This window comes from Halorussus aquaticus, assembly GCF_024218795.1.
GTDB classification, from domain to species: Archaea; Halobacteriota; Halobacteria; order Halobacteriales; family Haladaptataceae; genus Halorussus; species Halorussus aquaticus.
The window spans coordinates 384,549-439,538 of sequence record NZ_CP100400.1 but is presented as its reverse complement, the minus strand read 5'-3'; the positions used below and the strand labels follow the sequence as shown (position 1 = coordinate 439,538).

The window sequence follows — 54,990 nt, the reverse complement described above, 5'->3', positions numbered from 1 at the left end:
TCGCCGCGCCGACCACCGTTCGGCATGTTCAGGCCGGGTCACTACGGCGTGGCGCTCGTGCTGTACGCTCCGGTCGGAGGCTGGCTCCTCGCGCTCGGCCATCTGACCGCCGCCGTCGCGGGCGGCGCGGGCGTCCTCTGGCTGACGATGCTCCCGGACTGGGACAGTCGGCTGCCGTTCGTCTCCCACCGCGGGCCGACGCACACCCTGCCGTTCGCGGCGCTGGTCGGGGGCGTCGCGTGGGCGGTTACGACCGCGGTCACGGCCGCGATTGGCCCGGCAATCGGCGTCGGCGACTACGCGGTGGGTCCGGTGTCGGTGCCGACGTTCGCGGCCGGAGTCGGGACGCTGTCGGTCCTCGCGCACCTCGCGGCCGACCTGCTGACGCCGATGGGCGTAGCGGTGCTGTGGCCGGTTTCGTCCCGCCGCTACACGCTGTCGATGACCACCGCCGACAACACGGTCTGGAACTACGCGCTGTTCGCGCTCGGCATCTTCACGACCGCCGTGACGGCGTATCTCGGCGCGAAACTGCTGGCCGCTGGAACGGTGTAACGACCGACGACAGGGGAGAAACAGACCGGCCACACTGCCGTAGTGAACCGGACCACGCACGGCCGAGGAGAACCTCGGAGCGCGGATTAGAACTCGGAGAGCGACGTGCTCTCGGACGCGCGACGGAGCGGTCGATGCTCGTCCTCGGCGGCAGACGTGAGGTACTTCCGGAATCGGTCGGGAGGGTCGGCGACGCGTACGGTCTCGGTCGCGGCGTCGTACTCGGCCACGCCCGCCGAGACCAGTTTGGGGAGGTGGACGTGGTGGAGCGTGGCGGCGACGCGTTCGGAGTCGGCCGCTTCGAGCGACGCTACTTCGACCGCGAGGTCCGTGAGCGTGGTGGGTTCGGTGCGACGGAACAGCACGTACAGCGCGTGACGGCGGCGCTCCGCGGCGAGAATTTCGAAGATGGCGTCGAGCGACCCCGCGTCACGACCGCGGTCATCCCCGGACGACGTTCCCGTGGCCTGTTCCTCCGCCGAGTTGTAGGGAGCCTGACTCATGCCTTCGATAGATATTCACACACTCACGACATAAATGTATGGAGTTTTGTCTCCGTCGTGATAGGCCGAATTATCGCCGCTCCGGCGACGCTACGAACGCTCCGTTCGGCGAGCGTCGGGGGCAGTCACCACTCCCGATACGAGAGTTCGTCGGCCTTGTTGGTGACCGCCTGCATCATGCACCCCCGACACACCCACATGTCCCCGCCGGTGCGCGAGACCAGTCGCGTCCCGCCGGGTTTCCGCTCTTCGCAGATGTCGCAGACGCGCATGATTCGACTTGGCCGTCCGGAGGTTTCAATCTCTCGGGCGACAGTCGGCGAGCGGCGGATTTTTGGTCGCGTCGTTCGACGCCATTCGTAATGGGTATCCGAAGCGTCCGCGGTCGAACCGAGAGGACCGACCCGTGCTGACCGAGTGGTTCGTCCGAATCGTTGGCCACGACCCGCTGATGCAGGGTCTGGCGGGAGGAATCATCATCGCGCTGATGAACACCCTCGGGGCCGCGCTTATCGTCGTCTGGCCCGACCCCTCCGACCGCGCGCTCGACGGTGCGCTCGGGTTCGCGGCGGGCGTGATGCTGTCGGCGAGTTTCACCAGCCTCATCCTGCCGGGAATCGAGGCGGCCTCCGAACCGGGGTATCCCGCGCTCTCGGTCGGCGGGTTCGAGTTGGTCGGCGTGGTTCCGGTGCTCGTCGGGTTCGCGGTCGGCGTCCTCCTGTTGGACCGCGCCGACCAGTGGGTGCCCCACATCCACGTGGTCATCACCGGGCGAGGGGGCGCCGGGGCGGACGAATCGGGGAGCGAGACGGACGGGGCCGACGCGCAGTCCGGCGGCGGGGCGCGAATCGAGACCGACACCGCGACCGGCCGCGAGCGACTCGACTCCGACGACGCCCGGACCGCCTCTGTGCTGCTGTTCATCGTCGCCATCACGCTCCACAACATGCCCGAGGGACTCGCGGTCGGGGTCAGTTTCGGGTCCGGGAATCTCGGCGACGCGCTGGCGCTGATGCTCGCCATCGGCGTCCAGAACATCCCTGAGGGACTGGCGGTGTCGGTCGCGGCCGCCAACGCCGGGTTCGGGTCGCTGTTCTACGCGATGCTCGCCGGCGTCAGGGCCGGACTCGTCGAGATTCCGCTGGCGGTGTTCGGCGTCGTCGCGGTCGGCGTCGCCACGCCGATTCTCCCCTACGCGATGGGGTTCGCCGCGGGCGGGATGCTGTTCGTCATCAGCGACGAAATCGTCCCCGAGACCCACGCCCGCGGTCACGAGCGCATCGCCACTCTCGGCACGATGCTCGGCGTCGCAGTGATGCTGTACCTCGACATCGTGTTGGCCGGGTAGCTATCGAGTTCAGCCAGTGACGGGGCGGACCTGCGACACGCCGTGAACGACGCGGGACGGACGATACGCCGACCGGCGACCCGCCGGAACGCGGAGAAAACGCTAACTGGCGCTGCCCGTTCGGTTCGGACGTGACCGACCCGCAAGTCCGACGGGCGTCCGCGGAGGACGCCGAACCGCTCGCGCAGGTGTACCGCAGCGCCTACCGAGAGAACCGCCGACTCGGGTTTCCCGCCAAGGCGGAGTCCGCGACGAGCGACGAGGTGGCGACGTGGATTCGGGAGAGCGAGGTCTTCGTCGCCGAGGTCGAGGGCGACCTCGTCGGCGGGGTCAGACTGGAGGCGACCGACCCGGACCGGACGAAACTCAGCCGCCTCGGCGTTCGCGAGAGTCGGAAGGGCGAGGGCGTCGGGCGGGAACTGCTGGACCGCGCCGAGCGGGCGGTCCGGGACCGCGGCTACGCAACCGTGTGGCTCACGACGCCCGAGGACCACCCGTTTCTCCCCGACCTGTACCGTCGTCGCGGCTACGAGAAGACCGGAGAGTACCCGCTGGACTACCGCGACTACGACGAGGTCGTCATGGAGAAGCGAGTCGAGTGAGGCCGACGCTCCGCGCAACTCCTAACCCTCCCGAGTTCCAATTGGGAGCCATGAGCGAACACGACGAGAGAGCGCGCGAGGACCTGCCCGAATCCGACGACGAGTGGCGCGAACGACTCTCCGAGGAGGAGTACCACGTCCTCCGGGAGGCCGGGACCGAGCGACCCTTCTCGGGCGAGCACGTGGACCGCAAGGACGACGGCACCTACGCCTGTGCGGGGTGCGGCGCGGAACTGTTCGACTCCGAGACCAAGTATGAGTCCAACTGCGGGTGGCCCAGTTTCTACGACACCGACGACGACCGCATCGAGACCCGGCGCGACACCAGCAACGGGATGGACCGCGTCGAAGTCGTGTGCGCGAACTGCGGCGGCCACCTCGGCCACGTCTTCGAGGACGGGCCGGAGCCGACGGGCAAGCGATACTGCATCAACTCGGCCGCGCTGGACTTCGACGAAGAGGAGTAGCGCGACGGCGACGCTGGCGGCCTCACTCCGGTACGTACTGCTCGTAGTCGAGTCGTCGGCCGGTGTGGCTCGCCAGAAGACTCGCCACGCCGAGTACCGGCGAGCGACCGTCGGACGGTCCCGAGCGCGGTCCGTCTACATTTCACACTGTTCCATCGACCGGCGGGCGAGGTACTCTACGGGAGCAGGTCGCGGTTCGTCTCGCTGCCGTACTCGGGAACTCGGCCGGAGTAGCTCACCGCCGTGAAGAACACGCCGAACGCCAGAAGCACCGCGCCGACGAGCAGTCGCCCGACACCTCCGGACTGGACGACGGCTGCCAGTCCCGCACTGCGTCCGACGCTCGACTCGGCGAGAACGCTCGGATCGACTCCGAGCCAGAAAGCCGTGAGACCGAGTGCCAGCACGCCGACCCGGAGCAGCACACCGAGTTCCTTCATCTCGACGTCGGCGGGGTCGCGGAATCCCGCGCGGATGGCTAGCCGTTCGCGGTACGGCCGCTCGCGCATCTTTCGGACGTAGGCCCCGGTCCTGTCCTCGTCGTCGGTTTCAGTCGGGTCGTATCCGCACTCACAGGGGGTCTCGGATTCCGGAAGACTCCCACCACATTTCGGACATGTCGTCATACGACGACCGAGTGTCGGCCATCAGTTATTAATTTGGTTTCACGAAACAGCGAGGAACGACCGCCGCTCGTCACGACCGACCGTCTCGTCAGAACTCGACGAGCGTCAAACGCCGAGTCGAACCGTGTTCTCCGTGATGGTCGAGATGTACTGGTCGCGGAGGTGATGCACGTCCTGTTCGACCGGTCCCTCCCAGCCGAGTTCGTCCACCGTCTCGTTCGTGCTGTCGGTGGTGACGCTCACGTACATGTCGCCGTTGCGGATGTCCTCCACCGTGCCGATTTCGACGCCGCCGTGCGTGACGACTCGCTTGCCGATGTGGTCGTCCGAGTAGTCGGCCATGCCGGAGGTTCGCCGTCCGGTCGGGAATGCGTTCGGGCCGACACGTCTGTCGGTTCGTCCCCGTTCGCGCCCGACAGCGAATCACACTTATGCCAGTCGAGCAACTACTCTCGGACGAGAACGATGAGTCGAACCGCCAGCGACGGGACGACCGCGGGAGAATCGACGCTCGACGCGGGCGAGTCCGACGCCACGCCGACCGAGTACGAGCGACTCCGGACGAAGAAGAAAGAGCGCCGGGGCAACGCCGAGCAGGCCGAGGTCCGGGACGTGTTCGTGGGCGAGAACCGGGTCGTCCTCAGAGTGGGGTTCGACTGGACGGCCGACACTCGGCGACTCGTCTACGACCTCGACGACGACCGGGGCGTGCTCAAACTGGAGGCGCTCGCGGAGTCGAACGGGTTCGACTTCGAGCAGGTGTCGTTTCTGGAGGGCGAGACGCTGTCGGTCGTCTACACCGGCGAGGAGTGGGTGCCGGAGGCGCACGTCTCCTACGTGGAAGGCGAGGGGCCGGTCGCCGAGACGTTCCTGACCGAACTCCGCCTGCTCGCGCGGGAACTGGCCCGGTCGCCGAAGGCACTCCGGCGGTTGGTCCGGGTCTCGCGGACGCTGACCACGAAGCAGTTGGTCATCGCAGTTATCATCGTGAAGAAACTGATTATCGTGGCCCTGATAGCGTGGCTGTTGCTGTAGGCGGGACGTGACCCTCATTGGAGGCGGCCGCGCCGACTCCGGGCGACGCGGAGCGACCCCGGACGGGCGGAAACGCTTTCCACCGCGCGGGCCTGATTCTCCCCGTGTCCGATTCAGTCCCCCCGGAGGCCGAGGAACTGCTCACCAGCGAACCGCTGATGGCTCACTTCGCCACCTGCGTGGACGACAGACCCCACGTCGCGCCGGTCTGGTACCACTACGACGACGGCGTGTTCGAGGTCCTGACCACCGGCCGGAAACTGGCGAACGTCCGCGAGAACCCCCGCGTCGCGGTGTCGGTCCAGAAGGACGAGGGCGGCCAGGCCCAGTGGATGGTGACCCTGCGCGGGACGGCTACCGTCGTCGAAGACGACGAAGAGACGCGGAAGGCGGCCGAGCGCATCAACTCGAAGTACGGCGCGGCCGCCGACGAGTACCCCGAGAACGTGCTGGTCCGAGTGGACGTGGGGTCGGCGAGCTATCAGACGTACTGAGGGCCGTTCGATAGGGAGATACCGGCGGTTACTCGACGGGGAATCGAAGGATGGCCGCCACGCCGCCGAACGCCTCACGGAACTGCCTGCCGCGGTCGAAGTCGGTGGGAACGACCAGACAGTCCCCGCCCTCCTCGTTCGCCCGGTCCTCGAACCGCTGGACCGCGTCGAACGACAGGTCCGCCGAGACCAGCACCGTCTCCACCGCGTCGTACTCCAGCGCCTCCTCGACCTGCTCGCGGCCGTAGACCACGTCGTCGCCGTCGTCGCTCCCGGCGTCGTTCAGCGCGTCGAAGAACCGGTCGAGTCGCTCGTGCATCTCCCGGCGCTCCTCGTCCTCGATGCGGTCGCCGGCCTTCTCGACCAACTGGCGAAGTCCCTGCTCGGAAGCGTACTCGACGGAAATCGGGTCGCCGACGAGTCGGTCTTCGAGGCGGTAGTCGAGGTGGTCGCCGTCGAGGAAGTCGTCCACCGTGACGGACGTGCCGCCCAGTAGCAGGCCGTCCACGTCGGTGCTCGCGCTGGTCGACTCCGCGTCGTGGTCGCCCAGAAACGCGCGCTCGGCCTCCTCGCCGACCGACTCGAAGAACTCCTCTTTCTGGCGCTCACGTTCGCGCTCGAACCGCTGGGCCGACTGGCCCCCGGCCTTGGTCTTGCCCATCACGTCGCTGTCGAACGTCTCGACCACTCGAACCTCGTCGTTCTCTGTCAGGCCGAGCGCCGCCCCGCCGCGTTCGACGACGAGCAGACCGAACGTCTTCGAGGAGGGGTCGGCAGCGTCCAGTACCTCGGTCTCGAACTCGTTTCCGCGCTCGTAGACGAACGTCGAGACCGGCGTCGGCAGGTCGTCGAAGACGTACTCGACCACCTCGTCGTCCACGACGCCAGCGTAGACCACCAGTCCGTTCTCGGGCGTGGTCTCGCGGTGCTGGAGGGCGTGCTGGACGGCCTCGATGGCGTCTCTGTACGCCGAATCCTCGCCCTCGCTGTCGAGGTACTCGGCCTCGGCCCGGTCCTCCTCGACGCGCTCCAGCGCCTCGCCGAGCGGTTTGTCCGGCGGAATCGCGACGGTCACGAGGTCGTTGTCGGTCGCTTCGGCGTTCTCGACGCGTTCGATTCGTTCGTGGCGTTCGTAGGCATCCAGATCCATCGTGAAGTGTGGTCGCTGGCAGGGCAGTTTCGGGGTCGCCAGCGACGGAAACCCCCCGTAGTCGAAGTCGAGTACGGGTCGCGCCGGATTGAGGGTTTGGGCCGAAGCAAAGGACGGTGCCCTCACCGGTAGGCCGTTCTCCGAGACTGCGATAGGGACCGCAGCGCGACGGCGCGTTACTCGCGGTCCTCGTAGTGGCCGAACACGTCTGTCACGTCTGGAGTAGCCCCCGAACCCGAAACGACGAGTCGGTCCGGTGGTAGAACGACACCGCGAGCGCACCGCCCGAACGCCGGACGACCGCAATTCTCGACGGGACGACCCGAAACCGTATCCGAATCGGTGCAGTACCGAGACTCGTACCCATGCCCGTCATCCACTTCGAGGAGGCCGACTCCGCCGAGCGCACCCAGATCGGTGAAGGAATCGTCAAGTTCGCGCGGCAGGCCGACCGCCTCGAAACCGGCCGCGTCGAGGGGAAGTACTTCCTCGACCACGAGGACGGATGCGAGGAGGGCGGCGAACGAATCGAAGCGGGCGACGAGTTCTACTTCGACACCGACACCGGCGACGTACTCTGCGGCGACCACGGCCGCGAGCGACGGGAGGGGCGCGAGACCTGACTCACCGAGCTACGAGTCGTCGCCACCGATAACGTCGTCCACCTGCCACTCGGGGAGGAGCATCATCTGCTCGTTCTCGGCCATCTCCTCGGTCGTCACGAATTCGAGGCGGTCGCCGCCCGCCACCGCGGTTCCGCCGTCCGCCACGTCGTCCCAGTGGTCGTACACCGCGTCGGGCACCCGGAGCTGTCGGCTGTCGTCGGGGATGGCGGTGCTGGTCAGGAACCGGATTCCCGGGTCGTCCTGTATGGGGTCGTAGAGCTGCGAAACGATGACTGCGCCGTCGGCCTCGCGCACGCCCCAGTAGGCCTCCCCGCCGGACTTCACCAGTTCGAGGTTGACGGCTTTCTGGGGAACCGGTAGCTCCTGAGAGTCGCCGCTGACTGACGCGCCGCCGAGTCGGTCGTAGTCGGGCATGGATAGAGGGTCGGCGGCCGCGCTGTTAGGTCGTGTGGCCGCCCGGCGCTCAGTTCTCGGTCGGTCCTCCGGAGTCTCGCACGCCGATTCGGTCGCCCGGGTCACGCTTCCAGAGGAGTCGCTGGGCGCGCTCGTCGGGGAGAACGCCGAGACCCGGGAGTCACCGATGCCGAGTCCGACGGTCACCGATGGCCTCGGCCCCGAGCGCCACCGACAGACCGATTTGTCCGGACGACGACCGTTCGCGCATGGCGAGTGCATCGAACGCCGAATCCCGGTCCGCGAGTCGGGCCGGGTCCGAGTTCAGGTCCGACGACGAGTCCGCCTCCGGGTCCGGGGGCGAGTCGAGTTCGCCGACGCTGTTCGACCGACTCGCGACCGTCGGGAGGGTCGTCTGGGCCGCCTTCCTCGCGTTCGTGGTCGTGTTCGCGCTGGTTCCCGTCGTCGCGCTCTGGTTCGGGACGGTCCCGTTCCCCGCGCCGCCGACGCGACCCTACTTCGCGCTCGTCGGCGGCGTGCTTGTCGGGACCGTGGCGCTGATAGCCGCGGGAATCTACGACGTGTAGGGCGGAGTCGGGCGTCGGATTCGGCAGGAACGCGGCCGAACGAGGGGTCTAAGTGCACCGGACAGTATTGCAGAGTATGGACAAAATTCGACCGTCGGAACTCGACGACCGGCTCCCCGACGACGCTTTCGTCCTCGACCTCCGGCCGCTCGGCGACTACGAGCGCGATCACATCGAGAGGAGCCACAACGCGCCGGTCTACGACGACCTCCGGGACGGCGACGTCGAGGTACTCGACCCGTATCTCGACCACGTTCCCGACGACGTCGAGGTCGTCACCGTCTGCAAGGCTGGCGTGGTGGCCGAGGAGGCGACAAGCTACCTGCACGAGCGGGGCTACGAGGCCACGACGCTCGCGGGCGGCTACACCTGCTGGCGACACTACGAGCAGAACACGAAGCTCCACCGACTCTCCTCGTTCCTCCGGGGCCTCGTCGCGTAGCGAGACACTTCGATTCTACTCGCGGCCGTACCCCCGGTAGACGTCGTGTCCACAGGCCTCGCAGTGAGAAGTGTCGGTACTGGTCTCTCGGGGCGGCGAGAGGTCGAGGTACCCTTTTGGAATCGCGGCGCTATCGTTCACGCATGAACGAGACGTCCTTCCGCGACCGGATGTACCCCTGCGCTCGCTGTTCTCGGGACGTGCGGGTCCGGTCGCTGCTCCACCACTACGAGATGCTCCACGACGAGTCGCTGGTGAGCGTTCGGCGCGACGGCACCCACACCTGTGCGCTCTGTCGGATGGAACTCCCGTCGCCCGACGAGAACAACGCGTGGAAACTCCGGGTGCGCCACTTCCGGGAGCATCACGGGAAGCGACTGGTCGAGACGGACGCGCTCCGGTGACGGGACAGTAGCGGTAGTGTGACCGGAGCGAAACGGACGTTTCAGTCCTCGCTGGACGCGGCGACGGTCGGCGAGTCGGCGGGCGTCTCGTCGGGCGCGGCGTCGAAGAGCGGACTCTGCTCGCCCGGCGTGAGCGTGTTGAGGACCAGCGCCGTCAGTGCGGTCATGATGACCGGTTCGCCGAAGAAGGTCCGGGCGGCCGACGGGAGGCCCTGAAGCGCCTCGGGGCGGGTGGCCACGCCGAGTCCCAGTCCGAGCGAGACCCCGACGATGACCATGTTGCGGCGGTCGAGGTCGGTGTGCAGGAAGACCAGACGCACGCCGCTCGCGGCGACCATCCCGGCCATCAGCAGGACCGCACCGCCGAACACCGCGCTCGGGATGGTGGTGACCGCGGCACCGACCTTGGGGCTGAAGCCGAGCAGCGCGAGGATGACGCCCGCGACGCCGACGACGTGGCGACTCATCACGCCGGTGAAGTTGACGATGCCCGCGTTCTGCGAGAACGACGTGACGGGGAACGCGCCGAACGCCGCGCCGACCGAACTCAGCAGGCCGTCGGTGAACAGGCCGCCGCGGAACTCCTCGTCGGTCGGCGTCCGGCCCGCCGCGGCCGTGACCGAGGACATGTCCCCGACGGTCTCCATCGCCGACACCAGAAACAGGAACGCGAACGTGACGATGGGGACCGGTTCGAAGGCGAACCCGAACGCGCCGGGGCGGGGGACCGCGAACCACGAGGCCTCGGCGACCGGCGCGAAGTTCACGAGACCGAACGCGACCGCGGCCGCGTAGCCGACGGTGATGCCGACGAGCGTACTCAGCAGCCGCGTGACGCCGGAGGTGAAGAGGTTGAGGACGACCGAGACGAACAGGACGAGCGCGGCGAGACCGACGTTGTGCATCGCGCCGTAGTCGCTCGCGCCGACGCCGCCCGCCGAGTAGTCGATGGCGACGGGAATCAGGTAGAGACCGATGATGACGACGACGAGTCCGGTGACCAGCGGCGGGAAGAAGGGTTTGATGCGCTCGAACTGCCAGCCGATGAGACCTTCGACGACGAATCCGGCGACGAGTATCGCGCCGAAGACGGCACCGAGTCCGGCGCTCGCGCCGATGCTCGTCGCCGCGCCGACGAAGGTGAAACTCGTCCCCATCACGATGGGGAGTCGCGCGCCGACAGGGCCGACGGTGTACGCCTGCACGACGGTCGCCAGTCCGGAGAACAGCAGGACCATCTGGACGATGTAGGCGGTGTCCGCCGCGCTCAGACCGACCGCACCGGCGACGATGTACGCCACCGCAGTCGCCGGGACTATCATCACCGCGACGTGCTGAATTCCGAGTAGTAGCGACTTCAGCCACGGCGGTTTGTCGTCGAGTTCGTATTCGAGTTCGATCTCGCCGTCCGTTTCGGTCGTCATTCTATACCCGGAGGTGCGAGTCGTGACCAATAATAGTTTCGCGTTCGAGCGCATATTCGCCTCCGCAAGAGCTATAATATGCAAAAATGTGTATAAAATTGGCCGAGCGGCGCGGGTTGCCTTGCGGCGCGCTACGAGGGCACCTTCGCTGTGGGAGAGAAGTCGGGGATGAGAAAGACGTTCGGCGGTGTGAACTACTCGTCGGGCGTGGCTGGCGGGCGTTTTTCGTCCGGTGGTCGCCGTCGATTCTGGTCGTACTACCGAGAGAGAACCAGCCACTGGCGACGCCATCGACGGCGACGAATCAGTCCCACGTCTCGTGAATCGTGACCTCGTAGTCCTCGACCGAGATGTCCACCAGACTCGTCGCCTCGTAGTCGGTCTCGTCGAGGGCCGTCTCGCCCACTTTCCGGATGACGACCGCGATGTCCACGATTTCCGCGCCGATTTCGTCCATCGCGTCGGTGATGGCCGCCAGCGTCCCGCCGGTCGAGAGCAGGTCGTCCACGATGAGGACCCGGTCGCCCTCCTCGACGTCGTTGATGTACATCTCCGACTCGGAGTAGCCGGTGGTCTGGTGGAGCGCCACCTCGCCGTCGAGACCGTACTCGCGCTTGCGGATGACCACGAGGGGAACGTCGGTCTGGAGCGAGAGCGCGGTGGCGATGTGGATGCCCATCGCCTCGGGCGCGACGATCTTGTCCACGTCGAGGTCCGCGGCCTGCGTGACGCCGACCACGACTTCCCGGAGGAGTTCGGGTTCGAGCATCGGCACACCGTTGCTTATCGGGTGGACGAGATACTGGTAGCCGTCTTTGTCCACGATGGGCGCTTCGTGCAGGGATTCGAGGAGTCGGTCCATGAAGTGAGTAGGGGCGAATGGCGGGAAAAACGGTTCGCTCTCCGCACGGGACCGACGGCCCTTCGCGGTTCGGGACTCGCGAGTTCTCGCGCACCGGGATACTCGCGAGTCCTCAGGTTCGGGGCTTACGAGTTGACGTTGGTCACCTTGAAGTGGAACGTCTCCTGCGTCCCGTCGCCGTAGACCAGTGTGGCCGAGAGGTAGCTCCCGCTGGGCCTGTCCTGCACCGGTTCGACCGTCAGCGCGACGTTACCGCCGTCGTAGAGACCGAAGTCCGCCTGCCCCGTCGTGCCCGGGTCGTAGACCGCACTGGTGTCGAGCGCGCGGAGCGTGCCGTCGACCGGGAACCCGTCGGTGCTGTCGGCGGTGCCGACCGCGTCACCGGCGAGTTCGACCTCGGCGCCCGACCGAGAGATGGTCTCGACCTGCACGTCGGTCTCCAGCGCGAACTGGTCGATACTGACCGACTGGTCGCCGACGTTTTCCAGCGTGAACGTCAGGCTCTTCGAACCGGAGGTCTCGGTGGACGCGCGAGCGATTCGGCCCGCGTCGCCGTCCTGTCCGCCGCCGCCGGAACCGGGGTCGGCGCTGGCGTCCGGGTTGGTCTCGTAGATAGTGCCGGACCCACCGACGGCGATGTCGTTGTTCTCCTGTTCGACGACCGCCCGGAGGTTGTACCCGGCCGGGGTAGCGTCCCGCGTCCACTCGCCGTTCGCGCGGTCGAACACGGCACCGGAGTTGCCGACCGCGTAGCCGTCGCCGCTCTCGATTTCCACGTCGCGGAGACCGGGCTTGCCGACCTTCGTCCGGAACCACTTGGGCGTCCCCTCGGCGTCGGGCGTGTAGTGGTAGACGACGCCGCTACCGCCGACGACCCAGACGTCGTCCGTCGCGTCCGAGTCGATGCCGTACAGCGACACGTCGGCGTCGGCGATGCCGATTCGGTTCCACGTCGTGCCGTCGCCCGTGTAGAACACCTTGCCGTTGCCGTTGACGAGGTGACCCTTCCGCGCGCCGAAGAAGTCGATGGCCCGGATGCCCGCGCCCTGACCGACGGTGACGTAGTTCCACGTCCCGCTGGCACCGTTCTCGAAGGAGTAGAAGACGTTTCCGGAGTCGCCCGCGACGTAGACGTTCGCCGCGCCCGCGTTGCCGGTCACCGCCACGTCGTTGAAGTTGTTCGTCGCGTCGTTGGGCGCGGAGTGGCTCTCTAAGTTGCCGGTCTCGACGTCGTACTCGCCTATCGCGCCGGAGGACCCGACGAACCAGAGGCGCTTGCCGTCGTCGGTCACGTCCGCGCCGAACAGCGAGTTTCCGTTCCCCGTCGGGCCGCCGCCGACGACCTTCTTCCAGCCCTCGTCAGTACGTTCGACGACGATACCGGAGCCGCCGACCGCGAAGCTGTTGCGCGCGGTCTTCTCGACGTCGTAGAGCGTCACGTCGACCGGACTCTTCACGGACTCCCACGAAGCGGTCTCCGCGGCGGCCGAACCCGCGCCGAGCGCGGAGGCCGCGACAGTCGCGCCACTCATCTGGAGGAATCGCCGTCTCGTCGTATCGCGTTCGCTCATGCTACAGTCGGCGCTGGTAGGCCGGTGACACTTCAAAGGCCGACTCTTTTTACGAGGTTTACACTGTTTAAATCCGCAATTGGGGGCCCGAATACTCGTAGACCTCGGAGCTGAGGAACTGGTCGACATCGCAAGGCCGCCGACCGCATCCGATGAATAAACAATGATAAACTGGAGAAATTTTAAAGGTAGATAACCGGAAAACACCGTTCGTACGTTAATTTGGGACGAAGAGTCACACCGTGTCGAACGACTCGCGCGCGCTCGACCACAGACGGAGTCCCACGGATGCAGCAGTGAGCACTGGTCGGCAGAACTATCGCCCCTCTCGGTACTGCGGTCGCAGATGAAAGGCCTCGGCACTCATAGGGCTCGTCACGACTGGTTGCCGAGACCAGTTCGGAGCAAGCGCCTCGTCATCGGCCAGTTCGACCTATCCGCTCCGGCGAAAAGACCCTTACTCCTTCCCGGCGAACCCCGGGCCGACCGAGAACCGGTCTCGGCGAGGCGAACGTACCGATGGCGAACCCCACAGTCAGCTTCGTCGTCCCCGCGAAGGACGAACAGGCGTCGCTCCCCGCGACGTTGGAGAGCCTCCGCGACCAGCGGACCGACCGCGAGTACGAGACAGTCGTCGTGGACGGCGACAGCGACGACGCGACCCCCGAAATCGCTCGGCGATACGACGCCGCGGTGGTCCACCAGCCGCGGGCCGCCGCCGACGGAGGGACTGGCTTCGCGCCGGGCATCGGCGACGCGCGCCACCGCGGCGCACAGTGGGCCGACGGCGACTGGCTGGCGTTCGTGGACGCCGACACGGTGGTCCGCCCGGAGTACCTCGATTCGATGCTCGGACTCGCGCGACGCGAGTCCCTCGCCGCGGCGTCCTCGCGCTGTCGGCTGGTCGGCCCGGCGCGAGCCAAGGTGATGGAGGCGACTATCAACCACGCGTTCCCGCGACTCGACCGGCCGGTCCTGCCGGGGTTCAACTGCTTCGTGCGCCGGGACGCCTACTTCGAGACCGGCGGCTTCCCGGACGTGCCCAACGAGGACACCGCGTTCAGTCGTGAGTTGGGCCGCGAGTGGCCGACCGGCTACCACCCGGACGTGCTGGTGGCGACCTCCGGGCGTCGAATCGCGCGGTCCGGGCTGACGGGGACGCTGTACCACTACCTGAAACTCGACTGGCGTCGCCTCCGGGCGGAGTACTGACGCCGAGACCGGTGCCGACAGGACCGCTGTCGCCGGACGGCGAGGGTCCACTCCGAGACCGGTTCACTCCGCGTCCGGTTCACTCCGCGTCCGGTTCACTCCGCGCCCGACTCCGAGCACGCCACCGACGCGCCGCAGCACGACGACCGGTACTGGTCGTGCTGGCGGACCAGTTTACATTCGCGGTAGCGGCGTCCGACCACCGCGCCGCAGTCGGCGCAGGTCAGGACGTACTTCGGGTCGGCGAACGGCGGACACCTGACCGACGCGTCCACCGCCTCGGCCCGGTCCTCGAACGCGGGACCGTGGTCGGTCGTCCCGTAGCGCTGGAACTGCTCGACGTGAATCAGTTCGTGGCGGAGCGTCGTGGTCCACTCGCCCACGTCGAACGACTCGAACGCGGCCCACGTCAGCGAGAGCGTGCAGGTCCGCAGGTCCTCGGGCGAGGACCCCACGCGGTCGGCCGCCGCACGCCAGTCTATCGGGTCGCCCACCTCGGCGTCGGGAATCTTGGGGCGCTTGACCGCGGCGGCCCGGCGCTTCGCGCGGGTCGAGACCTCCCACTCGACCGGCGCGAACTCGACGTCGAAGTCGTACTCGCGGGCCGCCTCCCGGCAGTAGGCCCGCGACCCCAGAATCAACTCCTCGTGGGTCCCGGCGTGGGCGAGCGCCCGGACCGTCGGGGACTGCTCGGGGTCGTCGTCGGGCGAGAGTCGGCGCGACTCGGACACGTCGTGTCTCTCCGTAGCGACCCCGACGAACCCCTCCCTCAAGAGTGTCCCGAACGACTAACTTCGCGTCCGCCGTCTAGTCGGCCATGGCAACAGACGCCGACGCGGACGGCGAGACCGACGAGGAGGTCCGGGTGTGGCTGGTCGAGCGCACGTACTCGGACGACGAGCAGAACCTCGTCATCCTCGTCTACGCGACGCCCGACGGGAAGCGGTACTTCCGCAAGGAGCGGGCGCTCACCAGTTTCAGCGACGAGCGCGACACCACCGCGGCCCTCGACGTGTCGGCGGACAACCTCGGTACCGTGGACGACCCCGAGGAGCGCGAGCAGTACGCGGCCGAGGCCTCGCGGGTCGCCGCGGAACGCGACCCCGACGACCCGATTTGAGCCGTCTCCGCTCGCGCGCTGCGATTCGATTCATCCCCTCGAACCGGCGTGTGCGTCCGGACGCTCCATCTCTCCAGAGGGCCGCCGTCCGGCCTTCTCGACTGCGCCGCCGCCACCGGTCAGACGATTCGCCGAACCACTGCTGAAAAAAGATTATTCGTCTGGGACTCCACTATCGGAACGAAAGATGGGTCGGACTATCGAATTTTCCGGTGGCTGGTTCCGTCTCCTCCTCTACGCGTCTCAGTTCGCTGCGCTTCTGCTGGTCCTGCTCTTCGTGGTACTCCCCCGCGATAGTTCCGCCAGTGTCCTGTTGGCGTCCTTGTTCGCGTTGTTAGCGGCCGCGACGGCGCTCGGCCTATGGCGGACGACGACGGATAGCGACGGGCGGAACAGTCTCGGTACGGCCGAGGACATCACGTACGACCCGTTTGCGGACCCCGGGCAGGCGGCCCGAGACCGCTGGGAGAAGGCGGTCCGTCGACTCCCCAGCGGAGACGACGAGCAGGACTGACTACTGGCCGCCGACAGCGACGGTCCGCTCACTCCGCGTCTTCGATTCGCTCGCGGGCCGCCGCGACCACGAGGGGGAGCGTAATCGTCGCGTCGGCGTAGACGCTCGCGTTCCGGGCGGCCTTCTCCAGTTTCCCCCACGACCGGGCCTCGTCGAGCGTCGCGCCCGAGAGACCGCCGGTCTGTGGCGGGTCCATCGTCAACTGGACCGCGTAGTCGTAGGCCTCCGGCGAGACCAGCATGGTCTGGAGGACGTAGTTCTTGGGCACGCCGCCACCGACCACCATCGCGCCCGCTTTTTCGGCCTCGAAGGCTTGGTCGGTAATCGTCGTCATGTCGGCCAGCGCGTCGAGCGTGAAGTCGGCGGTCTGGGAGTACATCCACGCCTGCAGACCCAGCACCGAGTCCTGAATCGCCGGGCAGTAGATCGGCACGTCGTTCTCGTAGGCCGCGGCCGCGACCCCCGCGCCCTCTGCGACGTCCTCGCGCTCGTTGACCTCGCTGTTGGCCCGGCCCAGTTCCTCGGTCAGGCGCTGGATGCTGACCGCGCCGCCGTCCTCGCCTTCCAGTTCGGGGAAGACCTCCGAGCGCAGGTGATTCTCGAACAGCGCGAAGTGCTCCTGCGGGAGGTAGACGTTGTAGATCCGGTCCACCTCCTCGTCGCGCAGTTGCTCGTCGTGCTCGCGCTCGGTCTTGTCCTCGGCGTGAACTTGCCCGTGGTGGTGCTTGCCGCCGATGGCCTCGATGGCGTCGTGGGTCAGGTTCGCGCCGGTCGTCACCAGCGCGTCGATGTGACCGTCGCGGACGAGTTCGGCGACGATGCGGCGCATCCCGGTCGGCACCATCGCACCGGCGAGACCGAAGAAGTTGGTCACGTCGTCGTCGCCCAGCATCTCGGCGTAGATGTCCACCGCCTCGTGGACGTCGGCCGCCCCGATACCGGCGTCGCCGTACGACTCGGCCAACTCGCCGACGGTCATGCCCGCCCGGACCTCGGCGTGGCCGATGGGGTCGTGGTGGAACGCTTCGCGGTGGCCGTCTTGGTCGTCGGTCATGTGGATTGCTGGTCGGCCCAGACGCTTGAACGCCGCGATTACGGAAGCGGTGAGAAAGAGACCGAAGTCGAACTGCTGACCCGTCAGTCCGCGGTCGGAGCGCGCTCGTCGCCCGCGTCGGCGGGGTCGGACAGCGCCGCCCCCGTCCGGAGTTGGTCGAGGGCGTCCGCCCCGTTGACGGCCATGAACACGAACCCGACCTTACTGATGAGGTCGAGGTACGTGACGACCATCACCTCGGTCCCCGTCTGGAGCAGGCCGACCCCGAGCGGGCCGAGAATCCACACGACGGGGTAGAGCGTCCACAGCACGACGGTCAGGTTCCGTAGCTTCGTGAACACCGCGTCCACGCGGTCACCGTGTAGCGTCGCCTGCCGGGGAAGCACGCTGAGTAACAGGTAGAGCAGGCCAACGTAGGCCACACAGCCGACCAGATACGCGACGTAGTTGTACGGTGCCGCGAGCAGGCCCGCGACCACGCCCGACCCGATGACGAGCACGTCCACGCCGACCAGCGCGGCGTACACCTTGCGCTCGGGGCGACACAGCATCCCGAGGTACAGCACCAACAGCGGCGTCGTCACCAACCAGTCGAGATACCGCGGCAGGTACAGCGCACCGCCGTTGGCCTGTACCTTCCCCATGCCGAGCGCCATCGAGAGGTACGCCACGGCCGCGAACCCCGTCACGGCGGCGAGTACCGCGTAGTGGGACCCGTATCGGCGCTCGGTGACGAGACGCCACAGCGGATAGACGGTTCCGACGGTCATGCCGAGCGTGCCGAGCAGGAACCAGACGACGATGAGTTCTATCATCAGTCGTTCACCTCCGCGGTCTGGAAGTCGGTGTCGTCCATCGGCCCGGCCCCGCGCGTGACGCGGAAGTCGTCGAGCAACTGGGAGAGTTCGGCCGCTCGCTCCGCGAGGTCGTCGGCGTCGTCTCGAACGTCCGCCAGCGTCTGTGTCTGGGCCTCGGCGGCCTCCGAGACGGACTCGGCCTGACTCGTCGTCTCCTCGCTAATCGACGCCACCTCGTCCACCATCTGGACGACCGCGGTCGAGGACTCGGCCTGATTCTCGGTCGCCGACTGAATCTCCTGAATCCGACTGTCGGTCTCCTCGACGTACTCCGCGATCTCCTCCAGCGCGTCGATGGCACCCTCGACCGTCTCGACCCCGGCGCTGATGCGCTCGCTGGTCTCGGTCATCCCCTCCACGGACTGGGCGGTCTTCTCCTGAACGCGCTCGATTCGGCCCTCGATTTCGGCCGCCGACTCCTTGGTCTCCTCCGCGAGGTTCTTCACCTCGTCGGCGACCACGGCGAACCCGTCGCCTTCGGCGTCGGTCCGCGCGGCCTCGATGGAGGCGTTGAGCGCGAGCATGTTGGTCTGCTCGGCGATTTCGGTGATGACCTCCACGATGTCGCCGATGGCTTCCATCTCGGCGTCGAGTTCCTCGATTTCGGCCGCGGTCCGCTCGGTCGCAGCCTCCACCGCGTCCATCTCCGAGAGCGCCTCCTCGGCTGCCCCCTTGCCGAGTTCGCCGGCGGCCGCGGCCTGCTCGGAGGTGGCGGCCACGTCGTCCACGGTCGCGGCGACCTGCTGGGCGCTGGCCGACAGGGTGTTCATCTCGCTGGCGACGTCGCCGAGTTGCTCGGTCTGATGGGCCGCACCCTCGGAGATTTCGCCCACCGAGTCGCTGACCTCCTCGCCGGTCGCCATCACCTCCTCGGCGCTGCTCTCTACGTCCACGACCGCGTTCGAGACGTGCGAGGCGAACCGCTTGACGTTCGCCACGGTCCGCTCGATGTCGTCCAGCATGTCGTTGAGCGAGGTCCCGATGGCGACCATCGCGTCGCTCCGGCTCTCGGTGTCCACGCGAACGCTGAGGTCGCCCTCTGCGGCCGCGTCCATCACGTTCTCGTAGTGGTTGGCCTTGGTTTCGAGGTGACCCGACAGCGCCTCGGCCTCTTCGCGGCGATTCTCCGCCTCTCGGCGGGCCTCCTCGGCGCTCTCTCTGGCCTCTTCGGCCTCGTCACGCGCGGTCTCTGCCTCGCGTATCTGCTCGCGCAGCGAGTCGCGCATCCGAGCGAACGAGTCGTACAGCGACCCGAACTCGTCGCGCCGCTTGGTCTCCAAGTCGACCTGAAGGTCGCCGCCAGCCATCGCGTCGGCCTTTCTGGAGAGTTGCCGGAGCGCGATGACGGTGTTACTGCCGATAGTGACCCCGACCAGCGCGAGGCTCACGACCGCCAGCAGGATGAGACCGACGATGTTCGAAGTGACCGCGTCGCTCAGGGCGTACGCCTCGCTCGCCGGTGCGTGGACGACGACGACCCAGTCGGACGACTCCATCGGAGAGTACCCCATCAGCATGCCGCCGTCCATCTGTGTGAATCCGGATTTCCCGGCACGACCGGCCTTCACCGCGGGGTTGTCCGCACCGCCGTGGTGACTCGACAGGAGTTTGCTCTCGTTGGGGTGAGCGAGGTAGTGGCCCGTCGAGTTGAGGACGACCGTGTAGCCGCCCTCGACGCCGCCGGTCAGCGACCGAGTCCGGTTCGCGATGTTGATCATGTAGACGACTCGCTTGTCCGTCTGGTTGGCAACCGGCGACATCACCGCCACGACCGGGAAATCGACGACCGGCACTCTGAACGGGTCGGTGACGTACACGTCGTTCTGGCCGTCGAACGTCGGCGGGTCGGCGGCGAACGGCGCGCCCTGCTCGGCCGGACTGACCCCGGCCATCGCGTCGCTCGAACTCGTCACGATGGTCCCCTCGGCGGCGTCGTAGTAGTGGACCGCGACGACGCCCTCGGGAACGTTCCCGTCGGCGACCATCCCCTTCAGATGCCCCCGGATGCGGTCGGTGTCGCCGCTCCGTAACGCGGCGTCACGGGAGGTCAGCCGCGTCTGTACCTTCACGCTCGATAGCCACGTGTCGAGGTTATCGGCCCGCGAGTTCGACACCGCCGTCAACTCCTCTTCGACGTCGTCCCGAACTTGGTCGGCAGTCTGGGCCTGCACCAGTGCGCCGACTGCGACGGTAACTGCGACGATTGATACCAGTGCGATAGCGAGTTTGAGCGCGTAGCTCCGGCGAATCTTTCCCAGAAATGGCCATCTGTGTCCCATCTTGGTTGTTCTCGAAAACGGATATGAATCGTAGAAAAATAAGCGTAGGTGTTCGTATCAACGCTGATAATCGCAGTCTGAGACCTGCCGGATAGTATACACGTGTAAGCCTACACGGTTGTACGCTAAAAACTGTAATGCCAACTACCGCGGGGGCCCGCGTGACGGTGGTCGAGCGCCAGCGGCGGTTCAATTAGCCGCACCCGAAGGTCGGCTGTCGGGGCCGGTTGGCCGCGGCCCGTCTCCACCGAGAACCGTCGCGTGACCGTAGCTCCGGCGACCTTCGCGGGTCGTTGAAACCCGGCGGACACGTATTTCAAGTTGAACGGGAGGCTTTTAATATTATCCCTTTGCAGGTGGGTCGGTGACGGGTCCCTCGTCTCGGTTCGGCGTCGCACAGTTCGGGCACTGCTACTCGCCCCGACTCCGGGCCAAATAGCGGTACAGCGCGACCGAGGCGAACAGGCCGAGGACGACCCCGAGCGAGGCGGGCAGCACGCCGCCCTGCGTGAAGGCGACGGCGGCGGCCAGTCCGAACAGCGCCACCGTCAGCGCCGCCCGTAGCCACCGACCGCGGTCGGTCGAACGGAGCGCATCGAAGCTCATTTCGCCGCCTCACAACCCGGTCGGCGCGTCGACGTAGGTCGTTTCGAGACCCCACTCCTCCGCCAGCGTCCGGAGCGACTGCACGCCGAACGTCTCGGTCGCGTAGTGACCTGCGAGGAAGACGGTGAGTCCGGCCTCGCGCGCCTCGTGGTAGGCTTTCTGCTTGCCTTCGCCCGTGATGAGGGCGTCCACGTCGTTCTCGACGGCCTCGTCCAGCCAATCGACGCCGCTCCCGGTCACGATGGCCACGTCCTCGATTCGCTCGGGGCCGAAGTCGAGGACGCGCACGCCCTGTCCGAAGTGGTCGAGTTCGGTTTCCAGCGTCTCGCGCAGGCGGTCGGTCGGAATCGGGTCCGGCGCGCGGCCGCGCTGGCCGACGTGCTCGGGACCCATCTCACCGAAGGCCGCCCGGTCTTCGAGACCGAGCAGGTCGGCCAGTCCCGCGGCGTTGCCCAACTCGGGGTGGGCGTCTAGCGGGAGGTGCGAGACGTACAGGGCCACGTCGTTCTCTATCAGGGGCGCGATGCGGTCGTACTGGCGGCCGGTCACGCGCTCGATGCCGCCCCACGAGAGACCGTGATGGGTGACCAGCGCGTCCGCGCCGCGCTCGGCCGCGGCCTCGACGGTCTGCTCGGCGGCGTCCACCGCGAACGCCACCGTCTCGACCTCGTAGTGGGCGGGACCGACCTGAAGCCCGTTGGCGCTGGCGTCCACGTCGGCGAAGTCGCTCGTGCGTAACTCGTCGTCGTATCGCGCGGTGAGTTCGGCGAGGTCCATTGTCTGGTTCGGTGTGAGTCGCGGAGCGGCTTGTATCTGTATCTCTGCGCGTTCGAACAGTCGTCGGTGGTCGAGTTGGAGTTGGAGAGTCGAACACGCCGACGTCCGGCGTTCAGAACCGAGGGCCTACTCGTCAGACGTCGCGGCGTCGGCGTCCGCGAAGACGAACTCCCGGAGCAACTTCCCGGCGAGCGCCGCGGCCTGCCCGTCGTCGCGGTCGTTGACCTCGACCACGTCGAAGCCAGCGACGGACCCGGTTTCGGCCACGTCGCGTACCACGTCGCGCATCTCGCGGGGCGTCAGGCCGAACGGTTCCATCGTCCCCGTGCCGGGCGCGAACCCGGGGTCGGCGGCGTCGATGTCCACGCTGAGGTAGACCGACTCGTCGCCGCCGAACGACGGTGTCCAGTCGGCCACCTCCTCCGGCGGGACGACCGTCACGTCCGACTCGCTGGCGCGCTCGTACTCCGCTTCGCTTCCGGTTCTCGCGCCGAGAATCACGGCTTCGTCGGCGACGTCGAGGACGTGACGAGTGACGGTGGCGTGGCTGAGTTCGTTGCCGTCGTACTCCTCGCGCAGGTCGAGGTGAGCGTCGAGACAGACGAAGGTGTCGGGGTCGGCCGCCCGGACGCCCGCGAGCGTGACCGTGTGTTCGCCCCCGAGCGTGAGCGGGACGGCGTCGTCCCACCGCACGTCGGTCAACACCCCTTCCAGATACTCCAGATACTCCTCGGCGTCGTCCCACGCTCGGACGTCGCCGTGGTCGTGGACGGAGCGGTCGGAGAAGTACAGGTCGGTTCGGGCGTCGTAGTCGTCGTACGTCCGCGAGAATCGCCGAATTCGGTCGGGACCGAACCGGGTCCCGGGTTGGAACGTCGTCGAAACGTCGAGCGGCGCACCCACCACCACGTAGGCCGCTTCCTCGCGGTCGGCGGACGCACCGGGGAACATCTACTGGAGAATCTTCCGCTGTTCTTCCAACTGGAGGTACTCGATCTCGTCGTCGGGCGAGAGGTCCACGTCGTCGGGCGTCTTGATGGTGATTGTCTCGTAGGTTTCGAGGTCCATGACCTGCGCCACGTTGTCGCTCTCGACGGAGACGACCTGACCCTGTTTGCGGTTGATGATGGGGACCCAAATCTTGGCGTCGACTGGCTGGGAGAGGCTTCGCTTCTTGCCGTCGAAGACGCCTTCTGCCTCGATGCGAGCCTTGGCGCTGCCGTGCTTGCCCGGCTTGGCCGTGCTGTAGGAGTTGATTTCGCACGCCGCGTCGTCGATCATCACGTAGTTACCTTCCTGCAGGTCCCGTACTTCCTTCTGCTCTTTTGCCATACGCCCGGATAGCGCCCGGGATAGTATAAACCGTTTGGAATGGGATTTCCCCGGATACGAGGTGTCGCGGCGACGCGGGGCATCAAAGAGTTGAGAATTAGCAGTTCGAGAGAACTGTCGCCCAGACAGGGGCAGTAGTGTACCGCACGCGGCGGAGGAGCGTGAGAGCGAGAGAACGGCGGGGACAGTCAGCCACTCGGCGGAGTCGGTCGTCAGTCGCCCCGGTAGCCGTGACCCGCGACGAGTGCGAGGGCGTGGAGCGCGAGCAGGACGGCGAACGTCGAGCGCTCCCCGGCGGTGAAACCGCCAGTGAGAATCGGGAGGTACGTCAACGGGAGGACCACGGCGGACCAGAATCCGGCGAACTGGAACGGAGCGCCGAGTCGTCCGAGCGTAGACGTCACGCCGTTTCGAAGTTCGGAGCGAGTGTCGTCTGGGAGCCGAATCGTTCGTTCGTTACCGAGTGGGGAGGGCGCGTTCGACATTGCTTGTTCATCCCTTGGCGTCCCGACACCATATAACGGTGAGAGCGTTAGAGATATTTCGCGAGTTTTACTCCGCGCGCCCCGGTTTCCCGTCGTTTCACGGAGGGGTAGAGACGTTTTACTAAGGCACTAGAACCGCCCAGAAATTTTAAAACCGATTCTGAGACCGTTTCTCGAATCCCGCCGCGCCGCGAACCAGTTCGGTCTACGCGTGACGCTCGATGCAGTCGCCGACGCGGGACAGTCCCTCTTCGAGTTCGTCGGTCGGCAGGCCGAATCCGATGCGGAAGTAGTCGTCGTAACCGAACAGTTCGCCCGGCGCGAGGACGACGCTCTCCTCTTCGACGACCGTCCGACAGAACTCCTTGCTCCCGTCGAACCCGTCCGGAATCGACACGAACCCGTTGACGCCGACGGGGTCGTACCACGACAGGTCGTACTCGGTGACGAACTCCCGGACGCGTTCGCAGTTGTGCGCGGCCAGCGTGCGGTTCTCGTCGAGGATGGCTCGCTCGCGCTCGCCGAGCGCCTGCTCGGCGAGATGCTGACCGAAGATCGACGGCGAGATTGTGGTGTAGTCCTTCCACTGCCACGCCCGTTCGACGACGTCCTCCGGACCGACTATCCAGCCGAATCGCAGGCCAGCGAGGCCGTAGGCCTTCGTGAGACTCGCGGTACTGATGCCGTACTCGCCCATGCTCGCCACCGGCGGAAGCGGGTCGTCGGAGAGCAGTCGGTACACCTCGTCGCAGAGCAGGTACGCGTCGTGGTCGGCCGCGACGTCGTAGAGTTCCCGGACTTTCTCCTCGGGGTGGTAGCGCCCGGTCGGGTTGTTCGGGTTGTTGAGGACGACCACCGACGTTTCGGGCCGAATCGCGTCGGCCACGGCGTCCACGTCGAGTTCCCACTCTGGCGGTTCGAGCCAGACGCGACTCACGTCGCCGAGGGCCTCCGGCACGGCGTGGAGCGCCTGATAGGTCGGCGTGACGACGACGGCGTGGGGAGTCTGGTCGGCGGACCCTGACGCGGCGGCGTCACCGCCGAGCGCCTCGTCACCGTCCATCAGCGCGAGGAAGGCGAGGAAGTTGGCCTCCTGCGCGCCGCAGGTGAACAGCACTTCGTCGGCCTCCCTGTCGTACCGGTCGGCCACTTCGGCGCGCAGTTCGGGGTCGCCGTCGGTCGGGATGACGTAGTCGAGTTTGCCGGGGTCGAGGTCGAATCGGTCGGCCTCCAGACTCCGGATTCCGCTCTCGGCGAGCATGATGTCGGCCTCGTGTTCGTACTCGGCGAACCAGCGTTCGAGTTCGAATGGGGCGATGTTCACGACGCGTCTATCGGTGCCGAGGATAAAAGTCAGGTCGGTTCGCCGGGCGGTCCGACGCTCACTCGATGGTCGTCCCGAGGCGGCCCTCGAGGTCGGAGAGGTCCCGGACCTTGTAGCTCTTGGCGTTCTGCCTGTGGGCCTCGGCCTTGCTCCGATACTCCTCGGCCTTCGACGTGTTACCCTTGAGCCGGTAGTACATCTCCTGCTGGTAGTCGGCGCACTCCTGAGCGGTGATGCTGGCGTACTGCTGGGCGTCTTTGGCGTACTGCTTTACTGTGGCGGCCTCGCTCGCTCCCGCGCGTTCGGCCGCGCGCCCGAAGTCGGTGGTCGCGCTGCCGAAGTACCCGGACGCGACGTTGAAGTCGGCGCGCGAACCGCGAGTGTTGCCGGCGTTGAACCGGTCGATGGCGCTGTTGTAGTATTCGATGCCGGAGTTCAGGTTCGTCATCCCCGCACTGTAGAGGCAGAGAACTTGCTTGTTCCGCGCGGCGTCGAGGTCCTTCTTGGTCTGTTCGACCGTCGACTCGAGTTCGTTGTTCGTCGAGTTCAGCGACTCGACTTTCGATTCGAGGTCGGCCACCGTGCCGTTCAGCTCCTCGATTCGAGCCGACTGATTCTCGATCTTCGCCTCCTTCTGCTCTATCTTGTCGCTCTTCTCCACCGTGTATCCTGCACAGCCAGCGACCGACATCGCCGCTCCTGCGGCCACAGCCGAACGCAAGAAGTTTCGTCGTTGCACACACCACACATATATCTATCTATACAGATAGAGCCGAGACGTATCACCGTTTTCCGGCGTTCGTTCGGCAGCGAGCGTTTGCAGAACGAGGCTACGGTCTTGCAGTGGCGCTCACACGTACATCAGCGGGACCATCGCCGCGACGCCGAGAGCGAGTCCGACCAGCAGTTCCTTGTGGCCCTCGCCCGGCAGTTCCTCGCCGGTCTCCAGCGCCTCGGGGACGAACTCGGTGACGACCAGATATATCATCGCACCCGCGGCGAATCCGAAGCCGAAGGGGAGGAACTCTTTAGCCCACCGGACGAACGCGAAGGCGACGACCGCGCCGATGGGTTGGGGGAGACTCGAGAACACCGCCGCGCCGACCATCCGCCACTTGCTCACGTCCATCGCGCGCATCGGGATGGAGACCGCCAGTCCCTCCGGGACGTTGTGGATGGAGATGGCGATGGTCATGAACACCGCCAGCAGGGGCACCGAGAACCCGAGAACGGGGATGCCGCCTTCGAGGCCCAACTCCGCGAACGAGACGCCCACCGCGACTCCTTCGGGGAAACTGTGGACGGTCAGGATGCCGAGGATGAGGACGAGTTTCCGGAGGTCGCCCTCCGCGAACGCCTCGGCCTCCAGCGCGTGGTCGCCGTGGCCGTGACCACCGCCGTCGGTGTGGACCGCTTCCGTCCCGTGAGCGTGTCCGTCGTCCACGGCGTGACCGTCCGCGGTGTCCGCGGCATGGCCGCGCTCAGACTCCGCGGCATGGCCGCGCTCGTCACCACCTTCTATATCGACGGCGTCGAGCGCCCAGTCGGCGACTTCCACGAGCGCGACGCCAGCGAGCAGGCCGCCGACCATCAGGGTCGGGAACCCGCCGGACGCGTAGGCCAACCCCTCGTTCACGAGTCCGAACAGCGACGCCGACACCATGATGCCCGACGCGAGGCCCCACAGCGCCACGTTCCACCGGTCGCTGAAGTCGTCTACCACGAAGAACGGGAGCGCGCCGAGTCCCGTCGCGAGCGCCGTCACGAGTCCCGCGACGAACACCAACACGAGGTTCTGCAGTAGTCCCATGTACGACCGTTCTCACTACTGGTAAAAAAGAGTTCCCAAAAAGCGAAACTGTTTTTGGCTATCCTAAAACAGCGGTCGGGGAACGACGGGACTGACGGTGAATCTGTCCGGGAGAGGACGGTCGAAAGACCACCGGAGAACGGCCCGAGAGACCACGACGGAAGACTGTTCAGAACGGAGTCGTTTCACGGGACGCCGACGTACTGGCGGCGTCGATAGAGGTACAGCACGGCCAGCGGAACGCCGATACCGACCCACATCGCCACGCCGAGCAGGATGTACTCGGACCGGGGGTTCCAGTCGGACACCGCGGCGACGAACTTCCGGTCGAAGTGGACTGCGATGGCGACGACTGCCGGAGCGGTCAGCGCGACGGTTCCCAGCAGAAACTGCACCCATTCGAGCGACGGGGGAATCGCGAGGGCCGTTTCGTTCCGGACGAACAACGCGGCGAACACCGCGAGGTTCAGGGCCACGAGCGTCCACCACCAGGCGGCGGTGTCGGTAGTGGTCGCGCCGTCGTCGGTATCCGCGTTAGTGCCAGTCTCTGCACCGTCGTCGGTCACCGTGATGGTGTCGGTGTTCGCGGAGGGTTCGGGCCGGGTGTCGGTCATCAGTCTCCGCCACGGCGCTGTCGCATCTCGTGGCGCGTGAACTGCGGGGTCACTCGCGTCCCCTTGCGCTGGCGGAAGGTCCGGTAGAGCAGGGCCGCGACGCCCACCGAGAAGACGCCCGCGACCGCCGCCGCCTCGACGTTCGTCAGCGCGTAGAGGAACGCGGTCGAGAACGCGCCGGAGGCCAACAGCATCCCGTAGACGAGGCGCTTGGCCAGCACCTCGAACACGTCGCTCCCGTCCTCGACGTCGGCCCGGATGTGGAAGTCCTCGCGGTCGATGCGGTCCAGCGCGCTCTCCAGTTTCGGCGGGACGCGGACCGACGACTGAACCGACCGCTGAATCTGGTCGCCGGTCTCGCTGGCGAACTGCTTTATCGACTCCTCGCGGTAGCCCTGCTCGGTCAGGTAGTCGGTCGCCACCGAGATGAAGTCGAAGTCGGGGTCCAGCGTGACGCAGACGCCCTCGACCACGGTGGCGACTCGCAGGACCAGCGCGAGGTTCGAGGGCAGACGCAGGGGGAACTCGTAGATGGTGTCCTCGACCTGTCCGACTATCTGCTGGACGCGGTAGGTCTCGATGTCCTCGCCGCGGGCGTCCTCGATGGCGAGTTCCATCACCTTCCCCATCGTCGCCCGGTCGGCCTCGGGACTGAGCGTCCCCATCTCGACGAGTGCGTCCAGAATCCCGTCGATGTCTTGATTGGCGACGGCGATGTAGAAGTCGATTATCTTGTTCTGGACGAACTCGTCCACCCGGCCCGACATGCCGAAGTCGTAGAAGACGATGGTGCCGTCCTCGCGCACCGAGAGGTTACCGGGGTGCGGGTCGGCGTGGAACACCCCGTCTTCGAGCAGCATCTGGAGGTAGGCACGCTGGAGGTTGACCGCGAGTTCGTGGCGGTCCACCCCCATGGCGTCGAGTTGCTCCACGTCGTTTATCTTGGTCCCGGAGACGTACTCCATCGTCAACACGCGCGGCCCGGAGTGGGAGTCGAACACCGCCGGAATCGCCACGGCGTCGTCGCCCTCGAAGTTCGAACGAATCTCTTCGAGCATGGCGGCCTCCCGTTCGTAGTCCATCTCCTGTCGAATCGTGCGGGCGAACTCGTCGGCGAGGTTCTCCAGCGAGAACGCACGCGCTTGGCCGAGGAACCGGAGCAGGAGGGGCAGCGACCACCGAATCACGCGCAGGTCGGCGTTCACCAGGTCCTCGATGTCCGGCCGTCGAATCTTCACGGCCACCTCCTCGCCGTCTATTTTCGCGGTGTAGACCTGCCCCAGACTCGCGCCGGAGATGGCGTCGGTGTCGAAGTCGTCGAAGTGCTCCTCGACCGGCCCGAGTTCGTCTTCGAGGACGGCCCGCGCTCCGGCCCACGGCGCGGGCGGCACCTCGTCCTGTAGCTTCGACAGCACGTCCACGTACTCGGGCGGCAGAACGTCGGGACGAGTCGAGAGGAGTTGGCCGAGTTTGATGAACGTCGGGCCGAGCGTCAGCAACGACTCCAGTAAGGTGTTCGCGCGCTCGACCCGGGTCTGGCTATCGACGCGGCGCGGACTGCCGAACAGCAGGTACCGGCGTCTGTCGCGGGCGTAACTGAGCAGGAGCGGCAGGAAGTGGTACGCGACGACGAAGAACCGCCGGTACGCACGGAGGTTAACCAGTGTGACCACCTCGCGTGGTCACCGACTCTCGATGTGGATTTCCTGCTCCGGCGTGGCGTCGCGCTTGGGCAGGCGCAGTTCCAGTACGCCTCGGTCGATGGACGCTTCCGCATCCGCGCCGGTGGCGTCCGGCGGCAACGGCAGGTCGGCGTCGAGGAACAGCGACCGCTCCTCCTGCAGGTACGAGAACTCCATCGGTACGTCCTTCTCCCGGCGCGCCTCGATTTCGAGTCGCCCGTCGGTGACGCTCACGTCCACCGTCTCCTCGTTCGAACCCGGGAGATCGACGACCAGCAGGTAGGCGTCGTCGCTCTCCAGCAGGTCGGCGAACACCGCGTCCGGCAACTCCCGCATGGCCTCACGAAGCGCTGACATACCTTCGTGTTAGGACGGAGGGGCGAAAAAGGGTGTGGTCCGGCCTGCGAGTTCTCTCATCACCAGATCGGTGGTGAGAACAGATATTCAAGAAATTCAATCGGTGAGCCGAAGAACCAGAAGAACGAGACGATGACGAGAATTCCACTGGCTATTTTTGATACGCCACTTTTGACGATGACTCGACCACCGGGGCCATCATAGCCGTGGGTAATGATGAACGGCGTCTCGTCTCCGTCACCGACTTCTAGAATCGAGTCGAACTCTGCATCCTCGTCCGTCATCGGCTCCCCGTACACGTATACTTTTTCACCGGGTTCGATTCGCAGTTCGGAGAAGTCTCGGTCGAAAGAATTACTGAGACTCACGTCATCCGCTTCGAGGTCGAGTTCTCGGGACGCCTTCTCTTCCGGCACTCCAGACTCGACGAACGCACGAACTGGTTCGGGAACCTCGTCAAACTTCGACACTCTGTAGTCGGAGGTCTTCCCAAATCGTAAGTCTGCGCCTTCCGGCCGGACGAGGACGGCGTTATCATTACGATCGGAAATCTCGAAAGGGACAGTAACGGTTCCCGAATCCAACGAAACCGTCGCTCCGTTTTGGTTCACTTCTCTGATTTTGTACTCGTAAGCGACGGACTCCGAGCGGGAGAACGGTGCAGTAAGAGTCTCTTCACGGGGAGAAACTCTCCCCGACATTTCCTGTAACTGGTCGTGGTGACGAATCTCGTCTAATGGATTTTCGTCGAGACCCCTAATATATCGAAAATAAGTACTTAAGTCTCTGAGGCCTAAAAATACACCGTAGACGCCCAACAAGGGAATAACTGCAGGAGCTATTCTACCGAATAGTATCTCAAACGCGACAAAGAATAGCCTAATGAGAAACTCGAACATACTTCTCCTAATACACTATCCTAAGATAAAATTTTGTGAAAATACTGCCTCCGGGAGCGAAAAGGTCTCGTTCCCACACGTTTTTGCCCGCGGACGGCCGTTCTACTTATGGCCGACGAGCAACCGGACTGCAAGGAGTCCGGATTCAAGGACAAGACACGCGTCGGCGAGGCACGCGAACGCCTCAAACGAGATACCCACCCGTGTAAAGGCCGAAGATAACGATACCGAGAACAACGAGGGCGAGGACGGCCTTCCTGCGGGCAACTCCGACAAAGTGTGCCGCCAGTTTAGCGTTATCGACGTCAGAGAGTAACAGGGTGTATCCTCCGGACTGTACAAAGCGGCCCACCGAGTCGATGTCGTCGTCCACGTCCTTTCGGTACCCGCGAGCGAACACGTTCGTACCCGGTTCGAGGCAACTTTCGACGATTCGAAGTCCATCGTCGGGTGCTTGCCCCGGAATCTCGGTCCCGTCCGACATCGAAGCGTTCCGAGTGCGGATAGTACCGGGAACGTATTCGTCAGGTTCAAAGTCGCGTTTGGCCGTCTGCTGCAGGTACAGTTTCGGGTTCTCGTCGTCTACGAGCAGACGACCGCTTTCGTCTTTCACCGCAAACGCGACGGCGTGCGTATCGGAGAACTTTCGCGGACTCGGTTCCTCGTCTGCTGGATTCTCGGCAGCCTCCAGACCGTACGCGACGCATTCAGTTCCGGAGATGGGTGCGGTCAAAACCTCCTCGTGTCGCTCGACAACGCCACGGACCTCGTCCGGAGAGTCGGACTCCGCGACGGAAGCGACGTTCTGAACAGAACCGGCCTGAATCCGACGACCACGAGCATACTGTCCGTAGGCAGTAAATAGAATTCCGACGGTAATTCCGACGCCGAGGAACGTTCCGCCGACAGCGACCCACGGAACGGTCCCCGAGGGGCCGAGAACCTTGGCGATTGTCGGTGCTAAATACTGTTCGTGTACCGCCGGCCAGAGGACTGGCGGTCGCCAAAAGAAATTTTGGATAGCGTAGTGGTTTCGGAACTTCCACGCGAACAAACCGAGACCAGAGGCTCCGACGACGAATCCTATCCACGAACCACCGAGAACCCTCTGGATTAAGTGGACAAACAAATAGGCTAACAGTATGCGTGCCACCAAATCGACAGCGCCGAGTCCGAGTGAGAAAACGGCCAGAAGGACGGAGCGAAGAGTAAAAACGAGCGGAAAGTGCAGGAAACTCGGGAGAGAGAAGTCGACCATCGCCCAGATGCCAACAAGGAAGAAGAGTCCACCGAGTAGGTAGGCCGAACCGACGCCAAGAGTGCGCATCGCTGTGGTACTCTCCGACTCGTCGCCGACGAGGAACATGGGGGCACCGTCGCTACCGAGTCGAGCGGTCAGGCCCTCCCTGGCCGCCGGGGTTCCGCTACCGTATACGTACGTTTCGTCTCCGGTTTCGAGACGACGCTCAATTAGCTTCCCGGGCTTGGTACTCGGAACCGCTGAGAGGTCCGGCCGGTTTTGCTCGGGCGTCTTCATCACCTGCTCACGAACGTCGTCCGGAGTCTCACTAAATCGACCGACAACTTCCGCGTAGTCCGTGTCCAGTTTGAAATCCGCATCCGGCGCTTCGACGAGCACCCGACCTTCTTCGTCCTCGACGACGAACGGAACTGCCTCGCCACCTTCGTCCACGACGTGAAACGTGCTATTTTCGCTCCTCCTGATTTCGTACGTGTACGCCAAGCATTCAGTTCCAGTAAACGGCGTTGTTACAGTCTCGTCGTGTTCTCGGGCCACGCCTTCGATTTCGTGAGGCGGGTCGGTCGTCGGGAGGGTTTGGGAACTCGTGACCTCGTTGGTCCGAATGTGGTTGTGGATTCGGAACTCTCGAAAGGCCCGGCTGAGTCCCATCGTGCTGAGCCAGACGCAGCCGAGTACGAGTGCGCCAAATGCTGCAAAGTCCAGCAGATTCACGTCCGTCAATTTACAGAACACCAAGATAAAAACTCGGTCTCTACTCGCTCACGTTTTCCCCGGTGAAAACGTGCTTGAATCAAGACTCATCAACCCCATCAACACAAGCATGTAACAGGTGTGAATGATGCTTGCGATGGCTTCGCCACCGAGTTCCTCTCCGACGACCTCGGGCAAGAGGTCACTGACGAGTGGAGGACCGTCCGTTCACCGGAAGAAACTCCCCTGACGTAAATATTCCCACACGTCTGTCCCCCACACTTTTTGACCGCAGGAGGCGGATTTCCGGACATGAACGGAGAGCAACCGGACCGCAAGGAGTCCGGATTCAAGAACAAGACACGCGTCGGCGAGGCACGCGAACGCCTGCTCGACGCGGTCGCACCCCACGACCGGACCGAAACGGTCGCGCTCGGGTCGGCGGACGGCCGGGTGCTGGCCGAGGAAGTCGTCGCCGCGCGGAACGTGCCCCACTACCCGAAAGCCGCGATGGACGGCTACGCGGTCCGCGCCGAGGACACCTTCGGCGCGAGCGACCGGTCGCCCGAGGTGCTGCGGAACCCCGGCGGACCGGAGAAGGCTGACGTGCCGGACGAGGTCCCCCCGAACGCCGCGGTCCGGGTCCACACCGGGAGCGAACTCCCAGAGGGCGCGGACGCCGTGGTGATGATAGAGCAGACGGACGAGTTCGGTTCCGAGGTCGAAATCTTCGACGCCGTGGCGGCGGGCGAGAACGTCGCGCCGGTCGGCGAGGACGTAGAGTCGGGCCAGCGCCTCTACGACTCCGGCCACCGCCTGCGGCCATCCGATTTGGGACTGCTCAAGTCGGTCGGTGTCGATACGGTCGAAGTCCGCGAGCGACCGACGGTCGGGGTGATTCCCACGGGCGAGGAACTGGTCCAGTCGGACCCCGGTCCCGGCGAAGTCGTCGAGACGAACGGTCTGACGGTCTCGCGCTACGTCGAGCGGTGGGGCGGCGAGGCGACCTACCGCGACGTGGTGACCGACGACCCCGACGCGCTCCGGGCGGCTATCCAGCGCGACTTGACGAAGGACGTGGTGGTGACCACGGGCGGGTCGTCCGTCGGCGAGCGCGACCTGCTCCCCGACGTCGTCTCGGACCTCGGCGAGATTCTGTTCCACGGCGTCGCGCTCAAGCCCGGCCACCCGGTCGCGGTGGGCGTGGTCGAGGAGACGCCCGTCGTCATGCTTCCGGGCTATCCCGTTGCCTGCATCGTCAACGCGGTCCAGTTCCTCCGGCCCGCGCTCAAGAGAGTCGGCGGGCTTCCCGAACAGGGGTTTCCGACGACCGAGGCGCGACTGGACCGGAAGATTCGGAGCGAACCCGGAATCCGGACGTTCGCTCGGGTGCAACTGGAGGACGGAGAGAACGGTGAGCGGACCGCAACCCCGACGAGAGCATCCGGGTCGGGCGTGCTGTCGAGCGTCGCGCTGGCCGACGGGTGGGTCGAGGTGCCGGAAGGCCGAGAAGGGATTCCGGAGGGGGAACCCGTCTCGGTGCAGGACTGGGAGTGGTCGGCGTGACGCGACGGACGACCTGTTGGGGCCGCCAGCAGACCTTCGACTGCGAAGACCGCTTAGAAAGCCCTCGCGCGTTCGACCGTCCGGGCCTCGCTGTGCTCCTTGGTCGGTCGCTTCGCTCCCTCCCTGCGGTGCTTGCGTCGTCCGGGACGGGTCGAGCGCGCTCGCCCTTTCAGTCCGCCGAGGACGGGGGACGGAGAACCAGGCGAAACGTGGAGATCAGCCAGGTGGCCCCCGGCGCGCGCTGGCGCGCCCCCGTGGCGCGCCCACATGTGCGAGGGACGAGCATCGCAGGCCGAAGGCCGAGAAGCGCAGGAGGATGGGGAGGTGTGAGGCGAGGTGCGATGCGGTCACGGTGCGGTCCTCATAGGCTCAAGCCTGAAGCTAGCCTGCTCCCCGAACCGACCTCTAGTACCGCACGGAATGCAGCGACACCACTTCGTACCCGAAATTCAGGAGCTGATACCCGATGACAGACAGAAAGGAGTTCAGAGATCTCTCGGACCCCGACGAAGCCAGAGACGCGATCGCCAGCCTCGACCTCGCGCCCGACCCCGAGGAGGTACCGCTCGCGGAGGCCCGCGGCCGAGTCCTCGCCGAGCGAATCGACGCCGACCTCGACGTGCCGGGGTTCGACCGCGCGAGCATGGACGGGTACGCGGTGCGGGCGCGCGACACCTTCGGCGCGGACGAGACCGACCCCGCGGTCCTCGAACTCGCCGGGACGGTCCACGCAGGCGAGGAACCCGCCGTGGAAGTCGGCGAGGGGCAGGCCGCCGAAATCTCGACCGGGGCGGTCATGCCCGCGGGCGCGGACAGCGTGGTGATGGTCGAACGAACCGACGAGCGAGACGACGGCGAGGCCGTGGCGGTCCGCACCGCCGTCGCGCCGGGCGACCACGTCATGCTCGCGGGCGCGGACGTGGCCGCGGGCGAGCGCGCGCTCGGTCCCGGAACTCGGCTCACGGCCCGCGAAATCGGCCTGCTGTCGGCGCTCGGCGTCGAGTCGGTCCCGGTCCGGGGCGAGCCGACGGTCGGCATCGTCTCGACCGGCGACGAGTTGGTCCGGCCCGGCGACGAGTTGGACAGCGCGGCGGGCCAGATCTACGACGTGAACAGCTACACCGTCGCCGCCGCCGTCGCGGAGGCGGGCGGGGACCCCGAACTCTACCCCCACGCCGGAGACGACTACGAGGAGATGGAGCGCGTCCTCCGGACGGCCGCCGAGGAGTGCGACCTCGTGCTGTCGTCGGGGTCCACCAGCGCGAGCGCGGTGGACGTCATCTACGAGGTCATCGAAGAGCGCGGCGAACTGCTCGTCCACGGCGTGGCAGTCAAACCCGGCAAGCCGATGCTCGTCGGCCGACTCGACGTCTCCGAGCCACGCTCGGACGGCTCGGAAGACGAGCGGAGCGAGTCTTCCGGCGACTCCGCCTACGTCGGTCTGCCGGGCTACCCCGTCTCGGCGCTCACCATCTTCCGGACGTTCGTCGCGCCCGCGATTCGGCAAGCCGCGGGAGTTCCGGAACCCGCGACCGCGACCGTCGAGGCCCGCATGGCGACCGAAGAGCGATACGGTGAGGGCCGGATGCGGATGATGCCGGTGGGCCTTACCGAGACCGGCGATGAAGAAGACGACTTGCTGGCCTACGTCGTGGACAAGGGGAGCGGCGCGACCACCAGCCTCGTGGAGGCCGACGGCGTGGTCGAGGTCCCGGCCGACACCGCCTACGTCGCCGAGGGCGAGACGGTCGAGGTCCAGTTGTTCTCGCCAGACGTGCGCCCGCCGACGGTCCTCGGCGTCGGCGAGGACGACCCCGCCTTGGCGCGCCTGCTGGACGCGCTCGACCGGCCACGGTACCTCTCGGTCGGGTCGCGCGAGGGCCTCCGGCGACTCCGCGACGGCGTGCCCGACTTCGCGGTGACGAGCGGCGAGTCGGGCGACGACCGCGGCGTCGAGGCGACGGAACTCGGCTCCTACGAGCGCGACTGGGGACTGGTCGTCTCCGCGGGCAACCCCGAGGGCATCTCGGGTCTCGCGGACCTCGCGGACCGCGACCTGCGGTTCGTCAACCGGGGGTCGGACTCGGGCCTGCGGACCAGTCTCGGCGACGCGCTCGCCGACCTCGCCGACGAGCGCGGCGTGACCCGCCACGACCTCGTGGACGCCATCGACGGGTTCGAGTTGGCCGCGAAGGCCCACGAGAGTCCCGCCAGAAAGGTCGCGGGCGGGCAGGCCGACGCCGGACTCGGCCTGCGGGCGACCGCCGAGAAACTGGACCTCGGGTTCGTCCCCGTCGGAACCGAGACGGTCCGCGTGCTGGCGAACCCCGACCGCGAGTCCAAGCCCGGCGTCCGGGAACTCGCGGCGGCGCTCGACGACGAGTTGGACGCCGTTCTGTCGGACTTAGCAGGGTTCGGTCGAGAACCGTAGATAGTAGCACAGGTTCTTCATTCAGGAACCTATCCGACACCGAATCCGGCGATTCGGTGGCTACGCGTGCGAACTTACTCAGGCAAGGAAGATTCCAACTGCATAGACGATGCACCCTAGTAGAACGACGGCGACGGTTACCATAGTAATCCGTTTCAGTGAAATCGAGACGATTCGGTCTGGAACGATTCCGAGAACTCTGTCGATCAGTCGCAAAATGACGACGATGACCGTCACGTAAATCGAGAATATGCTGACTGTCGCAATTAGGACACCGGCGGATTTGACAGTACCGCTAAGCGTTGACTGGGCCGGGTGAGAATCTAAATCGTCGTTGGCTCCATCGCCATCGGTGTCCGATGCCGTCGGGTCGAGATCTCCGGTCACTTCGGCCTCATCGGATAGCCCATCGTCGTCGGTGTCCTTGCTGAACGAGTCCGTTCCGTTACTGATCTCCTCACTGCTCGAGAGTCCGTCCTGATCGAAATCAGCCCCGGGACGTGATCGAATCAGCGTAGACTGCACCTTCGATCGTTCCGGAATCGCTGGCACCACTCCATCCTCGACAACGTGTTGAAGCCATCGTGCGTCCGATGGCCCCGCGATTTTCTTTACTGCGGTGTACACGTCCCCGGGTGCGAGTCGCTTTTCGTGCTGGTTTAGATAGCGAATCACGTCGATCACCGAGGCGTTCCCGCTGGTTGATTCACGTATTCGCAGGTCCAGCGCTGCAACTACCTGTTCTCCGACAGTGTAGTGTTCGCCATCGGTCGCTGTGAGAGTATGCGTTGCGTTCGCCGATGCAAGGCTGATCCGATCGTAGTAGGCGTCGAAATCGGCTCGTGTCTGCTGCATCGCCGCGAGATGAGCTAAATACTCTGCACTTCCCTCGATGAACCACGTAGTGCTATTCGTTCCCTCGACGATCTGAGCGATATGTACGTACTCGTGGCGAACGGTCTCGTTCGTCGCGTTGGCCTGGAGTCGGATGGTATCGTATCCACCCGTCCCCACTGCCCGTCCCTCGATTTGATCGTCGTACCAGACTGTGAGCGTGTCTGGCGTCTCTGGTAGGCCTCTAAGACGTGCAGTCTGGTTGATCGCACTCGCAACGTGGGCCGGTGGTGTGCTCGGATCGACTCCTTCGGGTCTGATCACGGGAACTCGCTGGCCGTCGGCGGTGACCCAACGAACCTCCGCCTTCCCTAAATAGACCCATTTCCCGACCTTACCCCCTGGCCCATGGGTTCTGACCGTTTCGGCCGTTATTTCGTGGCCGTTGACACGCTTCACCTCGGCGACATCTATCAGCGAACGATCGAACCGATGTAGGTCCTCGACTGTATCCATAGAATTGAGTGTCACAAAGACGGTCAACGATGGGTTCGTGCTGTTCCCCGTGAATCGCCAGCGTCGATACTCTGTTTCGGCCGTCATTCGGGAAACATTAGCGGTGTTCTCCATCTCCACTGCACGGTGTGTAGTGGCTGGAACGACTGCAGTATACTCCCCCGACTCGTCCAACCCTCGGAACGTAACGGTGATTCGCAACGTTGTCGTGGTTTCTGTACGGTTTTCGATGCCAACCGTATAGACCTCCGTCGGTTGTTCAGACACGTTCGACGACGGTGCTTTAGCTGTCTCTGTACCGTTGGCTCCCCCTACAACTGCCGGGGCGACAGCACTCGTCAAAAATACCAAACAGAGGAGTAGTGAACGTTGCTTCGTCATATCCGACATATTAGGACTCAGAAACAACGTGGTTAAAATCTGTGGGTCACCACGGGACTACAAATCGGTAATTTAAACAGATGCCCATCGACGAAGGAATCTCGTCTCTCCCCCTTCGCGTTCAGGGCGAACCATCCGAGAGAATGAGTCGATACGAAACTGTGCTGCTACCCCACTTCCCTATTCTGGACGCTATTTCGCTGCTATATCTAACAAACAGACCGTACTACCAACGCTGGTACCGCGACAGAACGAGGGGACGAAACGAGACCGAACCTCACCGCGGGTTTAGCCCGTAGAGAATCGAGCGGGCGAACACCAGCACGGGGATGATTTCGAGGCGGCCGACCCACATGTTGAGGACGAACATGCCCTCGGCCAGCGACGGCATGCCGGGACCGGTGATACCCGACGACAGGCCCACGTTGCCCTGCGCGCTCGCCACCTCGAACAGCACGTCCGACAGGCCGTAACTGGGGTCGGCGACGTTCACCAGCACGATGGAACTCGCGACCAGTAGTCCGATCCAGAGCAGACTGACGATGGCCGCCTCGCTGAACTCCCGTTCCATCTCGTTCCGACCGAGGTTCCGACCGTTTATCTTCGCGGTGACGACAGCGCTCTCGGGCAGGAACACCCGGGAGAACTGCCAGACGATACCGCGACCGATGGTGTACGCGCGGATGATCTTGATACCGCCCACCGTCGAACCCGCGGCCCCGCCGACGACCATCGCGATAGAGAGGAGGAGCTTTCCGCCGGGTTTCCAGTCGCCGATGCCCGACGACTGGAAGCCGGTACACGAGAGGGCGCTTATCCACTGGAACACCGAGTCACGGACTGCAGTGGCCTGCGCCGCCGAGAGACCGACCGTCTGGAGTCCGGCGTAGTTCGTCGCGTCGAACGCCGCCGTGACGGCCGCCGCGTTCTGGAGCGAGAGGACGACGATGCCGACGCCGAACAGGACGAACAGCCACCGCGTCTGGAGGTCCTCCCAGAGCGCGTCGGCATCACCGTTCGAGAGGACCGCGTAGTGAATCGGGAAGGCGATGGCTCCGAGCGTCATTATCGGGAGCAGCACCGTCTCTATGAGCGGCGAGTCGTATGTGGCGATGGAGTTGTCCGTGACCGAGAACCCGCCGGTCGATAGCCCGGTCATGGCGTGGTTGAGCGCCTGCCAGAACGCCTGCCACGTCGGCAACTGCGACCCGTAGTCCGACAGCGAGATGGCGACGAACATGGCGAGGACCGCGAGCGCAGTGTACAGGACGAATATCTTCCAGACCGTCTGGACCGTCGAGATGATGCTCGGGTGAATCTTCTCCTCGCGGGCCTCGCTCCGGTAGAGGGCGTAGCTCCCGCTTCCCGGACGCGCGAGGATGGCGGTGGTGAGGACGATGACGCCCACGCCGCCGACCCACTGCATGAACGACCGCCACCACTGAATCGTCCGCGGGAGCGTCGGTTCGTGGACGGCCATCGTCAGCCCCGACCCGGTCCACCCGCTCATGCTCTCGAAGAAGGCGTGGAGCGGATTCCTGAAGTAAATCAGGCTGGAGCGGGACGTGGCACCGAAGACGGTCACGGCCTCGTAGGTGACCGACTGGGGCGCGGACGAGACGTACGACTGCATGACCTGTGACGGAGTGAGATACGCCATCAGCAGGAACGGAAGCGCACCGAAGACCGCGACGCAGAACCACCCGGCGGCCGCGATTATCATCCCGTGTTTCATCCGGGGTTCGGGGGCGTCCGCGAAGGCCCGGCGCGCGCCCAGACCGACCGCGGCGGTGATACCGGCGGCGAGGAAGAACGATAGCGCGCCGTACCACTCGGTGAAGACGAGAGCGACGCCGACGCTGATGGTCATCAATCCCGCCTCCATGGCGAGCAGCGACCCTACGTCTCGGCCGATGATGGCGAGGTCCGCCGGAATCCGGCGGACGGTCCTGTTCGGCGACATATCAGGCGTCGTCCGGGTGGGTATCGTGGTCCTCGAAGTGACCGAACACGTCGGTCACCTCCGGCGTCGCACCTCGCTCCGAGTACACCGTCAGAACGTCACCGGCGCGGACCTCCGTGTTCCCGCGCGGCGTGACGGGCTTGTTCGAGTCGTCGCGTTCGACGGCGACGATGAGCATGTCCTCGGGAAGCAGACCCTCCGTAGCGGCCTGCTGGATGGTCTTCCCGGCGATGGCGGCGTCCGAACCCACGCTGATCTCGAACACTTCGGCCTCGTCGCCGATGCGCATGTAGTCGATGATGGACGGTCGCTTGACCGCCCGGTAGAGGTATTCGGCGATGAGTCGCTGGGGGTTCTGCATCGTGTGGACGCCGATTCGACGGAACAGTTCCATGTGGTCGGCGTCGTGAACCACGGAGACGATGTTGGGAACCTCGAGTTCCTGTCCGAGCAGCGAGACCATGATGTTGGTCGCGTCTTGGTCGGTCGTGGAGATGAGGGCGTCCGTGCGGTCGATACCGGCATCGACCAGCGTGTCCTTTATCGTCGCATCGTCGTTGAGAACGAGGCAATCGTGCATCGAGGCGGCCCGCTCGGCCTTCTTCTCGTCTTTCTCGACGACGACGACCTCGTTGCCACCGGCCGTTGCAATCTCGATGAGCGGCGTGCCGATATTGCCAGCGCCGACGATTACGATGTACATCTTTCGAGGTTGTATCCGTGGCGGCGGGGAAAAGATACCGTTATCGGTTCGCCCCGCGACGTACGACCACTGCGACGGCCGAACTCAGTCCGCACCGGCGGTCGCCAGCAGTTCGTCGAACGTCTCGACTCGATAGTCACCGAGGACGCACTGTTCGCGTCGGTGGTGACCGTGGCGTTCGACGTGAATCGCGTCGAGACCGGCGTTCCACGCCGCGCCGACGTCGCTAGCGCCGTCGCCAGCGTACACGCCGTCGGACCGGAGGTCCGACGAGTCTCCGCTCGCCTCGCTCGCGGGGACGCCGTCGTGGCCGTTCTCACGCACCCCCATCTGCTCCATCGCGTGGTGGAGGGGCGCGGGGTCGGGTTTCCACCCCAACTCCTCGTCGCAGCAGATGATCGTGTCGAACCAGTCGCGGATGTCGAGTTCGTCCAGCACGGGATTGGCGAGGAACGGTTGGCAGTGGGTCACCAGACCGACCGGACAGTCTAACTCGCCCACGAACGCCGCGTCGTCGTAGAGGTACGTCTCTTCTGCCCGGCGCTGGGGGTCCTCGATGTCGTGGAACGCGGGCCAGAACTCCTCGGGGTCGATGGCCCACTCGCGCAACTGCTCGTTGCGGTTGCCACCGAGTCCGTGCCAGAGGATTTCTGCCTCCCTGTCGGTGAACTCCCGGCTGAGACGGTCGCCGACTCGGTCGAACACCGACCGCGGATATGACCAGTCCACGTCGATGAGCGTCCCGTCCAAGTCGAGCAACCAGTAATCGTACTCGTGGGCGACCATATGGGACGTTCGTGTAGGCACTCGGTAAAGTTAAACGTTTTCAGGGTACGTGGAGTCTTCGGTCGCAGAGGGCAGAACCGAAGTTCTGCACTGGAACCCCGACCATCGACCACAGTCTCTGGACTGACTCACCCGAGGCACTACCCCTTCTCGACCTCCAGCGAACTGCCGAGGTACTTGTTCAGCACCTCGGAGACCGAGTCCGCCTTGAACGTCGCGAGGTCGTCGCGAATCTCGTCTTTCAGCGCCGTCAGATACTCCTCGTCGGTCTCCAGCGCGCGGTACTCGGCGGACACCACCGTCACGCCCAGTTCCTCCTCGGCCAGTCGCCGGAAGTGACGGTCGTCGTTTATCTCCCCGCGCCAGAGGTTGTTGCGGAAGAACAGCCACCCGTCCTCGCCGGGCGGGTCCGCCGCCCGGTAGAGGCGGGTCTCGAACTCGTCGGGACCGACCGAGACGCCCTCGGTCTCGGGTTCGAGTCGGAACCGCACGGCGAAGACGTATCTGGCGTCCATGCCTCGACTCCGATTAGCGCAGGTCGTCGGTCAGTTCGGCCATGTGTACGTCGTCGTCGGTGATGCCGCCCTCCTCGTGGCTCGTGAACCGGACCTCGACCTCCTCGTAGCGAATCTCTATCGTGGGGTGGTGGAACTCCTCCTCGGCGATTTCGCCGACTTCGGTGGCGAAGGCGACGCCTTCGAGGTAGTCGTCGAACTCGAACACGCGGACGATTTCGTCGCCGACGCGCTCCCACTCGTCGGGTAGTTTGGCCGCTATCTCGTCGTCGGAAAGTAGGTCTGCCATGCGTGGGGGTTCGGCGTTATCGCAGATAAAGTTCGGTGACGCGGTACGCTCGGCGCGGTCACGGAACCGCCGAACCGCCCCTCAGTCGTCGTCGCCAGCTATCATCGTCCGAACGTCGTCGGGCATCTGCTCGGCCACCTCGTCGGGAATGTCGCCGTCGCCGAACTGCTCGCGCACGAACTCCGGCGGACGCCCGTCCTCGCCGAAGTCCGGGTCGAACAGTTGGAGCGCCGTGTTGATGGTCCCCCAGTCGTCCTCGGCCGCGGCGTCCCGGAGACTGCTGGTCGGCGGCGCGAGCAGTTGCGAGACCAGCGCGTCGGCCAGCGACGTGACGACCTCGCGCTGGTCGTCGTTGAGGTCGCCGTGGGCGTCGAGTTTCGAGAACGCCTCCGAGAGCTGGCGCTCCTTTACCCGTTCGGCGCTCTCGTACATCGCCGAGATGACCTCGTCGGCGCGCTTGCGCTTGTAACTCTCCAGCAGGTGGTCGAACTCCCGGTCTATCATCGCCTCCACGGATTCGGCGGCGGCACGGCGTCGGCGCTCGGTCTCGTCGGTGACCGACTCCAGTGCCGCCATCCCGTGGACGGTCACGCCGTTCACGGCGTTGGCCGCGGGCGAAACGTCCCGCGGTTGGGCGATGTCTACGACCCGCACTTCGCCCGCGTCGTGGAAGTCGTCGGCGTCGATGACGTGGCCCTCGCTTCCCGTCGCCGAGACCACGACGTCCGCGGCGTCGAGCGTCTCACCGAGTTCGTCGAGCGTGACTGCGCGGGCGTCGGCGTGGTCTACTACGTCCGTCACCTCGACAGCACCGTCGAAGGACCGATTGGCGACGTACAGCGTCTCGACGTCGGTGTCGGCGAGCGCGTGGGCCGCGATGGTCCCCATCTCGCCCGCGCCGACGACGAGCGCGGTGGCGTCGTCGAGGTCGGTCTCGGCGTCGAGCAGTTTCACCGCCGCGCTCCCGACCGACACCGCGCCGTCGTTGATGTCGGTCTCGGTCCGGGCCCGTTCGCCGACGTGGATGGCCTTGGTCACGGCCACGTCGAGCATCGGGCCGAGCGCGCCGCTCTCGTGGGCCAGCGTGTACGCGTCCCGAATCTGACCGAGAATCTGGTCCTCGCCGAGGACGAGCGATTCGAGTCCGGCCGCCACCCGCAGCAGATGGCGGAGACTCTGCTCGTGGCCCATCTCCACGACCGAGTGGCCGCCCACGTCGGGCGCGAAGTCGTCCAGTACCGCCTGCCCGGCAGCGTCGCCGTCGGTGACGACGTAGGCCTCGAAGCGGTTGCACGTCTGGAGTACGAACGCCTCGTGGACGCCCGGCACGTCCAGTAGTCGCTGGAGGATCGCCTCTTCGTCGGGGTGGCAGGCCGCTTCGACCGCGTCCAGACTCGCGCGGTCGTGGCTGATACGAATCCCCGAGACGACGCCCGTCGCCGCACTCACGGGAATCGACCCCCGAATCGTGTGTCAGAGAGAGAGAGTTCGATATTCATGATTTCACCCTGTAATGCACCCATCGCACCGTCGTTGTCGGCAGCTAAGTTCGGACGGTACGTAAACCCTTCCAAACGAGACACGTTCTGCTGGAATCTGCAAGCGTCGGTTCACCCCTCGACACCGACGACGTCGAACCCGAGGTCGCGTACGTCTTCGAGGATGGACTCGTGGTCGGCGCTGGCCTCGTAGTAGAACACCACGTCGAAGGTGCCGTCGCGGAGGAGTTGCTGGCACTCCCAGACGAACGACTCGTCGTCTAGCGTCAGTCCCTGATGCTGGTTCGAGGCGAAGTCGGTGTCGTCGGTCCCCGAGTAAACGAACGTCTCTTTCGGGTCGTGGCCCGCGTGTTCGGCGATTATCTCGCCGATATCGACGGTCGCCTGATGCATCTCGGTCTCCTCGTCGCTGCCGAGGTCGGTCCGAACGATTGCCCCGTTGAGTTCGATGTCGCCCGGTTCGAGTAACTGCTCGGTCCGACGGTAGAGGTCCTCGTCGACTGCGTCGTCCATGTTTGGAGGAAACCGACCGTCGGTTAAACGCGCTACGGTTCGCCGATAGCGCTGTCGCTACCCGGTCTGCGTCAATAAAAGCTCAATTTCGCGCGTTACGTTTTACAGGCGTTTGAGGTTCTTCGCTCGCGGACCCTTGTCCGCCTGTTCTATTTCGAACTCGACTTCCTGCCCCTCTTCGAGGTCCGGACCGCCGATGTCTTCCATGTGGAAGAAGACGTCTTCGTCGGCATCCTCAGTGTCGATGAAACCGTAACCGCCAGTGTCGTTGAAGAAATCGACCGTACCTTTCGCCATTGCGTTCTGGTTCAAGTCGCCCCATGCTTAAAAAGGTATGCAACTAGCTGAAGCTATTGGGCCGACAGGTCGCGTCCCGGAGGATTCGGGGTCAAAAAGCTAATTGCTCTCGGTCGTGTCCGTCCCAACAACGGATGTTCCAGTGGGTACAGCGGCGAGTTCAGGCCGCATACGAACGTCTTCTCAGACGCGAGATATCCGGCGCGCCGACGCACGTCGCGGTCATTCAAGACGGCAACAGACGCTACGCCAGCGAGCAGGGCGAAGACGCGCCCGACGGCCACCGCGCCGGTGCCCAGACGACGGAGCAAGTTCTGAACTGGTGTCAGGACATGGGCGTCGAGGAGTTGACGCTGTACTCGTTCTCGACCGAGAACTTCGACCGCCCCGACCACGAGAACGAGGCGCTGTTCGACCTGTTGGAGGAGAAGTTGTACGACTTCGGGGACGACGACCGCGTCCACGACGGCGAGGTCTGCATCCGGGCCATCGGCGACCGAGAGGCGCTCCCCGAGCGCGTCCGGGACGCCATCGACTACGCCGAGGACCGGACCGCGAACTACGACTCGTTCACGCTCAACGTCGCACTGGCCTACGGCGGTCGGAACGAACTCCTCAACGCTGCCCGCGACGTGGCGAGCGCGGTCGAAGACGACGAACTGGCCCCCGCGGACATCGACGTTTCGGAGATCGAGAATCGGCTGTACGACAGTCCGGTCCGCGACGTGGACCTCATCATTCGGACCGGCGGCGACGAGCGCACCTCTAACTTCCTGCCGTGGCACGCCAACGGCAACGAGGCGGCGGTGTTCTTCTGTACGCCCTACTGGCCCGAGTTCTCGAAGGTGGACTTCCTCCGGGGCATTCGGACCTACGAGTCCCGCGAGGAGTCGTGGCGTCGCGCGAAGGCCAAGCGCGCGCTGGCGCTGGTGAAGGCCCTCGGCGGGGTGGAACTGGAGGAGGCCCGCCGGATAATCGACCGATTCCGCGGGACGCTCCCCGAGGAGTCGAACGTCGAAGAACTGGGGGCCGAGGAGTTAGGTATCGAGGAGTTGGACGTGGAGGGCGACGGGAAGGCAGTGGAGTGACCTACCGGCCGAACTTCCGTCACGTCGCTCTGCTCGTGACGGTGTTTGGCCTATCGGCCAAACCGCCGCTGGCGATTCTTGTAGTCGAGTAGCGCCCGGAGGTACTCTCGCTTCCGGAAGTCCCGCCAGTTCACGTCGGTGAAGTAGAGTTCCGAGTACACCGACTGCCATATCATGAAGTCCGAGAGTCGCTCCGCGCCGGTCTTCAGCACGAGGTCCGGGTTCTCGGGGAACACCAGATGCTCCTCCACGTCGGACTCGTCCACCTGCTCGGCGGTCAACTCGCCGTCGCGGACGGTCTCGGCTATCTTCCGCACTGCGCCTGCGAACTCGTGTTTGCCGCCCAAGCCGATGGAGACCTGAATCGGCGCGTCGGCGCGCTGGGTGTCGTCGGGACCCCGGACCGCCAACTGGCGCGGGGCCGACACCTGTTCCAACTCGCGCCGGAGCGTCGGGGCCGCCTCGGGGTCGAGGACGCTGACGTAGACGGTGATGCGTTCGGCCCCGTACTCGAACGCCCACTCGAAGAAGGCTTCGAGCGTCGTGTACGCGCCCTGTTCGAGCAGGTCGCGCTCGGTGATGTTGACGGCGACGTGACTGGGCGAGTCGGCCTCGTGTCTCCGGAGGCGGGCGGCGAGATACCTGTCGTACAGTCCCACTGGCGGCGATTCGCCGTCCATCGTCCTAAACGTCACGGACGGAGGTCCGACCTGCGCGCCGCGTTCCGGCGAGTTCCGCGTTCGCCAGCCGCCGGACGCTCGTCAGACAGTTCGACGCCGGACGCGGTCCCTCGCTTCGGGAGGATTAAGTGGGCGTCGGCGGAACGGACGACTAACGTGACTTCCAGAGTTCGGCGTGCGGCGGCGTACGCCGCCGTCTCGACGCTGGCGCTCGCGGCTCCGGTACTGGAGTGGGCGTCGGCTATCGCGTTCGGTGCGGTCGCCGTGGGCGCGCTCTCGGTCACCGACGGACCGGTGTTCGAGTTGTTCGCCCGGCCGGCCGACCGGCAGGAGGGTCGCCTCCACGGACTGGCCGCCTTCGGTTTCGCGGCGGCCGCAATCGCGCTCCTGACCTCGTTCGCGGGACTGCCGAGCCACGTCCTCGTCGCCAGCGTCGTCGTCGTCGGCTACGGCAATCTCGCCCAACAGATTGCGTGGCGCTTCGACGCCGAACCCATCCTCAGGACCGGTGCGTTCGTCACCGGAGGACTCACGGCCGCCGTACTCGGGCAAGTCCTCGCGCTCCGGGTCGAGAGCGTGCCGGTCGCGCTCCCCGAAGTCGTCTTTCTGGCTGCCAGCGGCGCGCTCCTCGCCGGACTGCTCCGCTCGGTCCTGTTCGCCCGTGACGACCCCCTCGTGATGCTGTCGGTCGCCTTCCTGCTGTGGCTGTTCGCGGACCTCACCGTCGTCGTGACGGTGGACGGCATCGCGGTCGCGATAGCCGTGACCGCGCTGTTCGGCTACGTCTCGTGGGCGCTCGACGCCGCGTCGATTCCGGGGATGATGACCGGCGCGCTGCTGGCGATGCTGACCATCGTCCTCGGCGGCTACGGCTGGTTCGCGGTCCTCATCGCCTTCTTCGGCATCGGGAGCCTCTCGACCAAGTTCCGGTACGAGGAGAAGGCCGCCCGCGGCGTCGCCGAGGACAACGAGGGCGCGCGCGGGAGCGGCAACGTCCTCGGGAACGCGGCGGTGGCGCTCGTGGCCGTCCTCGCCTACGCCGCCCACGACAAGTTCGCCGTCTCCGGCGACGTCTTCCTGTTCGCGTTCGCCGGGTCCATCGCCACCGCGATGAGCGACACGCTCTCCTCAGAGATCGGCGGCGTCTTCGACGACCCGCGACTCATCACCACGCTCGAACGCGTCGAACCGGGCACCGACGGCGGGGTGACGTGGCAGGGCGAACTCGCGGGCATCGCGGGCGCGGCGGTCGTCGCGGGCATCGCGGCCCTGCTGTTCGAGAGCGTCGGCACCACCGGCGCGGCCGTCATCACGGTCGCCGGTGCGGGCGGGATGACGATAGACAGTCTGCTCGGCGCGACGATGGAGGGCGACCGCCTCGGCAACCAGAGCGTCAACTTCCTCGCCACCCTCACCGGGGCGCTCGTCGGCGCGGGTCTCGCGGTGGTCTTTCTGTCGTGATTCGCCCCGCCCTGCCCGACGACCGCGAGCGCCTGCGCGAGGTCCAGACTCACCTCGCCGAACCGAACCCGGCGCTGCTGGCGTACGCCGTCGACGGCCCGCCGCTCACACTCGTCTCCGCCGCGCCGGACGACGACCCGGTCGGCTACCTCGTCGCTTTCCACGACGAGGAGGCGGGCTACGTCGCCGAAATCGCGGTCGAACCGTCGCATCGGCGAGAGGGCCGGGCGCGCCGTCTCCTCGCGACCGCCTTCGAGCGTCTGCGAGACGCCGGGTGCGCTCGCGTCCGACTCACGGTCCACCCTGAGAACGACGCCGCGAAGGCACTGTACACGTCGATGGGCTTCGAGGAAGTCGGCCGGGAGGCCGACTACTACGACGACGGGAGCGAGGCGATAACGATGAGCCGGGACCTCTGAGTCGAGGTCGTCGCGATAAAACAGCGAGTTCCGAAAGCCGCGTCTGCGGAGCCTTCAGAACTGGTCGGCGGTCCGGACCCGCACGTCCGCGGGTTGCTTGACGAACTCGCCGAGGTCGCGGGCGACGACCTGTCGGACGCCGCGTTGGGCCGACACGTCGAGGACGCGCTGTTCGAGCGTCCCGTCCACGACCACCGCGTAGGGCGCTTCGGTGGCGCTCTCCACGGCGTCGAAGGCGTTCTCGGCCGCCACTTCGGCGACGGTCTCGAACGACTCGTCCAGCAGGCGGGCGGTCCCCGTCTCGGCGTCCACGACTGCTTCGACGTGACCGCGAAGGGTAACCGGTCTCGACTCCGAACCCTCCGACTCGACGGCGTCTCCCTCCGCCGCGTCGGAGTCGCCGGGTTCCGACGCCGAATCGGTCCGGACCGCGGCGTCGCCGGTCGGTTCGTCGGCCGGTTCGTCGGCGTCGTCCGTCACCTCGAGAGCCTCTGGTGCGTCTGTCTCGGTCGGTTCGGTCGCGGCGTCGGAACTCGTGACATCCTCGGTCCCGGCACCTGCGCCCGGCCCTGCGGTCTCCCGGGCGGGCGTCGCGGGACCGTCAGGTCCGGCGGTCTCGTCGCTCTCGGGTGCGGGACGTGCGCTCCCGTCGGTCGCGGCGGGACCGGCCTCGCTCGCGTTCGACTCGGGCAGTGTCGGGTCGCGGTCGGTCGAACCGAGGTCTGTCGCCCCGGGGTCCGTCGCGTCGGGGTCGGCCGACGACTCGTCGTCCATCGACTCCTCGAAGGGGCGCTTGCTCCTGAGCGCCGACATGACCTCGTGGCGCGCGAGGTCCTCGACCGACTTGTTCGACGGCGCGAACGCGACGTAGTCGATGTCGCCGACCTGTGCGAGTTCCTTCCGGATGAGGTCGCCGCCCCGGTCGCCGTCGAGGAAGACGGTGACGGTGCGGTTCTGGGTGAGTTCGGCCACCGCGTCGGGGACGTTAGTACCCTCGACCGCGACGGCGTTCTTGACGCCGTACTTCAGGAGGTTCAGCACGTCCGCCCGACCCTCGACGACGATGATGGCGTCGCTGTCGGCGACCCGCGGACCTGCCGGCAGGCCCTCGTACTCCGCGATGTCCTCGACGCGGACGCTCTGGCGAACCTCCTCCAGAATCTCCCGACTGGTCATCACGTCCTCGTCGAACGAGTCCGAGAGGAGTTGCTTGGCGCGTTCGACCACCTTGCGGCGCTTGGCGGCGCGCACGTCCTCGATGCTGGCGACGGAGACGGTGGCCCGACAGGGACCGACGCGACTGATGGTCTCCAACGCCGCGGCGAGGATTGAGGTCTCTACCTTGTCGAGGCTCGACGCGATGGTTATCGTGCCGAACGACTGTCCGTTCTCGCTGTCGATATCGACGTCGATGCGGCCGAGTTTCGACGATTGCTGGAGGTCTCGGAGGTCCAAGTCGTCGCCGAGTAGCCCCTCGGTCTGCCCGAAGACGGCCCCGACGACGTCACTCCGTTCTACCACCCCGTCGGCGGTGATGTCGGCGTGAATGACGTATTTTGCTGTGTCGTCCATGAGTGGTGAACTGCCCCGGTGAGGGGCTGGATGGTGATGTGTCCATGAGCGGCGCGGCCATGGATGTTTTAAATCACACGTCGTTACTGAAATACCTGTCGTCAGCAGAACTGTTTACGGAGATGTCGTTACCGAAAGTTGATACGGGCGTCGCAGTCGGTCCGGCCGTCACGGTAAAGACAGCTTCCGTCGTCGGTCGGTGCGGAACGAATGCGCGTCCTCTTCGTCCCCGAACTCTACCGGCCCGACGACGCCACCGCCAACGGCACGCTCAACGACGCCGTAGCGTTGGTCGAGCAGTGGCTCGACATCGACCCGACTCTCCACGTCTACTGGCTACTCGCACCCCCGGAGACCGCGAACTACGACCGAGAGTACGTACTGGCCGACCGCGAGCGCGTGACCCTCGTCGAGGCCGAACCGTTCATGCACGGCCACGAACACGAGGACGCCTTCTCCGAGACGGGGTACACCGAGGCCCAGTTCCGGGCGATCGAGGAGGCGATTTTCGACGCTTCGGGCTACGTGGACGCGGCTATCGACCAGCAGGTGACGGGCCGGTACGACCTCTCGAAGTGGCTCCACCGACTCGGCGGCGGTCCGGCGGCCGAGGTGCGCCCGACGGAAATCGTCGGCTACGTCCACGACCTGCGCCTCCCGTTCAAGCGCCACGGCCTGGAGATGCCCGACGACGCCCCGACGAAAGTCGAGTTGTCGGCCGCGACCTACGCCGACGGACTCTGGTTCAAGGCCGGGGTGGACGCCGAGCGCATGCGAGAGTACGGGACCGCCGTCCTCGACGATGAGTTCTTGGACGACGTGCTGGACGACGCGCTGGAGACCGGGAGTCCGCTCGACTTCGACGACTTCGAGGAGTCGTACGCCGACACCCCCGAGCGACTCCACGTCGCGGGGTCCGGGTGGGGCAAGAAGAATCTGGACGTGGTGCTCGACGCCGCCGAGACCCTCCACGAGGAGTTCGGGATCCGCACGCTGATGACGAACATGGACCCGATTCCCGAGGGGATGGCCGACCGCGAGTTCGTGGACGCCTCCCCGGAGTGTTCCCGCGAACGATACGAGACCGCGCTCCGGCGCGGCGACCTCGCCGTCTGCGCCTCGGACCACGAGACGATGCCACGGACGCCCTTCGAGCAGGCCGCCAGCGGACAGGTGCTGGTCGTTCGCGACGAACCGTGGGCCTACGACTGCGTGCCCGAGGACTACCGCCTCGCGGGTAGCCTGCACAGCCTCGAAGCCCTCGCGGTCCGAGCGGTCGAGAACTGGGACGAGGCGGTCGCCGAGAACCGACGGATGGTCGAGCGCGTCCGGGAGGTACGCGGCCCGGAGCGATGCGGCCAGCGGACCTACCGCGACCTAATCGAGCGCGTGGAGCGGCGGATTTCGGCGTTCGACGACGGCGATATCCGGGACGCGGTCGAATCGAGCATCTCCGCGTTCGACGGCGAGATTCCGCTGGACGAACTCGGCGGACGCGTCCGAGCGCGCACGGGGTCGGACGCCGCCCCGACCGTCACCGACCTCGTGTACGCTCTGCGGTCGCTCGGCTACGAGGACGCTGGCAACCCGGGGACGCCAGTGTTCGTCCGGTCGGGCCGGTGACGGGTCCCCGAGTCACGCGATGCCGTCGAACCGGTCGAGTCGAAACCGGCCGATGTCGCGGTCGGTCTCCCCGTCGACCGCCAAGTCCGCGAGGACGTCGCCGATCGCGCTGGCGAACTTGAACCCGTGGCCGGAGAACCCCGCGCCCACCGTAATCTGCGGGCGGTCCGGGAGCGTGTCGAGGATGAAGTGCTCGTCCGGCGTGTTCGTGAACATGCAGGTCGCGAGTCGCATCGTCGGTCCCGCTCCGTCGGGGAAGCAGCGTTCGGCGTACGCTCTGAGCAGTTGCTCGTCCTCCGGCCGCGGTTCGCGGTCCATCTCGTCGGGGTCGACGGTCTCCCCGAAGTGGTTGAACTTCCCGAACTTGAATCCCGGGACGTCGTGTCTCGGGAACCCGTAGTAGTGGCCGTCCTCGGTCGCGTGGACGAACACGGGGAAGTTCTCTGCGTCGAACTTCGCGGGCGCGGTCGGTCGGAGCCACGCCAGCACCTGTCGCTCCGGGACCGTGACGTCGGCGAGTTCGGGCAGGAACTTCCGCGCCCACGCGCCCGCCGTCACGACGAGGCGGTCGGCCTCGTACGTGTCCTTCGGAGTGGTCACGCGGACGCCGCCGTCGGACAGCGGGCTGAAGCCCGCGACGGCCTCTCGCGCTCGGATTTCCGCGCCTTCGTCTTGGGCGGCCTCGACGTGGGCGGTGATGCACTGTTCCGGAACTACGAAACCGCCGTCGGGTTGGTACACTGCGCGGTGGTCGTCGGGCAGGTCGTAACCGGGGAACCGCTCGTTGACCTCGCTCGCCGACAGCACCTCGTGGTCGATGTCGTGCTCTTCGCAGGACCGCAGGGAACCGCTGAACACCCTGCTGTCGGGCGGTCCGGCGTCGATGCCACCGGTGACGTACAGGAGGTCGCGGCCCGTGCGTTCCTCCAAGTCACGCCACTGGTCGTAAGCCCGCCGGACGAGCGGAACGTACGCCGGGTGTTCGTACTGGGGTTTCCGAATGATTCGGGTGACGCCGTGCGACGACCCCATGTCGTGAGGGACGTCGTACCGCTCCAGCCCCAACACGTCGAGACCGCGGCGCGCGAGGTGGTAGGTCGCCGCGCTTCCCATTCCACCGACTCCGAGGACGATGGCGTCGTAGCGACTCATGGGCCACGGTTCGGAGCGAACGGCAAAGTAACTGCTGAAGGTTCGAAACGACCCTCGCTGGCGAGTTCACCGTAGCAGGTCCGAGAGCGTCTCCGCGCCGTGCGCCAGCGACGCCTCGGGGTCGTCGGGGTCGTCGTGTTCGTAGACCAGCCACTCGGTCCCGGCCTCGCGCGCGGCGCGGACGCAGGCCTCCACGTCCACGTCACCTTCGCCCAACTCGACCGGGCGGTCGTCGGCCACGTCCTTGAGGTGGACCAGCGGGACCCGCCCGCGGAGGTGCCCGAGCAGGTCGATGGGGTCGCGGCCCGCGGCGGTCGCCCACCCCACGTCGAGTTCGAGGTCGAAGTCAGTCTCGTCGGCGAGCAGGTCGAAGGCCGACCGGCCGTCGAGGGCCGCGAACTCGTGGTCGTGGTTGTGGTAGCCCAGCGCGACGCCGCGCTCGTCCAGTCGGCCCGCGAGCGTTTCGAGTCTGCGGGCGGTGTCGGTGACGGCCGCCTCGCTGGCGAACTGGGTCTCGTCCAGATACGGCACGACGACGCGGTCGCAGTCCAGCGACTCGTAACTCTCGACCACGCCGCCGAGGTCGGATTCGAGGGCCTCGACGCCGACGTGGGCCGCGGCGGCGTCGAGTCCGGCGTCGTCCAGAGCGGTCCGAATCTCGTCGGGGTCCGAGTCGCCGAGTCCCGCGAACTCGACGCCCTCGAACGCGGTGTCGCCGACGCGCCGGAGGAGGTCGGGGAGCGGTTCGTCCAACTCTCGAAGCGTGTAGAGTTGTATGGCAGGTCGCATGGCGGGGGTACGCTTCGACGTGGTAAATCGGTTGTTGTAGCCCGGAGCGCGACCGGCCTCCAACGCCGTGGAAGATTCTGACAGAGCACTTATCAGCACCCGACGCCACACTGCGAGTGATGGACGGACTCGGTCGGCGCGACTACCTGAAGGGGGTCGGTCTGGGCGTCGGCGGCGGACTCACAGGGACCGCCGCCGGGAGCGCACTGCCGGGGCGGCGGTTGCCGGACCCGTGGGACCCGGACCCCGGGACGTGGCCGACCCGTCGGTTCGGTCCGAAGAACGCGGCCTACGCCTCGGACGCGACACCGCCGACCGAATCGCCGACCACCGCGTGGACCGCGACCGTCGGCACCGAAGTCCGGTCGCTGGCGGTCGCCGACGAGACGGTATTCGTCGGCAGCGACGAGGAAGTGGTCGCCCTCGACGCCGCGACGGGGAGCGAGCGCTGGCGACACGGCCGAGACGCGATGACCGTCGCGGTCCGCGACGGTACGGTCTTCGCCGCGAACGACTACGACGACAGCAGTAGCGTCAGAGCGCTCGACGCGACCGACGGGAGCGTCGAGTGGTCCCTCGACAGGGGACTCGAACGGTGCTATCACCTCCTCCCGGCGGACGGGTGGCTCTTCGTCGGCACGCACGGTGCGGTCCTCGCGCTGTCTGCCGACGACGGAGACGTTCGCTGGCGGTTCCCGAACGGACTCGGGAACCACGCCGTCGCGCTGGCGGACGGCCGGGCGTACGTCGGCCAACCCGGTCCGCCGGTCGCGCTCGAATCCCGGTCGCTGCTCGGGGAACTCACCCGCGACCGACCCCGCGTCGCGTGGCGGAGTCGCGGCCCCTCGTTCGGTCTCGCTCCGGTTCGAGTCGGCGACGTCGTCGTGGTCCCCGACGGTTCGGACGGTCCACACGAAATTAATTCTGGCCGGTTGTACGCCTTCGACCCCGACACCGGCGAGGAGCGGTGGCAACAGAAGGTCGAGATGAACGCGCTCGCGCCCGCCGCCAGCGGCGACACCGTCTTCGCGCCGGGATTCACCTACGACGACGTTCGGGAAGTCGGCGTCGTCCGCGCGCTCGACGCCCGAACCGGGTCGGTCCGGTGGTCTACCCGGCTCTCGCGGTGGCCGTCGGGCGCGTTCGGAGCGGGCGACTCCCTGCTGGTCGGTGGCGGCAACCGCGGAACGCCCGGCGTGACCGCGCTCGACGCCGACTCGGGAACGGAGCGGTGGACCGTCGAGACCGACGCGGACGCCGACGCGCTGGCTCCCGCGGGCGACAGCGTGTTCGCCGGGAGTCGAGCGGGGACGGTGTACGCGTTTCGATAGAAGCGGGTCAGAGCGCGGAGCGTGTCGAACCGACCCCGGACGTAGATTCAAGGCGGAATCTCCCGTTTTGCGTGTCACTCGGATGCGCATACTCATCGTTCCCGAACTCTACCGGCCCGACGACGCGACGGCCAACGGCACCCTCAACGACGCGGTGGTCTGGGTCGAGCAATGGCTCGACATCGACCCGACTCTCCACGTCTACTGGTTGCTCGCGCCGCCCGAGGTGGCCGACTACGACCGAGAGTACGTACTGGCCGACCGCGAGCGCGTGACGCTCGTCGAGGCCGAACCGTTCATGCACGGACGCCGACACCGGAACGCCTTCACGGAGTCGGGCTACAGCGAGGGCCAACTGGAGGCGCTCGCGGCGGCGACCTACGACCAACTGGGCTACGTGGACGTGGTCGTGGACCAACTTCGCAGGGGACGGGCGGACCTCTACAAGTGGCTGCTCGCGCTCGACGGCCACCGGGTCGGCCACCCGTCCCCGGTCGATATCGTCGCGAACGTCCACGACCTGCAACTCCCGTTCAAGTACGCGAACACCGGATGGCGAAACGAGTTCCAGCGCGAGACCGAAATCGCCGACGCGGTCCTGAGCGACGGGATGTGGT

General features: G+C 66.0%; 60 protein-coding genes and 1 pseudogene (1 of these 61 cut by a window edge). 21 read left to right on the top strand and 40 right to left on the bottom strand.

The features are described 5' to 3' along the window. The first annotated feature begins 24 nt into the window (after positions 1-24). Positions 25-555 carry a metal-dependent hydrolase gene (locus NGM06_RS02315; RefSeq protein ID WP_254268750.1) on the top strand — a complete coding sequence of 177 codons (531 nt, stop codon included), beginning with the start codon at positions 25-27 and terminating at the stop codon, positions 553-555. 86 nt (positions 556-641) lie between these two features. On the opposite strand, the gene NGM06_RS02310 is transcribed toward NGM06_RS02315, so the two are convergent. Further along, positions 642-1,058 carry a DUF7344 domain-containing protein gene (locus tag NGM06_RS02310; protein WP_254268749.1) on the bottom strand — a complete coding sequence of 139 codons (417 nt, stop codon included), beginning with the start codon at positions 1,056-1,058 and terminating at the stop codon, positions 642-644. Positions 1,059-1,183: 125 nt separating this feature from the next. Next, complete coding sequence (locus NGM06_RS02305; protein WP_254268748.1) at positions 1,184-1,330, bottom strand: hypothetical protein; 147 nt, start codon at positions 1,328-1,330, stop codon at positions 1,184-1,186. Positions 1,331-1,509: 179 nt separating this feature from the next. Between NGM06_RS02305 and NGM06_RS02300 the strand changes: the two genes are divergently transcribed. The 3 genes from NGM06_RS02300 (at position 1,510) to msrB (ending at position 3,475) form a co-directional block, all read left to right on the top strand. Next, entirely contained in the window at positions 1,510-2,406 is an 897-nt protein-coding gene (locus NGM06_RS02300; protein ID WP_254270063.1) for a ZIP family metal transporter, read from the top strand. Between the two features lie 131 nt (positions 2,407-2,537). Next, positions 2,538-3,008, top strand: a complete 471-nt coding sequence (locus NGM06_RS02295) for a GNAT family N-acetyltransferase (protein ID WP_254268747.1) — start codon at positions 2,538-2,540, stop codon at positions 3,006-3,008. 50 nt (positions 3,009-3,058) lie between these two features. Next, positions 3,059-3,475: a peptide-methionine (R)-S-oxide reductase MsrB gene (msrB, locus tag NGM06_RS02290; protein WP_254268746.1), complete on the top strand. Its 417-nt coding sequence runs from the start codon at positions 3,059-3,061 to the stop codon at positions 3,473-3,475. Positions 3,476-3,651: 176 nt separating this feature from the next. On the opposite strand, the gene NGM06_RS02285 is transcribed toward msrB, so the two are convergent. Both NGM06_RS02285 and NGM06_RS02280 read right to left on the bottom strand, forming a co-directional pair. Beyond that, complete coding sequence (locus NGM06_RS02285; RefSeq protein WP_254268745.1) at positions 3,652-4,101, bottom strand: hypothetical protein; 450 nt, start codon at positions 4,099-4,101, stop codon at positions 3,652-3,654. 105 nt (positions 4,102-4,206) lie between these two features. Then, positions 4,207-4,443 carry a DUF8593 domain-containing protein gene (locus NGM06_RS02280; protein WP_254268744.1) on the bottom strand — a complete coding sequence of 79 codons (237 nt, stop codon included), beginning with the start codon at positions 4,441-4,443 and terminating at the stop codon, positions 4,207-4,209. A gap of 123 nt (positions 4,444-4,566) precedes the next feature. Between NGM06_RS02280 and NGM06_RS02275 the strand changes: the two genes are divergently transcribed. Next, positions 4,567-5,136, top strand: a complete 570-nt coding sequence (locus tag NGM06_RS02275; protein WP_254268743.1) for a hypothetical protein — start codon at positions 4,567-4,569, stop codon at positions 5,134-5,136. Positions 5,137-5,240: 104 nt separating this feature from the next. Continuing rightward, complete coding sequence (locus NGM06_RS02270; RefSeq protein WP_254268742.1) at positions 5,241-5,630, top strand: pyridoxamine 5'-phosphate oxidase family protein; 390 nt, start codon at positions 5,241-5,243, stop codon at positions 5,628-5,630. A 28-nt stretch (positions 5,631-5,658) separates the two neighbouring features. Here the strand turns inward: NGM06_RS02270 and NGM06_RS02265 are convergent, their stop codons facing one another. Further along, positions 5,659-6,780, bottom strand: coding sequence for a Vms1/Ankzf1 family peptidyl-tRNA hydrolase (locus NGM06_RS02265; protein ID WP_254268741.1), 1,122 nt, complete (start codon positions 6,778-6,780; stop codon positions 5,659-5,661). A gap of 365 nt (positions 6,781-7,145) precedes the next feature. Here NGM06_RS02265 and NGM06_RS02260 point away from each other — a divergent pair, with 365 nt between their 5' ends. Then, a complete protein-coding gene (locus NGM06_RS02260; RefSeq protein WP_254268740.1) occupies positions 7,146-7,403 on the top strand; it encodes a DUF8075 family protein in 258 nt (85 codons plus the stop codon). Positions 7,404-7,412: 9 nt separating this feature from the next. Here the strand turns inward: NGM06_RS02260 and NGM06_RS02255 are convergent, their stop codons facing one another. Then, complete coding sequence (locus NGM06_RS02255) at positions 7,413-8,006, bottom strand: hypothetical protein (protein ID WP_254268739.1); 594 nt, start codon at positions 8,004-8,006, stop codon at positions 7,413-7,415. 62 nt (positions 8,007-8,068) lie between these two features. On the opposite strand from NGM06_RS02255, the gene NGM06_RS02250 reads away from it, so the two are divergent. Together NGM06_RS02250 and NGM06_RS02245 are read left to right on the top strand one after the other, a co-directional pair. Continuing rightward, positions 8,069-8,386: a hypothetical protein gene (locus tag NGM06_RS02250; RefSeq protein WP_254268738.1), complete on the top strand. Its 318-nt coding sequence runs from the start codon at positions 8,069-8,071 to the stop codon at positions 8,384-8,386. A 76-nt stretch (positions 8,387-8,462) separates the two neighbouring features. Then, entirely contained in the window at positions 8,463-8,828 is a 366-nt protein-coding gene (locus NGM06_RS02245; protein WP_254268737.1) for a rhodanese-like domain-containing protein, read from the top strand. Between the two features lie 15 nt (positions 8,829-8,843). Here NGM06_RS02245 and NGM06_RS24100 read toward each other — a convergent pair whose 3' ends face one another. Beyond that, complete coding sequence (locus NGM06_RS24100; protein ID WP_256567982.1) at positions 8,844-8,969, bottom strand: hypothetical protein; 126 nt, start codon at positions 8,967-8,969, stop codon at positions 8,844-8,846. Between the two features lie 2 nt (positions 8,970-8,971). Here NGM06_RS24100 and NGM06_RS02240 point away from each other — a divergent pair, with 2 nt between their 5' ends. Beyond that, the gene (locus NGM06_RS02240; RefSeq protein WP_254268736.1) at positions 8,972-9,232 is read left to right on the top strand and encodes a hypothetical protein; all 261 of its coding nucleotides are present in this window, start codon (positions 8,972-8,974) and stop codon (positions 9,230-9,232) included. A gap of 41 nt (positions 9,233-9,273) precedes the next feature. Here NGM06_RS02240 and NGM06_RS02235 read toward each other — a convergent pair whose 3' ends face one another. The 3 genes and pseudogenes from NGM06_RS02235 to NGM06_RS02225 form a co-directional block, all read right to left on the bottom strand. Beyond that, a complete protein-coding gene (locus NGM06_RS02235; RefSeq protein WP_254268735.1) occupies positions 9,274-10,656 on the bottom strand; it encodes a uracil-xanthine permease family protein in 1,383 nt (460 codons plus the stop codon). Positions 10,657-10,960: 304 nt separating this feature from the next. Further along, positions 10,961-11,518: a hypoxanthine/guanine phosphoribosyltransferase gene (hpt, locus tag NGM06_RS02230; RefSeq protein ID WP_254268734.1), complete on the bottom strand. Its 558-nt coding sequence runs from the start codon at positions 11,516-11,518 to the stop codon at positions 10,961-10,963. A 605-nt stretch (positions 11,519-12,123) separates the two neighbouring features. Then, positions 12,124-13,089, bottom strand: a pseudogene (locus NGM06_RS02225) (twin-arginine translocation signal domain-containing protein); the annotation flags it as partial. A 519-nt stretch (positions 13,090-13,608) separates the two neighbouring features. Here NGM06_RS02225 and NGM06_RS02220 point away from each other — a divergent pair. Further along, a complete protein-coding gene (locus NGM06_RS02220; protein WP_254268732.1) occupies positions 13,609-14,301 on the top strand; it encodes a glycosyltransferase family 2 protein in 693 nt (230 codons plus the stop codon). 95 nt (positions 14,302-14,396) lie between these two features. Here NGM06_RS02220 and NGM06_RS02215 read toward each other — a convergent pair whose 3' ends face one another. After that, positions 14,397-14,942, bottom strand: a complete 546-nt coding sequence (locus tag NGM06_RS02215; protein ID WP_254270062.1) for a SprT-like domain-containing protein — start codon at positions 14,940-14,942, stop codon at positions 14,397-14,399. A gap of 176 nt (positions 14,943-15,118) precedes the next feature. On the opposite strand from NGM06_RS02215, the gene NGM06_RS02210 reads away from it, so the two are divergent. Then, complete coding sequence (locus tag NGM06_RS02210) at positions 15,119-15,421, top strand: DUF7967 family protein (RefSeq protein ID WP_254268731.1); 303 nt, start codon at positions 15,119-15,121, stop codon at positions 15,419-15,421. Positions 15,422-15,608: 187 nt separating this feature from the next. Next, entirely contained in the window at positions 15,609-15,935 is a 327-nt protein-coding gene (locus tag NGM06_RS02205; protein ID WP_254268730.1) for a DUF8000 family membrane protein, read from the top strand. Between the two features lie 28 nt (positions 15,936-15,963). Here NGM06_RS02205 and NGM06_RS02200 read toward each other — a convergent pair whose 3' ends face one another. From NGM06_RS02200 to NGM06_RS02125, 16 genes are all read right to left on the bottom strand, one after another. Beyond that, entirely contained in the window at positions 15,964-16,989 is a 1,026-nt protein-coding gene (locus NGM06_RS02200; protein WP_254268729.1) for a deoxyhypusine synthase, read from the bottom strand. An 83-nt stretch (positions 16,990-17,072) separates the two neighbouring features. Further along, complete coding sequence (locus NGM06_RS02195; protein WP_254268728.1) at positions 17,073-17,804, bottom strand: bacteriorhodopsin; 732 nt, start codon at positions 17,802-17,804, stop codon at positions 17,073-17,075. Beyond that, positions 17,804-20,125 carry a methyl-accepting chemotaxis protein gene (locus NGM06_RS02190; RefSeq protein ID WP_254268727.1) on the bottom strand — a complete coding sequence of 774 codons (2,322 nt, stop codon included), beginning with the start codon at positions 20,123-20,125 and terminating at the stop codon, positions 17,804-17,806. The genes NGM06_RS02195 and NGM06_RS02190 overlap by 1 nt, the downstream gene beginning before the upstream one ends. Positions 20,126-20,536: 411 nt before the next feature. Then, positions 20,537-20,731 (bottom strand): hypothetical protein, encoded by a 195-nt coding sequence (locus NGM06_RS02185; protein WP_254268726.1) that lies wholly within the window; start codon positions 20,729-20,731, stop codon positions 20,537-20,539. A 9-nt stretch (positions 20,732-20,740) separates the two neighbouring features. Beyond that, positions 20,741-21,508 carry a Nif3-like dinuclear metal center hexameric protein gene (locus tag NGM06_RS02180; protein WP_254268725.1) on the bottom strand — a complete coding sequence of 256 codons (768 nt, stop codon included), beginning with the start codon at positions 21,506-21,508 and terminating at the stop codon, positions 20,741-20,743. 126 nt (positions 21,509-21,634) lie between these two features. After that, positions 21,635-22,459: an agmatinase gene (gene speB, locus NGM06_RS02175; protein WP_254268724.1), complete on the bottom strand. Its 825-nt coding sequence runs from the start codon at positions 22,457-22,459 to the stop codon at positions 21,635-21,637. Continuing rightward, on the bottom strand, positions 22,460-22,840 hold the full coding sequence (locus NGM06_RS02170) for a translation initiation factor IF-5A (protein WP_163520296.1): 381 nt from the start codon (positions 22,838-22,840) through the stop codon (positions 22,460-22,462). Positions 22,841-23,052: 212 nt separating this feature from the next. Next, complete coding sequence (locus tag NGM06_RS02165; protein WP_465260987.1) at positions 23,053-23,325, bottom strand: DUF8028 family protein; 273 nt, start codon at positions 23,323-23,325, stop codon at positions 23,053-23,055. Positions 23,326-23,530: 205 nt separating this feature from the next. Next, positions 23,531-24,649 carry an aminotransferase class I/II-fold pyridoxal phosphate-dependent enzyme gene (locus tag NGM06_RS02160; RefSeq protein ID WP_254268722.1) on the bottom strand — a complete coding sequence of 373 codons (1,119 nt, stop codon included), beginning with the start codon at positions 24,647-24,649 and terminating at the stop codon, positions 23,531-23,533. 58 nt (positions 24,650-24,707) lie between these two features. Beyond that, the gene (locus NGM06_RS02155) at positions 24,708-25,370 is read right to left on the bottom strand and encodes a hypothetical protein (RefSeq protein WP_254268721.1); all 663 of its coding nucleotides are present in this window, start codon (positions 25,368-25,370) and stop codon (positions 24,708-24,710) included. A gap of 129 nt (positions 25,371-25,499) precedes the next feature. Further along, positions 25,500-26,459: a ZIP family metal transporter gene (locus tag NGM06_RS02150; RefSeq protein ID WP_254268720.1), complete on the bottom strand. Its 960-nt coding sequence runs from the start codon at positions 26,457-26,459 to the stop codon at positions 25,500-25,502. A gap of 185 nt (positions 26,460-26,644) precedes the next feature. Continuing rightward, complete coding sequence (locus NGM06_RS02145) at positions 26,645-27,073, bottom strand: hypothetical protein (protein ID WP_254268719.1); 429 nt, start codon at positions 27,071-27,073, stop codon at positions 26,645-26,647. Continuing rightward, the gene (locus NGM06_RS02140; protein ID WP_254268718.1) at positions 27,073-28,746 is read right to left on the bottom strand and encodes an ABC1 kinase family protein; all 1,674 of its coding nucleotides are present in this window, start codon (positions 28,744-28,746) and stop codon (positions 27,073-27,075) included. The genes NGM06_RS02145 and NGM06_RS02140 overlap by 1 nt, the downstream gene beginning before the upstream one ends. Positions 28,747-28,755: 9 nt before the next feature. Next, positions 28,756-29,112: an Hsp20/alpha crystallin family protein gene (locus tag NGM06_RS02135; protein WP_254268717.1), complete on the bottom strand. Its 357-nt coding sequence runs from the start codon at positions 29,110-29,112 to the stop codon at positions 28,756-28,758. Between the two features lie 59 nt (positions 29,113-29,171). After that, positions 29,172-30,011 (bottom strand): hypothetical protein, encoded by an 840-nt coding sequence (locus NGM06_RS02130; RefSeq protein WP_254268716.1) that lies wholly within the window; start codon positions 30,009-30,011, stop codon positions 29,172-29,174. A 184-nt stretch (positions 30,012-30,195) separates the two neighbouring features. Continuing rightward, a complete protein-coding gene (locus tag NGM06_RS02125; RefSeq protein WP_254268715.1) occupies positions 30,196-31,986 on the bottom strand; it encodes a hypothetical protein in 1,791 nt (596 codons plus the stop codon). 291 nt (positions 31,987-32,277) lie between these two features. Here NGM06_RS02125 and NGM06_RS02120 point away from each other — a divergent pair, with 291 nt between their 5' ends. Both NGM06_RS02120 and NGM06_RS02115 read left to right on the top strand, forming a co-directional pair. Beyond that, on the top strand, positions 32,278-33,531 hold the full coding sequence (locus tag NGM06_RS02120) for a molybdopterin molybdotransferase MoeA (protein ID WP_254268714.1): 1,254 nt from the start codon (positions 32,278-32,280) through the stop codon (positions 33,529-33,531). Between the two features lie 466 nt (positions 33,532-33,997). Then, positions 33,998-35,962 carry a molybdopterin biosynthesis protein gene (locus NGM06_RS02115; RefSeq protein WP_254268713.1) on the top strand — a complete coding sequence of 655 codons (1,965 nt, stop codon included), beginning with the start codon at positions 33,998-34,000 and terminating at the stop codon, positions 35,960-35,962. A gap of 78 nt (positions 35,963-36,040) precedes the next feature. Here the strand turns inward: NGM06_RS02115 and NGM06_RS02110 are convergent, their stop codons facing one another. The 9 genes from NGM06_RS02110 to NGM06_RS02070 all read right to left on the bottom strand — a co-directional run bounded on the left by NGM06_RS02110 (position 36,041) and on the right by NGM06_RS02070 (position 44,258). Next, positions 36,041-37,312, bottom strand: coding sequence for a hypothetical protein (locus NGM06_RS02110; RefSeq protein WP_254268712.1), 1,272 nt, complete (start codon positions 37,310-37,312; stop codon positions 36,041-36,043). Between the two features lie 658 nt (positions 37,313-37,970). Continuing rightward, entirely contained in the window at positions 37,971-39,656 is a 1,686-nt protein-coding gene (locus NGM06_RS02105) for a TrkH family potassium uptake protein (RefSeq protein ID WP_254268711.1), read from the bottom strand. Between the two features lies 1 nt (position 39,657). Further along, positions 39,658-40,359 carry a potassium channel family protein gene (locus NGM06_RS02100; protein ID WP_254268710.1) on the bottom strand — a complete coding sequence of 234 codons (702 nt, stop codon included), beginning with the start codon at positions 40,357-40,359 and terminating at the stop codon, positions 39,658-39,660. Positions 40,360-40,443: 84 nt separating this feature from the next. Then, positions 40,444-41,145 (bottom strand): HAD family hydrolase, encoded by a 702-nt coding sequence (locus NGM06_RS02095; protein WP_254268709.1) that lies wholly within the window; start codon positions 41,143-41,145, stop codon positions 40,444-40,446. Between the two features lie 140 nt (positions 41,146-41,285). Continuing rightward, the gene (gene lwrS, locus NGM06_RS02090) at positions 41,286-41,660 is read right to left on the bottom strand and encodes an LWR-salt protein (protein ID WP_254268708.1); all 375 of its coding nucleotides are present in this window, start codon (positions 41,658-41,660) and stop codon (positions 41,286-41,288) included. Between the two features lie 13 nt (positions 41,661-41,673). Beyond that, positions 41,674-41,949 (bottom strand): 4a-hydroxytetrahydrobiopterin dehydratase, encoded by a 276-nt coding sequence (locus NGM06_RS02085; protein ID WP_254268707.1) that lies wholly within the window; start codon positions 41,947-41,949, stop codon positions 41,674-41,676. An 81-nt stretch (positions 41,950-42,030) separates the two neighbouring features. Further along, positions 42,031-43,398, bottom strand: coding sequence for a glutamyl-tRNA reductase (hemA, locus tag NGM06_RS02080; RefSeq protein ID WP_254268706.1), 1,368 nt, complete (start codon positions 43,396-43,398; stop codon positions 42,031-42,033). Between the two features lie 161 nt (positions 43,399-43,559). Continuing rightward, the gene (locus NGM06_RS02075; protein WP_254268705.1) at positions 43,560-43,961 is read right to left on the bottom strand and encodes a DUF5778 family protein; all 402 of its coding nucleotides are present in this window, start codon (positions 43,959-43,961) and stop codon (positions 43,560-43,562) included. 102 nt (positions 43,962-44,063) lie between these two features. After that, complete coding sequence (locus tag NGM06_RS02070) at positions 44,064-44,258, bottom strand: cold-shock protein (RefSeq protein WP_163520280.1); 195 nt, start codon at positions 44,256-44,258, stop codon at positions 44,064-44,066. A gap of 134 nt (positions 44,259-44,392) precedes the next feature. Between NGM06_RS02070 and uppS the strand changes: the two genes are divergently transcribed. Further along, positions 44,393-45,346: a polyprenyl diphosphate synthase gene (uppS, locus tag NGM06_RS02065; RefSeq protein WP_254268704.1), complete on the top strand. Its 954-nt coding sequence runs from the start codon at positions 44,393-44,395 to the stop codon at positions 45,344-45,346. Positions 45,347-45,396: 50 nt separating this feature from the next. On the opposite strand, the gene NGM06_RS02060 is transcribed toward uppS, so the two are convergent. Beyond that, on the bottom strand, positions 45,397-46,005 hold the full coding sequence (locus tag NGM06_RS02060) for an undecaprenyl diphosphate synthase family protein (RefSeq protein ID WP_254270061.1): 609 nt from the start codon (positions 46,003-46,005) through the stop codon (positions 45,397-45,399). A 177-nt stretch (positions 46,006-46,182) separates the two neighbouring features. On the opposite strand from NGM06_RS02060, the gene NGM06_RS02055 reads away from it, so the two are divergent. Both NGM06_RS02055 and NGM06_RS02050 read left to right on the top strand, forming a co-directional pair. Continuing rightward, on the top strand, positions 46,183-47,487 hold the full coding sequence (locus NGM06_RS02055; RefSeq protein ID WP_254268703.1) for a DUF92 domain-containing protein: 1,305 nt from the start codon (positions 46,183-46,185) through the stop codon (positions 47,485-47,487). After that, positions 47,484-47,906: a GNAT family N-acetyltransferase gene (locus tag NGM06_RS02050; protein ID WP_254268702.1), complete on the top strand. Its 423-nt coding sequence runs from the start codon at positions 47,484-47,486 to the stop codon at positions 47,904-47,906. The genes NGM06_RS02055 and NGM06_RS02050 overlap by 4 nt, the downstream gene beginning before the upstream one ends. A 54-nt stretch (positions 47,907-47,960) precedes the next feature. Here NGM06_RS02050 and dnaG read toward each other — a convergent pair whose 3' ends face one another. Further along, positions 47,961-49,478, bottom strand: a complete 1,518-nt coding sequence (gene dnaG / locus NGM06_RS02045; RefSeq protein ID WP_254268701.1) for a DNA primase DnaG — start codon at positions 49,476-49,478, stop codon at positions 47,961-47,963. Between the two features lie 210 nt (positions 49,479-49,688). Here dnaG and NGM06_RS02040 point away from each other — a divergent pair, with 210 nt between their 5' ends. Next, complete coding sequence (locus NGM06_RS02040; RefSeq protein WP_254268700.1) at positions 49,689-51,101, top strand: hypothetical protein; 1,413 nt, start codon at positions 49,689-49,691, stop codon at positions 51,099-51,101. A gap of 12 nt (positions 51,102-51,113) precedes the next feature. Here the strand turns inward: NGM06_RS02040 and solA are convergent, their stop codons facing one another. Next, entirely contained in the window at positions 51,114-52,253 is a 1,140-nt protein-coding gene (gene solA / locus NGM06_RS02035; RefSeq protein ID WP_254268699.1) for an N-methyl-L-tryptophan oxidase, read from the bottom strand. A 66-nt stretch (positions 52,254-52,319) separates the two neighbouring features. Next, entirely contained in the window at positions 52,320-53,042 is a 723-nt protein-coding gene (locus NGM06_RS02030; RefSeq protein WP_254268698.1) for a sugar phosphate isomerase/epimerase family protein, read from the bottom strand. A gap of 119 nt (positions 53,043-53,161) precedes the next feature. On the opposite strand from NGM06_RS02030, the gene NGM06_RS02025 reads away from it, so the two are divergent. Together NGM06_RS02025 and NGM06_RS02020 are read left to right on the top strand one after the other, a co-directional pair. Beyond that, a complete protein-coding gene (locus NGM06_RS02025) occupies positions 53,162-54,373 on the top strand; it encodes an outer membrane protein assembly factor BamB family protein (RefSeq protein ID WP_254268697.1) in 1,212 nt (403 codons plus the stop codon). 82 nt (positions 54,374-54,455) lie between these two features. Then, on the top strand, positions 54,456-54,990 hold the beginning of the coding sequence (locus NGM06_RS02020; RefSeq protein ID WP_254268696.1) for a hypothetical protein. 899 nt of this gene lie beyond the right edge of the window; only the first 535 of its 1,434 coding nucleotides appear in the window; its start codon is at positions 54,456-54,458; its stop codon lies beyond the right edge, outside the window.

Excerpts from the sequence above, each read along its gene's own strand:
- NGM06_RS02310 (WP_254268749.1), bottom strand. The coding sequence starts at position 1,058 with ATGAGTCAGGCTCCCTACAACTCGGCGGAGGAACAGGCCACGGGAACG.
- NGM06_RS02115 (WP_254268713.1), top strand. The coding sequence starts at position 33,998 with ATGACAGACAGAAAGGAGTTCAGAGATCTCTCGGACCCCGACGAAGCC.
- NGM06_RS02315 (WP_254268750.1), top strand. The coding sequence starts at position 25 with ATGTTCAGGCCGGGTCACTACGGCGTGGCGCTCGTGCTGTACGCTCCG.
- NGM06_RS02275 (WP_254268743.1), top strand. The coding sequence starts at position 4,567 with ATGAGTCGAACCGCCAGCGACGGGACGACCGCGGGAGAATCGACGCTC.
- NGM06_RS02280 (WP_254268744.1), bottom strand. The coding sequence starts at position 4,443 with ATGGCCGACTACTCGGACGACCACATCGGCAAGCGAGTCGTCACGCAC.
- NGM06_RS02025 (WP_254268697.1), top strand. The coding sequence starts at position 53,162 with ATGGACGGACTCGGTCGGCGCGACTACCTGAAGGGGGTCGGTCTGGGC.
- NGM06_RS02085 (WP_254268707.1), bottom strand. The coding sequence starts at position 41,949 with ATGGCAGACCTACTTTCCGACGACGAGATAGCGGCCAAACTACCCGAC.
- uppS (WP_254268704.1), top strand. The coding sequence starts at position 44,393 with ATGTTCCAGTGGGTACAGCGGCGAGTTCAGGCCGCATACGAACGTCTT.
- NGM06_RS02305 (WP_254268748.1), bottom strand. The coding sequence starts at position 1,330 with ATGCGCGTCTGCGACATCTGCGAAGAGCGGAAACCCGGCGGGACGCGA.
- NGM06_RS02030 (WP_254268698.1), bottom strand. The coding sequence starts at position 53,042 with ATGCGACCTGCCATACAACTCTACACGCTTCGAGAGTTGGACGAACCG.
- NGM06_RS02105 (WP_254268711.1), bottom strand. The coding sequence starts at position 39,656 with ATGTCGCCGAACAGGACCGTCCGCCGGATTCCGGCGGACCTCGCCATC.
- msrB (WP_254268746.1), top strand. The coding sequence starts at position 3,059 with ATGAGCGAACACGACGAGAGAGCGCGCGAGGACCTGCCCGAATCCGAC.
- NGM06_RS02240 (WP_254268736.1), top strand. The coding sequence starts at position 8,972 with ATGAACGAGACGTCCTTCCGCGACCGGATGTACCCCTGCGCTCGCTGT.
- NGM06_RS02180 (WP_254268725.1), bottom strand. The coding sequence starts at position 21,508 with ATGGACCTCGCCGAACTCACCGCGCGATACGACGACGAGTTACGCACG.
- NGM06_RS02100 (WP_254268710.1), bottom strand. The coding sequence starts at position 40,359 with ATGTACATCGTAATCGTCGGCGCTGGCAATATCGGCACGCCGCTCATC.
- NGM06_RS02130 (WP_254268716.1), bottom strand. The coding sequence starts at position 30,011 with ATGTTCGAGTTTCTCATTAGGCTATTCTTTGTCGCGTTTGAGATACTA.
- dnaG (WP_254268701.1), bottom strand. The coding sequence starts at position 49,478 with ATGGACGACACAGCAAAATACGTCATTCACGCCGACATCACCGCCGAC.
- NGM06_RS02195 (WP_254268728.1), bottom strand. The coding sequence starts at position 17,804 with ATGATAGAACTCATCGTCGTCTGGTTCCTGCTCGGCACGCTCGGCATG.
- NGM06_RS02285 (WP_254268745.1), bottom strand. The coding sequence starts at position 4,101 with ATGACGACATGTCCGAAATGTGGTGGGAGTCTTCCGGAATCCGAGACC.
- NGM06_RS02245 (WP_254268737.1), top strand. The coding sequence starts at position 8,463 with ATGGACAAAATTCGACCGTCGGAACTCGACGACCGGCTCCCCGACGAC.
- NGM06_RS02200 (WP_254268729.1), bottom strand. The coding sequence starts at position 16,989 with ATGACCGACGACCAAGACGGCCACCGCGAAGCGTTCCACCACGACCCC.
- NGM06_RS02220 (WP_254268732.1), top strand. The coding sequence starts at position 13,609 with ATGGCGAACCCCACAGTCAGCTTCGTCGTCCCCGCGAAGGACGAACAG.
- NGM06_RS02135 (WP_254268717.1), bottom strand. The coding sequence starts at position 29,112 with ATGTCAGCGCTTCGTGAGGCCATGCGGGAGTTGCCGGACGCGGTGTTC.
- solA (WP_254268699.1), bottom strand. The coding sequence starts at position 52,253 with ATGAGTCGCTACGACGCCATCGTCCTCGGAGTCGGTGGAATGGGAAGC.
- NGM06_RS02070 (WP_163520280.1), bottom strand. The coding sequence starts at position 44,258 with ATGGCGAAAGGTACGGTCGATTTCTTCAACGACACTGGCGGTTACGGT.
- NGM06_RS02185 (WP_254268726.1), bottom strand. The coding sequence starts at position 20,731 with ATGAGCTTCGATGCGCTCCGTTCGACCGACCGCGGTCGGTGGCTACGG.
- NGM06_RS02095 (WP_254268709.1), bottom strand. The coding sequence starts at position 41,145 with ATGGTCGCCCACGAGTACGATTACTGGTTGCTCGACTTGGACGGGACG.
- NGM06_RS02165 (WP_465260987.1), bottom strand. The coding sequence starts at position 23,325 with ATGTCGAACGCGCCCTCCCCACTCGGTAACGAACGAACGATTCGGCTC.
- speB (WP_254268724.1), bottom strand. The coding sequence starts at position 22,459 with ATGTTCCCCGGTGCGTCCGCCGACCGCGAGGAAGCGGCCTACGTGGTG.
- NGM06_RS02265 (WP_254268741.1), bottom strand. The coding sequence starts at position 6,780 with ATGGATCTGGATGCCTACGAACGCCACGAACGAATCGAACGCGTCGAG.
- NGM06_RS02210 (WP_254268731.1), top strand. The coding sequence starts at position 15,119 with ATGGCAACAGACGCCGACGCGGACGGCGAGACCGACGAGGAGGTCCGG.
- NGM06_RS02110 (WP_254268712.1), bottom strand. The coding sequence starts at position 37,312 with ATGGATACAGTCGAGGACCTACATCGGTTCGATCGTTCGCTGATAGAT.
- NGM06_RS02300 (WP_254270063.1), top strand. The coding sequence starts at position 1,510 with ATGCAGGGTCTGGCGGGAGGAATCATCATCGCGCTGATGAACACCCTC.
- NGM06_RS02205 (WP_254268730.1), top strand. The coding sequence starts at position 15,609 with ATGGGTCGGACTATCGAATTTTCCGGTGGCTGGTTCCGTCTCCTCCTC.
- NGM06_RS02190 (WP_254268727.1), bottom strand. The coding sequence starts at position 20,125 with ATGGGACACAGATGGCCATTTCTGGGAAAGATTCGCCGGAGCTACGCG.
- NGM06_RS02120 (WP_254268714.1), top strand. The coding sequence starts at position 32,278 with ATGAACGGAGAGCAACCGGACCGCAAGGAGTCCGGATTCAAGAACAAG.
- NGM06_RS02250 (WP_254268738.1), top strand. The coding sequence starts at position 8,069 with ATGGCGAGTGCATCGAACGCCGAATCCCGGTCCGCGAGTCGGGCCGGG.
- lwrS (WP_254268708.1), bottom strand. The coding sequence starts at position 41,660 with ATGGACGCCAGATACGTCTTCGCCGTGCGGTTCCGACTCGAACCCGAG.
- NGM06_RS02170 (WP_163520296.1), bottom strand. The coding sequence starts at position 22,840 with ATGGCAAAAGAGCAGAAGGAAGTACGGGACCTGCAGGAAGGTAACTAC.
- NGM06_RS02040 (WP_254268700.1), top strand. The coding sequence starts at position 49,689 with ATGCGCGTCCTCTTCGTCCCCGAACTCTACCGGCCCGACGACGCCACC.
- NGM06_RS02235 (WP_254268735.1), bottom strand. The coding sequence starts at position 10,656 with ATGACGACCGAAACGGACGGCGAGATCGAACTCGAATACGAACTCGAC.
- hpt (WP_254268734.1), bottom strand. The coding sequence starts at position 11,518 with ATGGACCGACTCCTCGAATCCCTGCACGAAGCGCCCATCGTGGACAAA.
- NGM06_RS02075 (WP_254268705.1), bottom strand. The coding sequence starts at position 43,961 with ATGGACGACGCAGTCGACGAGGACCTCTACCGTCGGACCGAGCAGTTA.
- NGM06_RS02260 (WP_254268740.1), top strand. The coding sequence starts at position 7,146 with ATGCCCGTCATCCACTTCGAGGAGGCCGACTCCGCCGAGCGCACCCAG.
- NGM06_RS02150 (WP_254268720.1), bottom strand. The coding sequence starts at position 26,459 with ATGGGACTACTGCAGAACCTCGTGTTGGTGTTCGTCGCGGGACTCGTG.
- NGM06_RS02145 (WP_254268719.1), bottom strand. The coding sequence starts at position 27,073 with ATGACCGACACCCGGCCCGAACCCTCCGCGAACACCGACACCATCACG.